51 protein-coding genes, 1 other RNA gene and 4 pseudogenes are annotated in these 57,671 nt (G+C 35.4%); 7 read left to right on the top strand and 49 right to left on the bottom strand.

Translation table 11 applies throughout. The annotated features are described in order from the left end of the window. Positions 1-165: 165 nt before the first annotated feature. The 10 genes and pseudogenes from LRP81_RS17470 to LRP81_RS17425 all read right to left on the bottom strand — a co-directional run bounded on the left by LRP81_RS17470 (position 166) and on the right by LRP81_RS17425 (position 16,282). On the bottom strand, positions 166-1,236 hold the full coding sequence (locus LRP81_RS17470; RefSeq protein WP_230503497.1) for a glycosyltransferase: 1,071 nt from the start codon (positions 1,234-1,236) through the stop codon (positions 166-168). A gap of 200 nt (positions 1,237-1,436) precedes the next feature. Next, entirely contained in the window at positions 1,437-2,870 is a 1,434-nt protein-coding gene (locus LRP81_RS17465) for a glycosyltransferase (protein WP_230503495.1), read from the bottom strand. Positions 2,871-3,405: 535 nt separating this feature from the next. After that, positions 3,406-3,639, bottom strand: a pseudogene (locus LRP81_RS17460) (DUF1259 domain-containing protein); the annotation flags it as partial. A gap of 431 nt (positions 3,640-4,070) precedes the next feature. Beyond that, a complete protein-coding gene (locus LRP81_RS17455; RefSeq protein WP_230503493.1) occupies positions 4,071-5,285 on the bottom strand; it encodes an MFS transporter in 1,215 nt (404 codons plus the stop codon). A gap of 160 nt (positions 5,286-5,445) precedes the next feature. Next, the gene (locus tag LRP81_RS17450; protein ID WP_399207988.1) at positions 5,446-6,483 is read right to left on the bottom strand and encodes an ROK family transcriptional regulator; all 1,038 of its coding nucleotides are present in this window, start codon (positions 6,481-6,483) and stop codon (positions 5,446-5,448) included. A gap of 458 nt (positions 6,484-6,941) precedes the next feature. Then, positions 6,942-11,297, bottom strand: coding sequence for a metallophosphoesterase (locus LRP81_RS17445; protein WP_230503491.1), 4,356 nt, complete (start codon positions 11,295-11,297; stop codon positions 6,942-6,944). 946 nt (positions 11,298-12,243) lie between these two features. Beyond that, entirely contained in the window at positions 12,244-12,924 is a 681-nt protein-coding gene (locus LRP81_RS17440; RefSeq protein ID WP_230503489.1) for a TIGR03943 family putative permease subunit, read from the bottom strand. A gap of 283 nt (positions 12,925-13,207) precedes the next feature. Continuing rightward, positions 13,208-13,765: a cysteine hydrolase family protein gene (locus LRP81_RS17435; RefSeq protein ID WP_230503487.1), complete on the bottom strand. Its 558-nt coding sequence runs from the start codon at positions 13,763-13,765 to the stop codon at positions 13,208-13,210. A gap of 535 nt (positions 13,766-14,300) precedes the next feature. Continuing rightward, entirely contained in the window at positions 14,301-15,005 is a 705-nt protein-coding gene (locus tag LRP81_RS17430; protein WP_230503485.1) for a metallophosphoesterase family protein, read from the bottom strand. A gap of 419 nt (positions 15,006-15,424) precedes the next feature. Next, positions 15,425-16,282 (bottom strand): annotated as a pseudogene (locus tag LRP81_RS17425) (helix-turn-helix transcriptional regulator). A gap of 124 nt (positions 16,283-16,406) precedes the next feature. Between LRP81_RS17425 and fabF the strand changes: the two are divergent. After that, positions 16,407-17,641 (top strand): annotated as a pseudogene (gene fabF / locus LRP81_RS17420) (beta-ketoacyl-ACP synthase II). 307 nt (positions 17,642-17,948) lie between these two features. Next, positions 17,949-18,365: an NAD(+)--rifampin ADP-ribosyltransferase gene (gene arr / locus LRP81_RS17415; RefSeq protein WP_230503483.1), complete on the top strand. Its 417-nt coding sequence runs from the start codon at positions 17,949-17,951 to the stop codon at positions 18,363-18,365. Positions 18,366-18,536: 171 nt separating this feature from the next. Here arr and LRP81_RS17410 read toward each other — a convergent pair whose 3' ends face one another. The 28 genes and pseudogenes from LRP81_RS17410 to LRP81_RS17280 form a co-directional block, all read right to left on the bottom strand. Beyond that, positions 18,537-18,986, bottom strand: coding sequence for a GNAT family N-acetyltransferase (locus LRP81_RS17410; RefSeq protein ID WP_230503482.1), 450 nt, complete (start codon positions 18,984-18,986; stop codon positions 18,537-18,539). A 307-nt stretch (positions 18,987-19,293) separates the two neighbouring features. Next, the gene (locus LRP81_RS17405) at positions 19,294-19,914 is read right to left on the bottom strand and encodes a nucleotidyltransferase domain-containing protein (protein WP_230503480.1); all 621 of its coding nucleotides are present in this window, start codon (positions 19,912-19,914) and stop codon (positions 19,294-19,296) included. A 91-nt stretch (positions 19,915-20,005) separates the two neighbouring features. Further along, the gene (locus LRP81_RS17400; protein ID WP_230503478.1) at positions 20,006-20,932 is read right to left on the bottom strand and encodes a serine hydrolase domain-containing protein; all 927 of its coding nucleotides are present in this window, start codon (positions 20,930-20,932) and stop codon (positions 20,006-20,008) included. Positions 20,933-21,253: 321 nt separating this feature from the next. Beyond that, complete coding sequence (locus LRP81_RS17395; protein ID WP_230503476.1) at positions 21,254-21,856, bottom strand: DJ-1/PfpI family protein; 603 nt, start codon at positions 21,854-21,856, stop codon at positions 21,254-21,256. Between the two features lie 218 nt (positions 21,857-22,074). Then, positions 22,075-22,434: a YciI family protein gene (locus tag LRP81_RS17390; RefSeq protein ID WP_230503474.1), complete on the bottom strand. Its 360-nt coding sequence runs from the start codon at positions 22,432-22,434 to the stop codon at positions 22,075-22,077. Positions 22,435-22,511: 77 nt separating this feature from the next. Next, positions 22,512-23,069, bottom strand: coding sequence for a GNAT family N-acetyltransferase (locus LRP81_RS17385; protein ID WP_230503472.1), 558 nt, complete (start codon positions 23,067-23,069; stop codon positions 22,512-22,514). Positions 23,070-23,288: 219 nt separating this feature from the next. Then, positions 23,289-23,798, bottom strand: coding sequence for a GNAT family N-acetyltransferase (locus LRP81_RS17380; RefSeq protein ID WP_230503470.1), 510 nt, complete (start codon positions 23,796-23,798; stop codon positions 23,289-23,291). A gap of 252 nt (positions 23,799-24,050) precedes the next feature. After that, positions 24,051-24,182 (bottom strand): hypothetical protein, encoded by a 132-nt coding sequence (locus tag LRP81_RS23250; RefSeq protein WP_263458263.1) that lies wholly within the window; start codon positions 24,180-24,182, stop codon positions 24,051-24,053. A 3-nt stretch (positions 24,183-24,185) separates the two neighbouring features. Then, complete coding sequence (locus LRP81_RS17375; protein WP_253073871.1) at positions 24,186-24,566, bottom strand: methyltransferase domain-containing protein; 381 nt, start codon at positions 24,564-24,566, stop codon at positions 24,186-24,188. A gap of 328 nt (positions 24,567-24,894) precedes the next feature. Continuing rightward, positions 24,895-25,437, bottom strand: coding sequence for an alpha/beta fold hydrolase (locus LRP81_RS17370; RefSeq protein WP_230503468.1), 543 nt, complete (start codon positions 25,435-25,437; stop codon positions 24,895-24,897). Positions 25,438-25,515: 78 nt separating this feature from the next. After that, positions 25,516-25,824: a DinB family protein gene (locus LRP81_RS17365; RefSeq protein ID WP_230503466.1), complete on the bottom strand. Its 309-nt coding sequence runs from the start codon at positions 25,822-25,824 to the stop codon at positions 25,516-25,518. Further along, complete coding sequence (locus tag LRP81_RS17360; RefSeq protein WP_230503505.1) at positions 25,733-25,978, bottom strand: hypothetical protein; 246 nt, start codon at positions 25,976-25,978, stop codon at positions 25,733-25,735. Before LRP81_RS17360 ends, LRP81_RS17365 begins: the two co-directional genes overlap by 92 nt. Positions 25,979-26,263: 285 nt before the next feature. Next, a complete protein-coding gene (locus LRP81_RS17355) occupies positions 26,264-28,276 on the bottom strand; it encodes a S9 family peptidase (RefSeq protein WP_399207993.1) in 2,013 nt (670 codons plus the stop codon). A 352-nt stretch (positions 28,277-28,628) separates the two neighbouring features. Continuing rightward, positions 28,629-29,525 (bottom strand): macrolide 2'-phosphotransferase, encoded by an 897-nt coding sequence (locus tag LRP81_RS17350; RefSeq protein WP_230503462.1) that lies wholly within the window; start codon positions 29,523-29,525, stop codon positions 28,629-28,631. 552 nt (positions 29,526-30,077) lie between these two features. Continuing rightward, positions 30,078-30,461, bottom strand: coding sequence for a VOC family protein (locus LRP81_RS17345; RefSeq protein WP_230503460.1), 384 nt, complete (start codon positions 30,459-30,461; stop codon positions 30,078-30,080). A 27-nt stretch (positions 30,462-30,488) separates the two neighbouring features. Further along, positions 30,489-30,806, bottom strand: coding sequence for a hypothetical protein (locus tag LRP81_RS17340; protein WP_230503457.1), 318 nt, complete (start codon positions 30,804-30,806; stop codon positions 30,489-30,491). Positions 30,807-31,036: 230 nt separating this feature from the next. Beyond that, positions 31,037-31,525 carry a small multi-drug export protein gene (locus LRP81_RS17335; RefSeq protein ID WP_230503455.1) on the bottom strand — a complete coding sequence of 163 codons (489 nt, stop codon included), beginning with the start codon at positions 31,523-31,525 and terminating at the stop codon, positions 31,037-31,039. A gap of 287 nt (positions 31,526-31,812) precedes the next feature. Continuing rightward, complete coding sequence (locus LRP81_RS17330; protein WP_230503453.1) at positions 31,813-33,840, bottom strand: prolyl oligopeptidase family serine peptidase; 2,028 nt, start codon at positions 33,838-33,840, stop codon at positions 31,813-31,815. 132 nt (positions 33,841-33,972) lie between these two features. Beyond that, the gene (locus tag LRP81_RS17325) at positions 33,973-35,097 is read right to left on the bottom strand and encodes a metallophosphoesterase (protein ID WP_230503503.1); all 1,125 of its coding nucleotides are present in this window, start codon (positions 35,095-35,097) and stop codon (positions 33,973-33,975) included. Positions 35,098-35,392: 295 nt separating this feature from the next. Continuing rightward, positions 35,393-35,836: a cell wall hydrolase gene (locus LRP81_RS17320; RefSeq protein WP_230503451.1), complete on the bottom strand. Its 444-nt coding sequence runs from the start codon at positions 35,834-35,836 to the stop codon at positions 35,393-35,395. A 109-nt stretch (positions 35,837-35,945) separates the two neighbouring features. Then, positions 35,946-37,310 (bottom strand): alanine/glycine:cation symporter family protein, encoded by a 1,365-nt coding sequence (locus LRP81_RS17315; protein WP_230503449.1) that lies wholly within the window; start codon positions 37,308-37,310, stop codon positions 35,946-35,948. A 346-nt stretch (positions 37,311-37,656) separates the two neighbouring features. Then, positions 37,657-38,400, bottom strand: a complete 744-nt coding sequence (gene fabG / locus LRP81_RS17310) for a 3-oxoacyl-ACP reductase FabG (RefSeq protein ID WP_230503446.1) — start codon at positions 38,398-38,400, stop codon at positions 37,657-37,659. Positions 38,401-38,560: 160 nt separating this feature from the next. Beyond that, complete coding sequence (locus LRP81_RS17305; RefSeq protein ID WP_230503444.1) at positions 38,561-39,118, bottom strand: Rossmann-fold NAD(P)-binding domain-containing protein; 558 nt, start codon at positions 39,116-39,118, stop codon at positions 38,561-38,563. A gap of 16 nt (positions 39,119-39,134) precedes the next feature. After that, positions 39,135-39,788, bottom strand: coding sequence for a VOC family protein (locus LRP81_RS17300; protein WP_230503442.1), 654 nt, complete (start codon positions 39,786-39,788; stop codon positions 39,135-39,137). Between the two features lie 201 nt (positions 39,789-39,989). Next, positions 39,990-40,591 (bottom strand): annotated as a pseudogene (locus LRP81_RS23490) (cupin domain-containing protein). 83 nt (positions 40,592-40,674) lie between these two features. Next, positions 40,675-41,136, bottom strand: a complete 462-nt coding sequence (locus LRP81_RS17290) for a DUF2512 family protein (protein WP_230503440.1) — start codon at positions 41,134-41,136, stop codon at positions 40,675-40,677. Between the two features lie 163 nt (positions 41,137-41,299). After that, positions 41,300-41,881, bottom strand: a complete 582-nt coding sequence (clpP, locus tag LRP81_RS17285) for an ATP-dependent Clp endopeptidase proteolytic subunit ClpP (RefSeq protein ID WP_230503438.1) — start codon at positions 41,879-41,881, stop codon at positions 41,300-41,302. Positions 41,882-41,898: 17 nt separating this feature from the next. After that, the gene (locus LRP81_RS17280; protein ID WP_230503436.1) at positions 41,899-42,582 is read right to left on the bottom strand and encodes a sigma-70 family RNA polymerase sigma factor; all 684 of its coding nucleotides are present in this window, start codon (positions 42,580-42,582) and stop codon (positions 41,899-41,901) included. A gap of 170 nt (positions 42,583-42,752) precedes the next feature. Here LRP81_RS17280 and LRP81_RS17275 point away from each other — a divergent pair, with 170 nt between their 5' ends. Continuing rightward, the gene (locus LRP81_RS17275) at positions 42,753-43,076 is read left to right on the top strand and encodes a hypothetical protein (RefSeq protein ID WP_230503434.1); all 324 of its coding nucleotides are present in this window, start codon (positions 42,753-42,755) and stop codon (positions 43,074-43,076) included. A 62-nt stretch (positions 43,077-43,138) separates the two neighbouring features. Here the strand turns inward: LRP81_RS17275 and fumC are convergent, their stop codons facing one another. The 3 genes from fumC to LRP81_RS17260 form a co-directional block, all read right to left on the bottom strand. Further along, positions 43,139-44,521 carry a class II fumarate hydratase gene (fumC, locus tag LRP81_RS17270; protein WP_230503432.1) on the bottom strand — a complete coding sequence of 461 codons (1,383 nt, stop codon included), beginning with the start codon at positions 44,519-44,521 and terminating at the stop codon, positions 43,139-43,141. Between the two features lie 142 nt (positions 44,522-44,663). Beyond that, complete coding sequence (gene trhO / locus LRP81_RS17265) at positions 44,664-45,632, bottom strand: oxygen-dependent tRNA uridine(34) hydroxylase TrhO (RefSeq protein WP_230503502.1); 969 nt, start codon at positions 45,630-45,632, stop codon at positions 44,664-44,666. 290 nt (positions 45,633-45,922) lie between these two features. Beyond that, on the bottom strand, positions 45,923-46,969 hold the full coding sequence (locus LRP81_RS17260; protein WP_230503430.1) for an ATP synthase beta subunit C-terminal domain-containing protein: 1,047 nt from the start codon (positions 46,967-46,969) through the stop codon (positions 45,923-45,925). 237 nt (positions 46,970-47,206) lie between these two features. Between LRP81_RS17260 and LRP81_RS17255 the strand changes: the two genes are divergently transcribed. Next, positions 47,207-47,557: a DUF2200 domain-containing protein gene (locus LRP81_RS17255; RefSeq protein WP_230503428.1), complete on the top strand. Its 351-nt coding sequence runs from the start codon at positions 47,207-47,209 to the stop codon at positions 47,555-47,557. A gap of 123 nt (positions 47,558-47,680) precedes the next feature. On the opposite strand, the gene LRP81_RS17250 is transcribed toward LRP81_RS17255, so the two are convergent. The 8 genes from LRP81_RS17250 to LRP81_RS17215 all read right to left on the bottom strand — a co-directional run bounded on the left by LRP81_RS17250 (position 47,681) and on the right by LRP81_RS17215 (position 54,739). Further along, positions 47,681-49,075, bottom strand: a complete 1,395-nt coding sequence (locus tag LRP81_RS17250) for an L-cystine transporter (RefSeq protein ID WP_230503426.1) — start codon at positions 49,073-49,075, stop codon at positions 47,681-47,683. Positions 49,076-49,202: 127 nt separating this feature from the next. Continuing rightward, on the bottom strand, positions 49,203-49,469 hold the full coding sequence (locus LRP81_RS17245) for a DUF1292 domain-containing protein (RefSeq protein ID WP_230503424.1): 267 nt from the start codon (positions 49,467-49,469) through the stop codon (positions 49,203-49,205). 167 nt (positions 49,470-49,636) lie between these two features. After that, positions 49,637-49,825: non-coding RNA, 6S RNA (ssrS, locus tag LRP81_RS17240), on the bottom strand. 53 nt (positions 49,826-49,878) lie between these two features. After that, positions 49,879-50,169 carry a DUF6509 family protein gene (locus LRP81_RS17235; RefSeq protein WP_230503422.1) on the bottom strand — a complete coding sequence of 97 codons (291 nt, stop codon included), beginning with the start codon at positions 50,167-50,169 and terminating at the stop codon, positions 49,879-49,881. A 5-nt stretch (positions 50,170-50,174) separates the two neighbouring features. Further along, complete coding sequence (locus LRP81_RS17230) at positions 50,175-51,416, bottom strand: DEAD/DEAH box helicase (RefSeq protein WP_230503420.1); 1,242 nt, start codon at positions 51,414-51,416, stop codon at positions 50,175-50,177. Between the two features lie 191 nt (positions 51,417-51,607). Then, the gene (locus LRP81_RS17225) at positions 51,608-52,207 is read right to left on the bottom strand and encodes a response regulator transcription factor (RefSeq protein WP_230503418.1); all 600 of its coding nucleotides are present in this window, start codon (positions 52,205-52,207) and stop codon (positions 51,608-51,610) included. Beyond that, complete coding sequence (locus LRP81_RS17220) at positions 52,204-53,340, bottom strand: sensor histidine kinase (protein ID WP_230503415.1); 1,137 nt, start codon at positions 53,338-53,340, stop codon at positions 52,204-52,206. The genes LRP81_RS17225 and LRP81_RS17220 overlap by 4 nt, the downstream gene beginning before the upstream one ends. Positions 53,341-53,518: 178 nt before the next feature. Continuing rightward, entirely contained in the window at positions 53,519-54,739 is a 1,221-nt protein-coding gene (locus LRP81_RS17215) for a tetratricopeptide repeat protein (protein WP_230503413.1), read from the bottom strand. 314 nt (positions 54,740-55,053) lie between these two features. On the opposite strand from LRP81_RS17215, the gene LRP81_RS17210 reads away from it, so the two are divergent. From LRP81_RS17210 to cydS, 3 genes are read left to right on the top strand one after another with little or no spacing between them, the layout of a single operon-like run. After that, positions 55,054-56,385 (top strand): cytochrome ubiquinol oxidase subunit I, encoded by a 1,332-nt coding sequence (locus LRP81_RS17210; protein WP_230503412.1) that lies wholly within the window; start codon positions 55,054-55,056, stop codon positions 56,383-56,385. A 12-nt stretch (positions 56,386-56,397) separates the two neighbouring features. Continuing rightward, the gene (locus LRP81_RS17205) at positions 56,398-57,411 is read left to right on the top strand and encodes a cytochrome d ubiquinol oxidase subunit II (protein ID WP_230503410.1); all 1,014 of its coding nucleotides are present in this window, start codon (positions 56,398-56,400) and stop codon (positions 57,409-57,411) included. Between the two features lie 15 nt (positions 57,412-57,426). Further along, on the top strand, positions 57,427-57,528 hold the full coding sequence (gene cydS / locus LRP81_RS23485; protein WP_399207972.1) for a cytochrome bd oxidase small subunit CydS: 102 nt from the start codon (positions 57,427-57,429) through the stop codon (positions 57,526-57,528). Positions 57,529-57,671: the final 143 nt, after the last annotated feature.

Below are 57,671 nucleotides of genomic sequence, written 5' to 3'. Positions count from 1 at the left end.
AGACTGCTAACATTGGCAGTCTTTTTAAGTATAAAATCGATTTTTCATTTTTCTTTTTGTTGCTATACATGCCTGCAAATTAGGTGATTTATCAAATATACTCACCTATTATTCATTTAATTTTTCAATGTATATACGAAGCTTATATTCTTTTTTGTAACCAAACTAAAGATTAATTATTTTTTCTAAAATTGTTTTATTGTGTAACATTCGAGGATCATTTGGCCGATATTCCAGGGCCATCTCGTTGTGGTTAAAAGCTAATTGATGCTGGCCTATCCTATCGTAACAAACAACTAATTGTAAATGGGGTAGCCATGTGGAACAAGAGTGGTTTTGAAAAGATAAGCTTTTTTTCTCTACGTTTTCCAATGCTTGTTTATACCAATATATTGCTTTTGAAATTTCATTTTTCTCTAAAAATAAAAATGCTAATCTGCAACAAGTTTCAGGCCTTGGCACATCATAAGTAAGAGCATTCAGTATCCAACTTGACTCTTGTTCTTTAAGTCCTAGTTGATTATAACAATCTGCTAACTTGTTGCAAGCACTTATGTTATCTTCAATCCATCCCTGATTTGTTTTCAAAAATTTAAGGTAATATTCAATAGCCTTTTCAATTTTTTGATGGTCCATTAGCTCATTTGCATAATAAAATAAATCTCTAGGTGAAAATTCTTTTCCGGATAAAACTAAAGTTTCATATATACGTAGGTTTCGTTGCGTGTCGTGGCTGAGTGGCATATGGGAAACTGCAATGTCACTATCATACAATTTACCATATACCTCCAAGTATTCGTGAACAGCACCTATCCATTTAAAACCCTTCTCCCTTTTCACTAAACGATACCTTCTTAAACTAGATGTAACATTATTATGTTCATCAAAAGAAAGATTGTAATGCATAGAAACAGCATCGACATCTAAATCAAGAGTGGTTTTCATTTTTGAAAAAAGTGATTGGTCTTCTTTTAAAAGCACATCATCCGCATCTAACCATAAAATATAATCAGCTGTAGCCTGCTGAAATGCAAAATTTCTTGCAGCCGAAAAATCCTCAACCCATGTGAAATCAAAAATCCGATCTGTATATGAGGCTACTATTTCATTTGTCCGATCAGTTGACCCAGTATCAATAATATTAATCTCATCAACTATTTCACTTACGGAATCCAAACACCTGCTAATGACAGCTTCCTCATTTTTTACAATCATACATAAACTGATTGTAATCACAATAGCACCTCCTTAAAGCTTCATTTATATGCGAAATTCTAATAACGATTTTCTATAAATAATATGAGACGGCTATTCTATATAGGAGTTAACCAGGTAAGGGAGTACTCTGCAGTAGGAATTTTTTTGAAGGTTATTTGTTATGTTATGCAATTTGCGGATTTAGGATAACGTCTGTACTTGCTTCTTTACAGGAGAGATTAGTGTTTTTTTGCATGGATAAGTATTTGATAAATCTGAGTGTATTCTGATAAATGATCTAAAGAAAAATCGAATTTTTTAGCAAGATAACTTACTTCGTTTAGAAAAAGTTTCACCTTAGAATCTACATCCACATAATTGTATGTTTGAGATTGAACTTCAAATAAATCTTGAGGAAATAAAGTCTGAACAGTTTTTGGAGTGAAAAATCGCAAGTGTGTTCGATCTAGAATCCCAGCATCTACATAGTTCCAATCACCTTGTATTAAAGGGAATAAAGCCTCTGCATGAGAAATATTGGGAATACTACATATTAGGGATCCAGAAGGTTTTAAATATACAGATAATTCCTCTATTATATTCCATGGATTTTTCAAATGTTCTAATACATCTGCTAATATAATAGTATCGAAAGAGTTTGGGGTATATGGGAGATCTAAGGTTTCTACATCTATTGTATCAACTCGTTCATAATGTTGATTTGCAATTGATCCTATAAATGAATTTAATTCTACTCCATATAACTTACACGACTGGCGGTTTAATAGCTCCATCCCCACTGCTCCTGCTCCACACCCAATATCCAATATCTTTTTAGCTCCTAGTGGGACTAGTTCAATAATTTCAGGGCGAGAATGAAAAAAATAGGTTAAATCAACTTTCCATTTATCAATAAACTTTTTCCGATTTATACTATATAAATGATGAATATCAATATCCTGGTTTCCGATAAAAGTGGCATGCCCATGATGATGAACGAAAGAATCTAGAGCAACTCTCAACTGATAACCAGAATTTAATGCACGAAGACACAAATCATCATCTTCAAAAGAGCCATACCCAAAACTCTCATCAAATTTACCTATCTTTTTCATTACCTCTTTTTTTACAAGTAAACAAAAACCCACTAACCTTAGTACTCGCCTCGATTTACCAGCGTTACTTTCGCAGTAACCAGAGGCAAAGTCCTGTACCTCATCAATATTTGTATAGTCTACATGGATCTGTTGTGACCCGCTTACATAATTACTAACTGGTCCCACCATTCCAATTTTTTCATCACTATAAAGTAATGATTTCATTGATTCCAGCCAGTTTTTTGTAACAATTGTATCATTATTTAAAAATAAAATCTGGTCCCCTGTGGCTATGTCAAGCCCTTGATTACATCCTTTAGCAAACCCTAAATTTTTTCCGTTTGAAATAATTTCCAAATGGGGAATACTTTTTAAATAATCAATTGTCCCATCAGAAGAGCCATTATCTATAACAATAATTTCTAAGTCTTTTTGTTGTGTATTCTTAATAATACTTTTTAGACACTGCTTTGTTAAATGTAATTGATTATATGTAAGAATAATAATGCTCGTTTTCAATATATCCCCCGCCCTTCTCAAATAAGATTGCGTTAAATATATGTGTATTATAATCATACTATTTTAATGTTATGAAATAAGGTTTTGAAGTATGAAGAGGCTTTAATTCATTCAAACATTGCATTTTAATTTTATTAACAAAAATGCTTTTTTACTAAAAACATTTCACTATGATAAGGAATTAGAATTTTGCCATGTTTGATGTATTATATTCAAATTTAACATTGTAGTAGTTTTTATATCTTGGAACCTATCGGTGTTGGTACATCTTATGTTTAATCAATAAGTGGTTATCTTTCTTGACTAGCAAGTCACCATTCAAAAAGTATAGGTGATTTTTCAGCAAAAAACTCGTACCTCTTCTTAATAAATATTATTTATCAAATCATGCGTATCTACTCATACCATTAGCTATGTTATCTATATAGGTAACTATATAATCTACAAACTCATTATTACCTCCCTAATCAGGTCCATAATATAAGATTAGAAGGGTAACCTCTTCTTTCAATCCACGTATCAACTTTGAGAACTCCAAGCTCTTTTTTATTCTCTCGATTCTATCTTATAGTACGCAACATTCAAGTAAGCGAAAACTAGGAATTTCTTCTTCTAAAATTGCAATTTCTGATAAACATAATGCATTTCCATGTTGGTCAAGTGATTCAAATAAGACTTCAACCTGAGAAACAGAAGCACTTAAACGACCTTGAACTAATACCTTAAAATTACGATGTAGTGATACGGAACAACTATTTTGTTCTATTTTGCCCTTTCCTTTGAGTATGATAGCAAATTGTTCACAAATGCTTTTAAAGTTGTTCATTGAAGAGTCCCCCATTTTATTAGAGAAATATCCATATATACTTATTATTAAAATGTTTCTAATATGTGGAATTAAACATTTAGGAGTATCCATTGCGGAAAGTACTTAAAAAAGTGATTGTTTCCGATATATATCAACAAGTTATTTGAACTAAATAGTATATGGTATAGTTGTTCTTAATGAAAATAGGAATCCGAAGGCCAAAAATTAAATATTTACTTTTAAAAATCTTCTATGGATTTTATTCCCCTTGCTACGAAATCAATCGATATTTACTGAGTAATTTCATAGAAAAATTATATTTCTTCGTCCAATACTTTCTCTTCATCTGTTTTCATTCTATAACCTTCTTTCTGTATAATTTTTCTATATAAAATTTCTTTTATTGTAATCTGCTCTTACATTTGCGTGTATAAGTAGTATCAATCTTTCTAATATTTATTAGGTACGAATGCTTTCTTTCTTAAAATATCATTTAGCTTTTCTGAGCTTAGTAGCATCATGACAATATAAAATACAATAAAAAATGGGAAAATTACTATTGATGTATTTGATGCAATGATACCAAGAATAAGTGGCAAAAAGGTGCTTCCTGTATAAGCGACAGCCATCTGATAGCCCATAATAGTCTGGGAGTGCTTTTTACCAAAACGAGATGGTGTTTCATGTAACATACATGGAAAGATCGGCGCTAATCCAAATCCTAACATTATAAAACCTGCAACAAAAACGTTGGATGGTAATGGCAATAACAGAAGTAGAGCGCCAACAAATGCTATTATTTGCCCGAATCGAATAAGCATACGGTTGGTCATTTTAAACGTAAGAAACCCAGTTAGAAATCTACCAATCGTTAGCCCTCCCCAGTAGAATGAAACCCATGTTGCAGCTTGTGCTGCTGGTAACTCTTTAACATTAACGAGATAGCTACTTCCCCAAAGTCCCACTGTTGCTTCTACACCACAATATAACAGAAAGGACAGCAGCGATAGCTTTACTCCTTTTATTTGCATAGGCTTTACCTGCTTTGTGTCTTCAGGAGAAATTTCTTCAAAGTGGTCCTCTGCATTTTTTTTTGCCTTGATCTTAGTGTTATTGGAGACTCTATTCCACAATGGTAACGAGAAAAGAAGGATTACAGCCAACGTAAACTGAATTACTGCGATGGTAAGATAACCATTTCTCCATGCATATTGTACTGAAATAGATTGGGCCATGATGATAGGACCCAAGGTAGCTCCAACACCCCAAAAACTATGTAACCAGCTCATGTGGTGTGCCTTATAATGATTAGCAACAAAATTGTTTAATGCTGCGTCGACAGCCCCTGCCCCTAATCCTAGAAGGATTGCCCAAACAACCAACCAAATGATTGATGGTGCAAAATAAAAGCCAAGTAAAGCACTGGCAGTCATAAAGCCACTAAAAAATGTGACCTTTCCAGTACCAAATTGTATTATTACTTTTCCACTAACCAAGCTTGAAACAATGGTGCCCCCTGCTGTTATCATAAAAAGTATACCAGCTGTCTCAAGCGGAACCCCGAAGTCTTGTTGCATCACAGGCCATGCAGCCCCCAATAATGAATCAGGTAATCCTAAGCTAATAAAAGCCAAATAAATAATTATCAAAAGTAATAGTATCATGTTTAACCGTTTCTCCTAACTGTATCATTTCTTTATTTTACAAAGAACTTATTACACAAAATTACAAAGTCGATGAAGGGGAAACTTATTAAATAGATTTAATAAGTTAATAAAAATTACAGCATTCATACTTTTTTTAAGATGAATGCCAACGGTTAGTTCATGTGTTATTACTTATCTCATCGATCATTACATCAAGACAAAGAGTTTTTAATCCAACTAAGTAGTCTTGTTCCCAATTACTAGCTTCAAATTCTGGAAGATGCTCTAAAGGGATATACTTTGAGCTCTTAGCCTTTATTGTCTCTAAGATTATTTCATCCACTTCATCCTCACAAAAAATGAAAACATGAGGATTAATAATAGCAACAATTGAGGCTACCAACCTACTTATGGCATCAATTTCATACTCCTCACTAATCATCTTTTTTGCCTTTCCAATTTCTCTTTTTAAAGCTTGTAGAAAATTTCGGTCATTATATTGAGGAATAAACTGAACCTCACCAGAGAAAAATGTACTTCCACGAACGATAATTCCGTTTAATATAATCCCTGCACCAGGGCCATTTTGTCCAGTATATAAATATACAAGGGATTGATCCTTACCGTTCCATTTTTTGTAGTAGCCCAGAATAGCAGCATTCATATCATTTTCCACCACGACAGGTAGAGAAAAATACTTCTCAAAATACCCTTGTAAATCTATATTTTGAAAATGCTCATATCCTGGGATATGAAAAACGCGACCATTGTCGACCGCACCTGGAACTCCAATCGCCATTGAACTAATTTTAGGATTTTCGTTAATAATTTTTTCGATATAGGTAGTTAATATATCTGAACCACCATCTATTAGTACACTTGAAAGTTTTCCTTGGTTTTTTATTTCTCCCAGACAATTAAAAATTATATAGTTTGTCTCTGATTTCTCTAAAAAAATGGCAAGACCTTGCATATACTCAGGGTTATACATATATCTCTTTGCTCTTCTGCCACCACTAGATTCATCAAGGCCAACAGAAATAACTTCTCCATCGTTCTCCATTTGTGCAATGATTTTGCTTATTGTTGGGAAACTAATTTTTAATTTTTTACTTAGATCTACTTTTGTTGTAGTTCCATATTCTAAAAGAGTTTTACGAATACCACGAAGGATCAACATTTTCATAGATTTTGGATTTGCCGTTTTTTCATCCACTAAAATCACCACCTCATGCACTTATTAAACTAAATTAATAAGTCATGAAGAAAACATACCATATTTTTCATGTTATAACAATGAAAGGTTGCTCTACTATTTCAAAGTTACCTTTTTTAACAGTCTAGTATAATGGTCACATAAGTATGTCTTTTTATTTGTTTTCTACTCCAGTTTCACCTTGTACTCCTGTGGTAGTGCCTTGACCGCATGTAGCCAAAACTAACATTAACGATAATAATTGATGGCCATATCTAACTGGATAGATAATTCCGCAACCATCTCTTATTCTTTAATCCGTATCGTCCCAACAGGTGGCCATTCCAATAATCAAAAAATCATAGCGCAAGAAAATAAAATAGGGGCTTATCGTCGTATAATAACGCAAAAAGAAGACAGTCCGGTATTAATTGACTGCCTTCATTTTTTTGTTTGCTGTGAAAAGAGGTTCCTAAAATCTACCTCGCTTTTTTACCTTTTGTTAGAACCTGTACATTTTCATCTCCACGAACTTCAACTTTACTTCCTTCAATAATGACTTCTTTTACTTGTGTCCCTTTAAAATCCACTACAACTGCATGGTCATTTTTCGGTTTAATGGTTACGGTTTGATTCGCAAAACCTTCACCATAAAATTCCGCATATGCCCCAGTGAACACAATGCCATTTTTAATGTCCGATGCTGCATCAATTGTAACCGACACACTTTGATCGTGAATCATTAGTTTCCCAGTTTTATAGTTTTTATAGTTATAAACCTTTTCTGGAATAATTGGTTCTACGTTATCTTCATCTTCGTCCACATTAAACACTTTATTAACAGGGACATTGTTAGTTTCATCCCAATCCCAAACGTTATTAAAGTCCCATCCTAATTTTTCGAATGTAGCTTTTTGTGCAAAATCAGTAGTAGTCACTCCAGTAAATGTAGTAGCAACTCCCGATGGTAAATCATCTGTGCTTAACTTGTCACTGTTATAGTAGTTGTTTTGATTTGCGTCAATAATTGGTCTGCTGCCTGACCAATAGCCTGCTATTTTACCAGATCCAGGTGCAGCTCCACTTACTTCATTGGTTACAGCATTGCCAGTAAAGTTTTGGAGAAGGCTACCAGAAGAACCGCCCATATCACCAACAACTGCACCAATATAATTACCGCCTGCTGGCCCTGAGACTGTAGCCATTATCAGGTTATTTTGAATTACATTTCCTGTTGTTGTATCTTTGGTGATAAGAGGTGAACCTGAACCATTCCAATTCGTCCCGCCTATTAATCCTCCAACAGGGTTCCCATATACCTCTGCGTTAACAGTAGAATTTTGTAGTGTACCTGCATGAAGCGTACCTACAATACCGCCTGTGTTGCTTCCACCTGTTATTTTTCCATTCACATACGTGTTTTCAATTGTACCTGTAGAAGTTCCAGCAATTGCACCTGTGCTACCTTGACCGACAATATCTGCATTTATCAGCTTAAGGTTTTCTATGATACCGTTAGTGCCTACATAAGAAAAGAAACCAGTGCTACCATTTGCACTCTCCATTTTCAAATTGCTAATTGTATACCCATTTCCATTGAATGTGCCTAAAAATGGAGTTGGCTTGGTACCGCCGCCAATTACTGAGAATGTCACATCTTGCATATCAATATTTGCTGATAGCTCATATTTGCCATCAATTGGATAGGCTGATGTGCCAAACCCTTCAGATAATGCAACCAATTCACTTGCTGTTCCAACTTTTATAGTCTGTGTATCGCCACCAATTGGTGTCACCTTATCTGTAGCTGCACTTGTTGCTCCACCGTTATAGAAACCATTTCCCGTTGCAACGCTGCGCAAATACAGACCAACATCTTCTTCTTTGATTGTATAGGAGGATTCTGTCTCCCCCTCAATCGTTGTCCATGTTGTACCGTCCGCTGAGCTCTCCCATCTGAAATCCGCGGTAGCGCCTGATGGAGTCACCGATGAATTCAATGTTTGACCCTCTTTAGCAATTCCACTAAGTTCAACTTTCGTTATCGTCAACTCATTAACTTCTTTTGGTACTGCAGGATAATTCCAATCTGCTAAATTAGGAGTACGTGGTGTGTTTGTAACAAGTACGTCTTTGTCACCATTGACCAGGTTTCCATCAGTATCTAAGCCTTTGCTAGTGATTCTGATTTCATCTGGTGAAATGGAAATATTGGAAAAACCTTCCCCGATTGGTCGTACATCTACATATGCCATTTTTGAGGCGTCCCTGTTATCACTTACGAATCTAGGTCCTCGTCTGTCCCTATTTCCAGAATAATTAGTGATATAAGTAGTTCCGTTACCATAAGTTTGCGGATCAATGTTTGCACCATTTGCATATAGCTTTGTGCGGACATAGATGTGATCATGTCCCATAAGCACCACATCGACTCCCGCTTCATCAAAAGCGGTTGTCCAAGATTCAACAGGATTTGCCATCCGATATCCGAAAAGTGACTTGTGTATAACTGCTACAGTCCATTTTGTTGGGTTTTGTTTAACAACAGATTTCATCCAGTCCTGTTGTGCTTTTCTTTGAGAAGAGCTGCTTTGATCCTGATAGTCCAACATCATGAAAAGTGTATCACCGTAGACAAAATAGTAGTTGCTTGACTCAAATTGCTTTATGTCCAATCCCGATACCATTCTTTCCGTACCATCGCCGCCACCGTAAAAGGATGCTCCGTTTTTAGGCGGGTTATAACGTCCCAAAAGGTTTTGCAAGGTTGGGTCTATCGAATCCCAGCTGTTATTCGGGGCCCATTTGTTACCTGCACCGTCGTACTCATGATTTCCGGTCCCTAGATACAGGGGCACACGGGCGAACTTATCAGCATTCCCTTCAAAAAAAGCATCCCATTGTACAGTATCAAATCCATAGGAAATCTGGTCGCCTGAGCTTAGGATGAAGGAAGCATCTGGGAAATCAGTAAATGCTTGTTCTAGTGCTTTCCCATTATGGTTCGAGCCGGGAGATGCATGTACATCAGTAACCCAGTTAAAGTTAAATGTATCAACATCGCTTTCAGGTGTTGTAAAGCTAGCCGGCGACTTAACGTCTGTAACATTCATTGCTCCATCACCAACGGAATAGACATACTCCGTATCAGGCTCAAGTACAGTTGTTTCCACTTTATGGCTTTGTACAGGCTCAACAGAGTAATCCGTTCCAGCACCAGTATAATTCGCATTTTCAAGGGCGCTAGAAAGATCTACTGTATTATTTGTTCCTACAACCATATTTGTAAACATGCCACCATTACTTTCAAAGTCTGTCTTTTTTGCATAATAGAGCTGTGTTGTTTTCGTTGTTGGTGGCGTTACCCAGTTAAAACGTGCAATATACTTTCCTTCCTCTTGATTAAATGAATCGTACAAGAAGGTTACAGAAGTAGGTTCTTTACCTCCACCTATCGGTTGACTTAATTCATCTCCAGATTTGGTAAAGGTAAATGTATCAATAACTTGGAAAGGCCCCTCAGCGCCTGTCGCTTTATAGTAAGCTGTATAAGTTATCGCGTTGCTTGTAACATTTACCTTACTATATACTCCCGGAGAATGGATAGACCCACCACCAGTACCCGTCTTGTTTTTGCGAAGGTCGTAATGGAAATCACTCCAGGAAGTGTCTTTTGTACCGTTTAAGCTGTACCCATAATTATAAACAGATCCTCCAATGACGTAGGTTGGCGCTTCCCCGAATGTTACATTCTCAAAGCTTCCTGTACCTGACGCTGTAGAAGTAGTTTTTAAAGTGTTTCTATGATATCCATGTTCATGACCATTTAAAACAAGATCGATACCGGCATCGGTAAGTTTTTTACCTGTCAAATTATCGATATTGTAATGACTATGTCCGGGGTTATAAGGTGGAACATGAAAATATGCAATTTTCCACACTTTAGAAGTATTTTTAACTTCCTTTTCTAAAAAGTCCCATTGGATGGTATCGTCTTCTTTAGAAGCATAAGAGTTAAGGGAAATAAACAGAGCATCTCCATATTCATAGGAATATACGGTTCCATCTGCCGCTGGAGTTAGCCCTTCTGGTTTATTTAAAGAAGTATGGTTTAATCTTGCTCGATACTGCACTAAATCTCTGTCATAAGATGCACCATCATGGTTCCCTGGGGTAACCATAAATGGCAGGGTATCTGAAAGATTTTGAGCTGCATCAAAAAACATCTGCCATTGATCTGAAAAATGTCCATCCTCAACAACATCACCCGTATGAAGAAGAAATGCTGTATCTGATTCATTCTCTTTTATATGGTCGTATAACTTTTTTGTGTTTTCAAACGAACTAACAGATGTTCCCTGTGTATCTGGCGAAATAACAAATGAAAATGGCTTGTTTGCATCAGGATCTGCAGGCGCTGTAAAACTAGCAATAGCACTATATCCATCTTCAACATTACCAACTTTATAATAATAGTTTGTTTCAGGGATAAGATCTTGAATCACTGCATTAAAAGAAGTAATCGGTGTAAATTGAACCGGCGTGCTTCTAGTCGAAACAATATCCTCTTCTTTTGGTATAGACTTTGTTGCAATTTTTGTCACACCATCGTCAAGGCTAGGTGATGTTCCATAAATAATTTCCGCAGAACCCACTTCAGGACCCATGAGCCAATTAAAACTCATCGCAGTTTTACCCTCTTCTGCTCCACCTCCAATACTCATTGAAATTTGCGACGGAGTTTTCGCAGGTGCTACTGCTAATGTTGTCATAGGCGTTACAAGTCCAGAAACAGCTATAAGCACTACTAAAAATACTGAGATTAATTTTGACAATGATTTCTTCCCTCTGCCCACTTTCAAATTCTCCTTCCTATTATCACAAATATTTTATAATGACCCCCCTATCATCCCTCTAGTTTGTAAACTCTGATATGTTTTAATATTAATATTCTATTAAGTATTTATTTTTAAGTTAAATCCTGGTTCCTTTTCTATTTCAGCTTAAAGCTCCCTAAAAGGTGATTCATGAATTCAAACAAATGAGTAGCCACTTCATTTCATTCATGTGGGCCTAATATGGCTTTCAGTTTTCACCACTTCGAGATCTTTAGTGAAATACTTAAAAGCTTCACTAAAAGGAAGATGCTTTACTTAAAATAAACATATTTAGTAAAAAAAAATAAGCCGCACTTCTCCTTTATCGGAAAAGTGCTGCTTAAGTTTCATACTTTAGCCCATTTACATGCAGTCCATTCACATTGCCCTAGGTAAATCAATTGATTTCTTTTTTGGGTAAACGGGTTTGATCTCCTTCTAAGGTTCGTGTAATTTATGCAACTTTTCCATCCCATACTCCCCCAATTCTTTACCTAAATAAGTGCTAATAACCAGTACTTTTCTATTTTTGAATTTATTTATATATTAATAATTATATATCGTTTTGCATTTTGGGGTATAACACGAACAATTAGAGAAAAAGGAATTTTTTCAAGTAATTGATTTTCTGTTTTCCAAAATACTTTTAACATAAAAGAATTACAGAAGTTCACTTATGTGCAAAGAACCGTCTTTGGGTTGAAGTAACAGATTATTTTTCTGTTTTTATAATCTAAAGGTTATTTTGTTTGCTATAAATAGTAAACAAAGTGCTATAGGAGAATATCCATTTTAAAAATTATCCTACTATATTGTATTCAACCGTCAACAATTGACACCCATCGTGGAAGACCATTTCTAAAAAGGCGCTTTACTTATAAAGTGTGCGCCTTCTTCTATAAAATCAATGGTCATGTTCCTCATCTTCCTCATACACATACGGATCTTCCGGAGGGTGGATCAGCTCCAATTCTTTTATTCGCAGGAATGGGATGCTATTACCACCATAATCCGTTGTTTCCAGCAATCCTTTCACTTTGACCCAGTCATTTTCCTCATATTCCGAGGCGTTTGAAGCAGTTGAAAGCAGTCCAATAATCTCTCTTTCCCCGTCTTTCTCTTTTTCGCAGCAGGTATATCTACCTATCACGACCTCGTCTTTATTAAATGAGGGCTCACGATAAATAAATCCTGTATATTCTATTTCCTTTCCCGAAAAGTCTTCTGGGAACAATCCAATTGTATCCAAGTAATGAATGTATTCTTTATCCGGGATAACGATCATGTTCTCCTTCAGCAATTCACTTTTGATATTTTCATAAAACTCTTCCGGTTTTTCAGGTCCATGTGAGTGGTCATGGTCATGAAGATCCCCTTCCTCATCATGGTCGTCCTCATGCTTTTCTTCCAGGCTCTCCATGTAGCCTTCCGGGTCTGCTAGATATTCCTCTGCCCTTTTCAAATCGGCGTTTTCTGTATCAGGTCTGCTTGTTACTTCTTCTTTATTTAAGAGATAAAAGACGAAGACACCGCTAATTGCTATTCCCAAAAGAACAGCAATAATTACTACAGCTTTTTTATTCATTTCAACATTCCTTTCAGCATCAACTGAGGACTGATTAAACTATCATCCATTATTTGAATTCCTTCCAATTCAGGCTGTTTTCTTCAAAAAGATCTGCAAATGATTTATTTTCTCTTCTTCAATCGTTTCTCTTTCTTGACTCTGGCAGTCGCCATCCTTTGATTCCTCAAGCTGGATTCTCATTAACTTCAGCTATTGAATACATCCTCCTGCATTTTTAACACCTATGTAAATATATCCAATATTAAAAGCGGCACATTGATGTACCGCTTTTAATATTCAATTACCTATATGAATTGTGAGTTGGACAAAACAAATCTTCCTCTGATTTTCTAACAATAGAAAAGTTATCAACATTATAATGACCGTGAAGTGTAGTGTTATGATGTAGTATGATTTGTTCTTTACTTAAAACATCATTGCCCAATGTTGAATGTCCATCACCAACTAATGTTGCATCAAATCCATTTATAGTTGCTGTTCTGACAGCACTATCTATACAGTGCTGTGTTTCACAGCCCATAATCACTATATGTTCAATATGTTTTGATTTTAAATATTCTAGAAGACCTGTCCCATAAAAAGAATTCGTTGCAGATTTATCGAAAACCTTTGCTTTAGTGGGTACATTGATTTCATTGTGAATATGAAATCCATTTCCGTTTCCTTCAGCAACATCCAGATCTCTTACAAACACAACTGGAACACCTGCTTCTTTTGCTTTTTCAATCACTTTATTGATATTCTTGATAAGTTGCACTTTATTGTAAATCGGACTTGCTCCTAGATTTCCTTCAATTAGTTCTTGTTGTGCATCAATGATTAATAATGTTTGATTCAAGTTTTTTCCCCTTTCAAGTGTGGGAAAACGCTATAAAAATAATTAGTTAGACGTTAACCCCTTATAATCTTTCATGGTAACATTTCTTCTGTTTATCATACTAATTACCCCCTAAACTTAAATTACCTATAAATCATTTTTAATAATTTTTCGGTAATCTAATTTTAACATAGTTACAAATTCCTTTTGTTAAGAATTTAAGTCATTTTATCATTTTTTCATGTTAGTAGGTGCTGTTACATCAATCATAAAATGCATAATCTTTTTTTGTTTTACTCTTAAAAAGAAAGCACTGATTATTTCAACCTTTTAAGAACTTTTGTATCACTCGTCACTAGATGATTGACGGTTGACAACAAAGTACCTACTTTTTTGACACAAAAGCTTACTACAAAAGAAGCTATTATAATGGCATTTTTAGAGTGAGTTTTGAGTAGCGCTTTTGTGTCATTATTTTATTAAATATAGAAGTGTGCCTTGTTTAAGAATCGCTCCGGATTGTTGAAAATTGTTTTCATGAAGTCAATTTAATTGATTAAGGCCCCTCATTAGGTGGATTTAGATAATGTTCAGCAAAATCCTCTTTATAAGGAGCATTAGACTTGAGAATTCTTTCAGTAGCCTCTTTGGTATCATAAGTAGTGACCTTTAATTCAACATCAGGACCTAATAAAACCCAACAAGCACCGTTGGCTCGGCTCTGTAATCCCACACTTCCTGCATTGATGAGACGTTTATCATCAACAATGCGATCAAATTGAATATGTGTATGACCGCAAATAATAATATCTTGAGTTACATTTTCAATCATTGGTCGAACTTCATTATCTGGAGTATTTATTCGAATTGCTTCTTCATCACTGCGTGGAGATCCGTGTACAAATAAGATTTCACCCAACCCATCAATATTCAAGGATGTTTCTTCAGGAAAACTCTTCAGAAATTTTATCTGTTCTTCTGTTAATTGATCCGCACACCAGTGGTTTAACTCTGCCGTTAGGTCATCCAATCCCTTTTCTTTTCCATAACGATAAGAAACTTCACGATCAGCGTTGCCTTTAATGAAAATATATTCATCTTTATAATCCATTAAAAGATCCATAACTTGTCGTGGTTCGGGTCCCCAAACTAAATCACCACCAACAATAACTCGCTCAACATTCGTTCTTTTAATTTCTTCTAAAACAGCCTTTAATGCTGAATAATTTCCATGAATATCATAAATAGCAGCTACACGCATTTGAACATTCCTCCCCCATAGTGAATGTATTACTTTTCACTAATATACAAATTTACTTTAAAAACGTTTCGTATATTCTTCCAATATCTGAACCCCTAATTAATAAATACTTATTACTTTTCCCCAACCCCTCTCTATTTCTTGATACCAATTTTTTCGGATCCATCTCCCCTGTTGCAAAGGGGAGCATGTGTGAAATTGCAATGGTTCTTAATGACTCAAAAAACACATTCTGGATTATATGGAAAAAAATAAGTTATTAATTAACGATTGGTTGTTCTATGTACTGTCCCATAATCATTCATCATTCCATCCTCCTTCTTTATATCTTTAAGACTTTCATTTATTAATCAACAGAAAAGTTATTTCTTTTTACATAAGGAAATAATCCTTCAGTAATCAGTATGATGTTGGGAAAGTTATTTATTATCTTCAGCGGATATCTTTTTCATTAATCGCTCTAATTTTTTTTCTGTATCTGTCTCCTCTACTGGTGTATAGATACTACACCGTAAATCCATATCACCTTGAACTTGAAGATAAGTCAAATTAAATAACATTTTGCCTGCTTTAGCATGTCTGAATTCAATTATCATTTCTGGAGCCTTACTTACATGACTTTCTTGCCACAATTCTTGGAATTCTGAGTATGAATGACTCATTTCATTAATAAATTGGTTGTACCATTCATCGCCTAAGTAGTGTCCATAATATGTACGGAAAATTGCAAGAAAACCTTTCGCAAAATGTTCCCAATTGACAGCTAAAGCTTTTAATTCTTTTCTAGTGAACACTAAACGAATCAAATTTCTTTAGTCATTCGGTATTTTTTCAAAATCTAAAAAAACATGAGCAGCTGCAGGATTCCATCCTACAATATGGCAATGTCGATCCGTAATGATAGTCGGGCAATAAGTTAATTCAGCAAGTATTCGCTTTAAGGAAGGATTTAGCTCTAATTGATCCTTCTTTTGATGTGGAATTTCTGATTTGGTCTCTAATGCTAGATTATATAAGTAGTCTCTTTCATCATTTTTTAATTGTAGTGCTACAGAAATACAATCAAGTACGATTGATGACACTTTTATATCTCTTCCTTGCTCTAGCCATGTATACCAAGTTGTACTTACACCTGCTAATTGTGCAACCTCTTCTCTTCGTAACCCAGGTGTCCTTCTACGAGATCCTGCTGCCAAACCAATAGATTCTGGCTTTATTTGAGCTCGCTTAGTTTTTAAGAATGTCGATAAAGCTTCAAGTCTAGTTTTTTCGTTCACTTTTTTTAAACTCCTCATTGTATGAATCTAATCTAGTAGTTTTTATACCAGGATAAACTATCCCTTGTAATAGGATAAAATGGGTGTAGAATACAAGTATATTATTGATTTGGAGGAATGAAAAGTGGAAAGAGTTGTGATTACTGGTATGGGGTTAGTGTCGCCATAGGAAACAACCTCCAATCATTTTGGAACAATCTGATTAACGGGAAATCAGGTATATCCACTATTGATACATTTGATGTTACTAATCATAAAACAAAAATTGCAGGTATAGTCAAAAATTTTGATGTAGAAGAAGTTTTAGGAAAGAATGAAGCTAGACGCCTAGATCGCTTTTCCCAATTTGCTTTGGCTGCAGCTGAACAAGCTTGGACAGATTCAGAGTTAGACCTCAATAGTATAGATGAAGAAAGATTTGGTGTATACGTAGGTTCAGGTATAGGTGGAATCGAAACCTTTATTGAGAATATTGATTTGCTTAGGCAGAAGGGTCCTAGAAGAGTCAGTCCTGCTCTAGTACCTGCTATGATTTCTAATGCTGCTACAGCACAAATTAGTATCAAGTGGAACGCGATGGGGCCTTCAATGTCTCCTGTTTCAGCTTGTGCTATTGGGAATACTGCTATTGGAGAAGCCTTTAAATTAATTCGTTATGGAGAAGCTGACGTAGTATTTGCCGGTGGGACAGAGGCTGCAATAACAGATCTATCAATCGCAAGCTTTGGTAATGCTACAGCTCTTTCAACAAGAAACGATGTACCTAATAAAGCTAGTCGTCCATTCGATGAAAATCGAGATGGATTTGTCATGTCAGAAGGAGCTGGAATATTAATCTTAGAATCTTTATCTCATGCTTTACGTAGAGACGCAAAAATTTATGCAGAAGTTATTGGATATGGTGCAAGTTCAGACGCACACCATATCGTTGCTACACATCCGGAAGGAACAGGTGCCTATTTAGCAATGAGATCAGCTTTAAAGAATGCTAATTTATCAACTGAAGAGATTGATGTTATAAGTGCCCATGCAACAAGTACAAAAGTGGGAGACATCTCTGAAACGATGGCTATTAAACAGTTGTTTGGAAAACAGGCGTATCAGATTCCAGTAACAGCTAATAAATCTATGTTTGGTCATATGTTAGGGGCAGCTGGTGGAGTTGAAGCAATTGCTCTAGCATTGAGTTTAAAGGAAGGAATAGTTCCTCCAACAATTAATTTAGAAAATCCTGATCCATTATGTGATTTAGATTACGTACCATCTGTTGCTAGACAAGTAAAAATAAGTACGGGTCTTTCTAACTCATTTGGTTTTGGAGGTCATAATGCAGCTATTGTTTTAAAGAAATACGAGTGAATAAACTTTTCTACCGTAAATCTAACTGCTTCTAGAGTAATCGGTTAGATTTTCAACTTAGTCAAAATAAAAACTGGGGCTGATTCATGTTTTAGAATCGCTCCAGAATAATTAATATCACCTTTTAAAACTAATGTCCGCCAATAATATCACAACAATCAGGTCCGTTGATTGCTGATTAAAACGAAATTATCTTTCTCTCTACTTACATTATACCGCTATTTAATACTTATTTATAGACTGTTCTTTTTATAATAAGGATACTATACTCTTATATGAAATATAAAAATAAAAGAGGTGTATTAGTATGAACAACAATAAAGTTGTCTTAGATAAAGGTCCTTTCTTTCATGGTACGAAAGCAGAATTAAAGATTGGTGATTTATTAAAGCCAAATTATTTATCAAACTACCAAGATAAAAAATCGAACTATATATATTTTACTGCAACTTTAGATGCTGCTAAATGGGGTGCTGAACTTGCAAGATCCGAATCAAAAGAAAGAATTTATATTGTAGAACCATTAGGTGATTTTGAAAATGATCCGAACTTAACGGACAAAAGATTTCCAGGAAACCCAACACGCTCTTATAGATCTGAAACTCCTTTGAAAATAATAGCCGAATTAAGTTCATGGGAAAGACATTCCGACGAAGAAATAAATCATATGCTAAAATCTTTACAAAAGTTAAGTGAACAAGGTAAGAATGTCATATACGATTAATCTTTAAAACCTTAAAAGGTATGAAACTCAAGACCAATTGCGTAGCGTATACAATTGGTCTTGGGTTTCAGCTATTGAAGTAAACCAATATGGTCAAAGTTCGTCAATACCTTGTTAGTCCTAGCTTGAACCCATAACTAAATAGGATTTTTATGAAAAAGATATCTTTTCTTAGATTTCTTTTGTCATTTTAACAATTTCCTGCTGATAACCCAGTGTTTCATAAAAACCTACAGCTCTTTGATTATTCTTAAAAACTTCTAACACTAATACATTTAACCCTTGTTCCGATGTCCACTCTTCTGCCTTTTTCATTAATTCCTTTCCAATACCTTTTCCTTCACCTTTCGGCATAACTGCTATAGAAGAAATGTAGCCCTGCTTTTCCCCTGTGAAATAATCTTCCTGTAATGCAAGCTCTATATAACCTAGAAAATCCCCATTTTCCTCGGCCACAAAAATATTTGACCTGTTTTTTTCAATAGCCGCTTCTGCTAACTCAACTTGCTTTTTTTCCATCGAGTTTTTATCCCTATAATTCATAAAGTTAATGTCACTGAACCTTTTTGAAAGTTCAATAATATGTAAGTTATCTTCCTCTTTAAATTCTCTAATTAACATTTTTCTACCCCTTTTATTGTTAGGTCACTTCTAAATTGAAATTATGTATAATAATTAAGCTTTACCTGTTTTTATTTCGGAACGCACCCAGTTAGTGTGAATTTATCGTTCAAGTTGCTTTTGTTTTCTTATCCCCAATAAAGTTCCAGGTCCACAATACTATCCAAAAAATAAGTGGGATAATTAATGAAAATCCTTTATTAGGATTTGGTAGGTAATAAAAAGATAATAACATTGCTAGAAAGAAAGGTGGCATTAACATTCAGTAACGTGTCTTTATTGTCAAATTATCACTTCCTAAAACTATTTAAAAATATGAATCTATCATTTCTATCCATTTATGTCCATTTGGGTTTTGTATATTTAATGACTCTTTTAACCAAAGGCGTTTATTAGCATTCAAATTAGGTAATATATTTTTCAAATCATAAACATCTTTCTCTCGGATAACTGAACTTCCACCTTTATAAAGTAGTTGTATTTCAGGCTTTAAAAATGGAATGCCAGATAAAGATTTCAATCCAATATCTTTTATGGATTTCCTTATTGTGTTCTTTCTTTTGTAAATCCAATCCATTCCCTCTGTATCCAATAACATTACTTGGAAAGCCCATGTTGATTCTCCCTTTTTCTTTACCCATATATCATCGAAATGAGGGTTTAGCTGTTCGTTTTTGTTCCAAGGTACTAATTGACCTTTATAGGCTATAAACAGTTCCCATTCACTATTCAGATATTGGTGAAGAATTAAATGATCAGTTCTTAAAATAACTGAGTCTATATCATCGTGAGCTCTTGTGATTTTCTGTAAATATATATCTATAGCCCATCCACCAGCAATCCACCATTGTATAGGAATGGCGCTAAAAACATTTTTAATTTCAGTAATAGAAAGTGGTTTCCACAACATCTCTTCATTATCAGACAATATTTCACCACATTATTTCAACTACACCTTACTTCTTTTCTCTTATTATCAATTATTTCATAATCACACCATACGTACAATATGAAAGGTATTAAATGTTTACTAGGGACTCTTCTTTTAAACAATTTAATAATGTGCTGTTAAAAGCAATTTGATCTTCTTTATAATTTTTTGTATATCTGTTAAACATTCTGACTCCCACTGCATTAAATTCCGGAAAAACCACACAGTGACATCCAGCTGCACCTGTTGCATAATACCAATCTTTTTTGTGATACCAACCTAGTATTCGTTTTTCAGTATTTTCCTTTCTCAACGTTTCAGTCAAATCAAAAATCTCTCTAGGCAATATTTGTACCTCATTGATGTACCCTTTATTTAGATGTAGATATCCCCAATAAGCAAGATCTCTCGTATTAGTATATAAGTTGCGTTCGTGACCTTCATTTGACTCTATCCTTACTGAAGCATAACCGTTAGAAGATGTATAGTCACATACCAAGTTTTCTTTAGGCGAAGTTATCCATTCTGTTTGAGTAAATTTTAGAGGTTTTAAAACCTTTTCAGTTAGGAGTTGTGCAATGTTATTACCTGTAATTGCCTCAATTACTTTTCCTTGTAATCCTTCCCTTTCGACTTTTTCAGAACCAAAATATTTTGGTCCTGTTGCTGTTAATAGATCTTGAATAGTAGTTTCTCCTAACATGTCTCTTGGTATATCATCTACTATTTTATGAATAGGAGTGTCTATGGAAATTCCACCATCAATAATAGCAGTTGCCAATGCAAGACAAACGTAGGTTTTTCTTGTGGAATATATATTAAATAATGAATCTTGTGTTACCTGTAAAGCACCACTTTTGAAATGGTGGGATCCATCATACCATTCGGCAATGATTTTATTGTCTTGAATAACTATAATAGAAGCAGCTGATGAACCGAATCTATCTTTTGCGTTCTGTACATAAGTAAATAACGTTGCAAACTCCTCATTACAATTTTTGAAAGTCAATTCCATAATATGTTCCCTCCAAAGAGTCTTTCAAAATTCCGCACAGAACATATATTCGCTAATCGATTTAATAATCCTTCTTATATATAGAATTAAGGATAGTTCCGCAAATCATATTGTTAATTAACATGGGTAGCAGTATCATTTGGTAAATAACAAGCCAGTTTTGATTTTCCCATTCCAAATATCTGGCCCTAAAATAAAAAAATGGGTGCTGATCCTTGTTCAAGAATCGCGCCAGTATGTAGAAGAACGATTAAATAAATTTTATTTAATGCAATCGCAAAAGCACCCATTCAATTTCCATTATTGTGCAAATTCAATAGTTTAGGCTGTTCTTTCAGCAGTAGATTTTCCCATAATTTGCTCAACAAGATATAATGCCATATTGATTCCTGAAGAAACTCCACCAGAAGAAATGAAGTTACTATTATGTACAACCTTGTTGTCTGATACTACTCTTATATCAGGGTATTTTTCTTGTAACATTTTTAAAGCCAAATGGTGCGTGGTTGTCTTCTTCCCATCTAACAATCCAGTTTCAGCTAAAATAATAGCTCCAATACAAACTGAACATATATATTCAATATTTTTATGTTTAATAATCCATTCCTGGATTTTTTTGTTTTTAACCATAGTTTGTACTGCCCTTAAAGGGCCACCCGGAATTATTAGAATATCTAATTCAGGACTATTCTCAATACTAAAATCAGGTACTACTTTTATCCTGGAATGTGTTATTATTTGCTTTCCTGTTTCTGAGATTGTAAATATCTTAAAAGGCCTAGTAGGTAACAAATGCTTTTTGTAAAGAGTAATGGCTTGCTCTGCTTTATTATTGGCAGTAAGTGATAACACTTCGGCTGGACCGGTAAAATCTAAAATATCTACATAATCATATAGTAAAAAACCTACTTTCCTCCCTTTCACTCCAATATCACCTCCACAAGGATAATATCTTTTATTATCATAGAATATGACACTTCACTACCATTACATTATGCTATTTGTTCTCCATTTGCACGATTCTAACTCCTATGGTCATAAGATGGTGTCATTTCTATGAAGATAAGTTCCTCGGAATCACCATCTAATTTGGCAGCTATTCTATAAATGCTAGCACCTGTTTATTTTGTCTAGGAACAATCCTAAATAATCCCTAATTCTTTTTGAACCTTATGTTTGTAATCAATATATTCCTGATCAAAATCTGGACTTTCATTTTCAAACTTGCTCATTTTATAATCCCATTGTTTTATTTCATAACGGAAGATTCCATTTTTTACAGTAGGGTCATTTTCAGCAAAATTTATTACATCGTTTTCGTTTGCAGAATCAATAATTATTGCTCCTCCAGTCGAACCTGCAAATGGTCCCGCTAAAACTATATTTCCTTTATTAAATCCGGTTTGAACATACACAGCATGTTCTGGCATAAACGGCTGATTATGTAAGACTACACCATCTCTCCAATTTATTGATGGAGTTAACAATATTAAGTACCTCATAGACTGTTCTCCTCTAAATTATAGTAGGTTAGTAAAAATGCACATTATTGCAGCTACCGCTCCATATGATTGGAGAACTATTGCTTGGTCCAATCTCTCTTTAGAAGTGAATACGAAATGTGATCATAGTATTTGCCTTTAAACAAATGTTTGTCTCGATATATCCCTTTATTTACGAAACCTAAACTTTCTAATGTATTTGACGACTTTTTATTCTCTAAAGCTACATATGTATTTATCCTATTTAGTTTCATATTTCTAAAGCCACTATCTATAGCTGCACTCAATGCCTCTTTCATATAACCGCATCCCCAAAATTCATACCACAAATCATAACCTATTTCTGCTATATCATTGGTTCTGTCCCATAAATGAAAACCACATGTACCCATTTTTTCTTTGCGCTCTTTTCCCTCTATAACCCATCTATTATATCCTTTTTCTTCTGGATCTCTATTCCACGCAATAAATTCGATTGCATCCTCTTTTTTCGTAAATATCTCATCATCATAAAGATATTCACATATCTTTTCATTACTGAAAAGTTTAAAGATAAAATCAGAATCGGTATCGTTTACATTTCTTAAATTTAATCTGTTAGTCTCTATTTCAGGGAAAAACAGTTGCTTGCTCATACTAAACACCCTTTTCATTGATTTACCGTCTTATTTCGTTGTACTACTTGATTGCTTAATACCAATTATTTCAAAAAATGACTAATTACTCAATGGATTTTCACAAAAAAAGCTTACCCTTTAACAGATAAGCGCCTTTTAATAGAATAACTAATTTATTGCTAATCTTAAAATTACTTAACACTACTTGGACTAACGCATTGGTTAGTCCAAGTAGTGTTAAACAATATAAGTTGAATATATTTGTACTTTCTGACCTCTTAATTCAATTTCTTTTTCTAAACTCATTCCTAATTTACCCGCAACTTTTATTGAAGCCATATTTTCTGGCTGAATTAGGGAAATATATCTTTCTTTACCTAGATTTTTACATCCATAATCTCTTAGTGCTGTTGCTGCCTCTGTCGCATAGCCCTTACCCCAATGTTCGCGAGAAATCCAATACCCAATTTCAATTTCATCAACTCCATTAATTGTCTGTGGGACTAAACCAGCATGTCCTATTGGCTGATTATTATCTTTATCTTGTAAAACCATTAACCCCATATCTTTACCTACGTTATATGTATGATAAATCCTTTCAAGAAATTGTTGCGTTCCCACTCTGTCTCTTGTCTGTCCTTCACCAATATATCTAACGGTTTCTGGATCAGATAATAAAGAAAAAAGATAATCAAAATCACCATCATTATATTTACGAAAATTTAGTCTTTGTGATTTAATTTGCATTTTAACCTCCTATTAATATGAGTTAATTTAAGTTCTTTATGATTATTTTTCATTTTTATAAAAGTTAGTAGGGACTTTTATTTCAATCGTCACTTTCCTACTTTTTCAATTGTTTTCCTCTCAAGAAGAAAGTACTTAAGATTATTTCAATCCTTTAAGTATATTTGAAAATAGCACAAAGATACTGAAACTTATATTTTTTCCAGTATCTTTATTCAATCGTTCGTAATAGAATCACAAAAGCTTTATAAATTAGACTGGAGAGTAGCTTGCAATAAAAACGTATTCTCGTCCTGGACGGTCAGGGGCTTCTCTTACTTCCTCCACAGATAGTCCAACATCTTTAAGAGACTTGTTAATTTCCTTTAGACTGCTAAACCTCAACGTTTAGTCTGATGTAATTACAGCTCCATCGCTTTCGAAAATATAAGTCCATCTAAAAGACACCAATGAGCCTTGGACGTCAGTAACATCAACCCAACCTTTGACAATACCAGTGTTAGGTACATTAATCTGTTTATACGTATTCTCCTTATTCCACTTCAGCCACGCTCGTGCCTCAGGTATCCGTGTTTCAAACACCAACCGTCCACCTGGATGTAATACACTTCTAATTGCAAGTAGTGTTTCTTCCCACTCCTCTTCAGTTAAAAATACTTGAGCAACGTTGGCTGTCATTGTCACTAAATCAACCTTCAATGGTGGAAGGTCCAATGCAGTACCATGGATCCATCTGACACGATCAGAACCATGTTTCGTTTTAGCCACAGAGCCGGGTCAAGCCCAATAACCTCGATGCCCTTATCTGCTAGTCGGCACGCGAGAGTGCCTGTTCCACATCCAATATCAAGTACGGAACATGCCCTAAATTCATTCACCATCCACTCGTAAGCCTCTAAATCGGAACGGTCAGGGTCAAATAGGTCATATATTTCTGCCAGTCTGGTATTCTCAAAAATTTCATCAGCCATAATAAACGTCCCTCACCGATCATGTATGTCTATTCGCATACAAAATACAAGGCACTTATTCTATCCTGTTTTTTATCATTTCTTCATCACTCTTTGATAAGCGTTCAACCTAACAAAACAATGATTTATAGTTCTTTAATATCTGCGACTAGTTTAGGCAATCCATTATTGAAATAATGTCCATCGTCATCGAGTATATGAGTTTTTGCCATTGGAAGCGTTTGTTTGTAGTGTCCAAGGTGTGCAAATGGTACTACTTTATCGTTACGACTGTGATAAAGAAATACCTGCGATATATGGGGAAGTGTTGTAGGAAAATTTTCTCGTAGAATGTACTCATTAACTTGCCAATCGTCGTCTTTTCCCCAAAATGGTGCTGCAATCAAAAATAATCCGGAAATGGAACAATTGATCGTTTTCTCGGAAAGATATTTTACCAAAACTGAGCCTCCCAAAGAATGACTAATTAGAAGTACCTCACCGTCTAACGCAGCAAATTCTCTTACAAGTAGATCTTCCCAGAGCATAAAATCAAGATTAGGCATTTTGGGACATATAAAGCTGTATTCATCACCGAGTGATTCTTTTAAATATGTTATCAGATCGCTACTTCCTTGGTGTAGACCCTGGACTCCCGCACTATGAATAAATAACACATTCTTCTTCATTTTGTTCGCGCCTTTCTACATGCTATGATTTATTGAAATTAGGAACAACAATTGATGGTATTAAATCCTTAGGGATAATTATTTTATAGTTCGTTTCATACCATTGATGACACCTTGATGCAACCCTTCATGCCAGATGGTGAATATGAATAGATCTCCTATCATCTTCAACTTTTTATCCCTAAACTCAAAAACATTGGCAGCCGGCTCTCCTAATATTCCAGAAAATGTCTTTCTGATTCGTCCCTTTTGTTCTATTAGTAATTCACGTATTTCTTTCAAAGTAAGCGGTGTGCTAGACCATTCCTTTGGACTTGTTCCAGATTCGAAAGCTTTCTGTATTCTTGTAGAAATTTCTCCGAGTAGATTCATCCCAAAGTAATGCAATACTCCCTCCTGTGCTACAAGGATATGTCCTAAGTTCCAACGCAGAGAATTGCGGAATCACATCAGCTTGCTCTTCCGAGACAACAGAATCAAGTAGTTCGATGGTTGTTTCCCTATAAAAATCATACTGTTCAAAAATACCTTCTTCTTTCATTACTTTCCCACACCCTCTTTAAGATTCTATTATTGATTATTGCATATGGTTGAAAAGAGTATAATTTCTTCTGTTATTTAGCCTTTGCTTAACTTTAGCAATTATCTCCCTTTAATATAAAACATCTGTACGCTAGCAAATGGGTATAATTGTTCAAATACTTTAGAAATGAAAAAGTTCCATAATTCTATAGTTTTTTCCTTTTATGTCAATTCGCATAAAAGTAAGTACTATTATGTCAATAAAAATGACACAAAAGTACCTACATTTTTATTAGAACTAATATTAGTAGCTACGGCTTTCGTCTGCAGGTTCCCCTAAAATGTAATGTGAAAACCAGTCCAGGTTTTGTTTGAGAATGACCCTATGGATTCCAGGTTTATCAGAACCATGCTCCATTCCCTTGAAAATCACTAATTTCGTTTCTACACCTACATCTTTTAATCCGCGATAAAGCTCATATGCATTCGGAACGGGAACGCGGGAATCTTTTTCACCGTGTTGAATCAGGGTTGGTGTTGAGGCATTATTGATGTACGTCATAGGAGATGTCTTTCGATATATTTCCTCGTCTTCCCAAGGGGTTTTTCCTAAATAAAACCGTGTGAAGTGGGTGATATCTGTATTGACATAATAAGTCATCCAGTTCGAGATACCTGCTCCAACAGATATGGCCTTAAAGCGGTTGCTATAAGTGGCACAAAAAGCTGAAATATATCCTCCTTGACTCCAACCCACAATCCCTACATTTTCTGAACTTACCATCCCTTTTTCAATAAGGACATCCATCCCTGAAACTATGTCTTCATAGTCACCTAATCCTAATTGGCGGTAATTAGCTTTACGAAATGCTTCACCATACCCAGCGCTTCCCCTGTAGTTAGGTTCCAGAACTATAAATCCTTTTTCCACAAATTGTTCGATTGGCTGATATTTGTTCATGGTCGGAATGGCAAGAGATGTACCAATTGGACCGCCATGAACAACAACAATCAGCGGATAGGTTCTGGACGAATCATAATCAATTGGCTTTGACAATATCCCCTCAATTTTCAAACCATCTTTCGTTGTCCAATGGATGATTTCCTTTTGGCTCTTTACTTTTCCTTCGTAATACTTGTACAGCTCCGTCACACACCTGTCGTTAAGATAAATCTCCGGTGCTTCTTGTGATGTGGCTTTGATATAAGCAACGTTTTTTCCGTCAGACGTAATTGATGGATGTATGGCTACTGTATCGTTCGAACCAACAAGTGGTGTCATTTTTCCATCCTCAGAAAGAATTCCCATTCTGTAATTCGTTTTCTCTTGCCAAATGACCAAAATGCCTTCCTCTATCCAACGAACAGGAATGACATTCTCATCTATATCCAAAATTGGTTGAGTAACCCTTTTGCTTTTTAGATCATAGATCTCCAATTCGATGTTGTTAAAAAACATCTTTTCCTTTACATATCGACCATAGCATATCTTTGAACCATCGTGAGAAAACATAACGTTCTGTGCATGATGGGAAGTGGTTTCCAACTTCTCGATTTCCTTTGAATTCAGGTCTAAAATGTAGATTTCTTTTTTAAGCAGATCAATCATTCTAGGTGTTGGAGTGGTAATAAAAACGACTGTTTTACCATTCGGTGAAACGTCATAGTTTTGAATTTGGAGGTCCATCGAATCTATTATGGGAATGCTTATCTCATTATGTTTTTGGTCTTTTTGGTTATCTTGAGTTGCGTTCTTTTCATATAAATCCTTAGGGAGATTGTACAGTGTGTTTGTTTTTTGTTTCCCTTTTTCAATATCCAGATAATATAAGGTGTTAAAATGAAAATCCTGATCGATATTGGTGAATTCACCATACAATTTTTTGCGTAGTTTCATTTTTTCAGTTTCCGGCCGGTTGGCAGTGAAAAAGATACCTTTTCCATCTGGAGCCCATTTAAAGTTCTCAACACTTTGCTCCTCGTGGGAAATTTGGATGGCTCCCATGTCCTGGCTCGTTTGAATGAATATTTGTTTTTTCCTCTCATTACCTTCTCCGACCGGGCTCAAATATGCGAGATTTTGAGAGTCTGGAGACCAACGCGGGTGGAGGCTTTCATTTTTTCCAATGGTTAAGGGATAACTTTTGTCAATGTTTCCATCATAAACCCAAACGTGTTGACGATATGTATTGTTGTCCCAATCCGGTGTTTTTCTTACATACGCGACTCGCTGTCCATCTTCACTGATAGACGTATCCTGAAATTCTGGTATGGATATCACTTCTTCGATGGTTAAATAATTTGAATTCTTTTTAATCACGTTATCCTCCTTGTAAGCTGTAATAACTCCTTGCAAAGTACTGAAAATCACTCTTTTACATATTTCTATAAACTAAAAGCAATTCCTTCTACCATTCATGTTTTATATAACTCTACAGCCACAAATCCTTGATTTGGTGCCTTCAAAGAATGAAGCAGGTTGTTTAGTAAGCAAATCTCCACGCCTCCAAGTAATTTCCAATAAAGTTGTTTCCAATCATTACTAACTTTGTTGAAGTGAGGTTTTTTTATACCACGCTTGAAGCTCTTTAGAACCCCGGCATAGCCAGGGGTTTTCAAAACCACAATCAGGTTAGTCGTTAAGCTATCTTAACGACCAACTTCTTTCATTACATTTCACTTGAAAGCATATGTGAAGCAGTATAGTGCATTTCTTTTAATCCTGAGATCTCAGCGTATTCAGCTACTGTGATAGCACTTGTGGTTAAAAGCTCAACGATATGCTCATCCATTCTTGACCAAGTCTTTCCACCAGCGTTGTCATATGCGTCGATTAACTTTGATAGTCCTTCTTTTCCAAAGAGAAGCTGATGGGACAAGAAATCGACAGATATATCACCTATCCCTATTTCTGTCCAATCAATGATTCCGGTAACATGACTCCTCTTATCAATAAGGATGTGACCAGGATGTAAGTCACCATGTTTTACCCCTACATAGGATGGCCAAAGTGCTTCGTCAGATAGCCATGTTTGCCAGCGCTCCCATAGGTTGTGATTCACATCATATCGTTCTTTCACACGCTCCATTCGTTGGTTTAAAGAAGCTCTTAATTCATTTGCACGAAGAATTTCCACACCGATATTGGAAAATGCTTGTTGAGGAAATGAATGTAAATTTGCTAGAGCTTTTCCTAGTGAGTAATAATATTCAGCTGGTACATTGGTTTCTTCAAAACTCCAGACATACCCTTGTTGCTCAACATCAATGGTAGCAGCAGGAACTCCACTTAATTGCTTATAAGCAATTAAGTCTTCCGAAAAGATTGACCAATCGGGCACTTCAAAACGTGCATGATGTTTCATAATATCTAACGCTTTTTTCTCTTGCAGGGCATGTCTCATAGATTCTGGTCTACGTGGAACTCTCAGTATCCATTTATCGTCGTTATAATCTTTTGCATATGCCACTTTAAAGTCAACACCAGACTCATTAATTTTTATTGTGTGTTCGATAATATCCAAACCTTTACTATTTGCTAATTGTTTAAGAATAAGTGTATTCATTATTATTTCCTCCAATTCTCTCCCTTTATTGTAACAATTGGAATGTAATCATAAAAAAACCCAGACAGGGCTGCTGTTTGGGGTTAAGAGTAAAGGAAGCTATAAAATGTCCATTGTATGAGAAAAAAATGATGTACGCAAAAAAGACAATGGTAAATCTGCCTTTTTTCAAATAAAAAAACGAATACTTTCCCGATTGAGAATTATTAAAAATGTGCAGACTACTCCCGTTTACTCTGTTTTATGAAAACAGAGCCTTTGAACTTATTAAGTTATCCATTGTTCAAAGATTGCTGGCGTAGTCTTCCTGATGGCATCATTTTTTAATAACCCTCCTTCCAATAATGTAAGCATACTATATTTCACTTTTATGTTAATGTCAATGATAAAACTTAAGGTATAGTTCTAGAATCATTTTGAAATTCAAAGACATTATCAACGGACACTTTATCACCAAGTAATATAATATATTTAATAAATAGAAAAAAGCATCTCCTGCAGAAATGCTTCGTTCGTGTATTGAGAATACCAATGATTAAGTACCCAAGTATCCTATTTTTCAATTAATTGAATAAGATTTCCACAAGTATCGTCCAATACAGCTATTGTGAATGCACCCATCTGTGTCGGTTCCATAGTGAATTTTACTCCTTTTTCAATGAGCTGCTGATAGTGTTTATGTAAGTCTATTACTCCAAACATTGTTGCCGGTATCCCCTCCGAAAAAATCTTCCGTTGATATTCCATTGCTGCTGGATGGGCATTTGGTTCTAGTAAAAGCTCTGTTCCATTTTGGTTATCAGGAGAAACGAGTGTTATCCATCTATATTCCCCTGTGGGAACATCCTCTTTTTTTATAAACCCAAGCTTTTCTGAATAAAAATTTAGCGCCTTCTCTTGATCATCTACAAAGATGCTAGTAACAATTATTTTCATAAAATGTTTTCCTCCTAAATTGAAATATTAATCCCATGGGGAACTAATTAGATTCATTTTTATTAGTGCTTTTACAATAATTGGTTTCTGAAGAGGTTTAAACGCCTCTTTTGTACACATAGACTCTTCATTATAACCTAGCTCAGTTGCTTTTCCTAAAGTAGCTTCTTCAAGAAAGTTTGTCACATCTGCTTGTTCAAAGCATTGTGGAGCTATAAAAGTATTGTAATTATGCTCTAAAATAACTCGAGTGTCATTAGAGGGTGAAATGGTGACAGGAACAATAGATACAATGACTGAGATTACAAGTAAAATTCCAAATAAATAGATGAATAATTTTCGCAAATTCATTCTCCTCTTTTTACTTTATTATCTACCATGGTGTAAAACTTACAATAATTATAGCTGAAAAATAGTTTATTATTGTGATCATTTCTTGAACAGAATGATTAGTCTATTCTTGTTTTCATGCTCTGCTTCAATTTATAGAATAGAAAAAGGAGCTTTCCTTATCGGATAAGCTCCTTTTAATCGGTTGGTTATTATTAACAAGTTAAGAAACAAATTTTGAGAAATTAACCAATAGTATAATCCAATCCAATATAATGGCCAAAAGCTGCACCAAGCACTCCCCAAATAATAATGCTCACGGTATGCCAAAAAATAACTTTCTTTTTATTCGCACCAGCGGCAATGGAAGTAAAGGCTGCAATGTGTCCTGAAGCAACCAATGGTGTAAGGATCGCTAGACCGGGTACGCCGTATTTATTATACATTTCTTTTGCTTTATTTGCTCGATTTTGAATAAATCCACCTTCTTTGTTAGCTTTTCTCTCTCGAACTTTGCTGAGAATAGCATCGAAGGGAAGAATAATTAGCATTATGGAGATCCAATTTCCTATCATACTACTGATTGCAGCCGTTATAAGTGGGATGCCTAGAAATGCTCCAAGAGCTGCTCCCACAAAAGCTTCCAGAAATGGAACAGCTCCAATTAATAATATTCCTAGGTGTTTGATAATCGTATTTACTTCAGTTAAGTATAAAATAAAGTCTTGCAACATGATGAATAGCCCCCTATTATGATTGTTTTTAAAGATGTTTGTTATGCTCATATCATATAATTAAAAAGATGATGAATCTGTAGTTATGTCGTGAACAATCCGTTTGATGTCGCGAAATGTCATAATCATAGTTTATATCGGTTATGATAATAATTTTTTATATGTAGTCTCCCTTTATAGATTTAGGGATAAAAGTAATGTGTATTCTTATTTATTAGTAAATACAAACAAAAAAGGACACTATTCTTTTTTGTAGAATAGCATCCGTTTGTTGAACCACACTCCTTTTACTTACTATTCATTTCCTTATCAAGAAATGAGTAAAAGTCTACCCATTCGTCAATTAGTTTTGATGTCGGTTTTCCAAGGCCGTGACCCGCTTTCTTTTCAAGACGTAGAATGACAGTTGTGGCTGGGTCAGCTTTTTCTTTTAATGTGGCAGTAAACTTTTTGGCGTGTGCTGGCACTACTCTATTATCACTATCTGCAGTCGCTATTAATATTGGTGGATACTTTATCCCCTGTTGAATATTGTGCAGAGGGGAATACGCATAAAGGAAAGGGAATTGTTCTGGATTCTCAGCATTTCCGTATTCCGGTATCCAGTACTTTCCGATTGTAAATTTATGATAGCGTAGCATATCGATTACTGGGACTCTGCAAATAACTGCCCCAAATAAATCTGGCCGTTGGACCATACAAGCGGCTACAAGTAATCCGCCATTTGACCCACCCATTATTGCTAATCTCTCTGTAGAGGTGTATTTATTTTCAATTAACCATTCTCCTGCCGCAATAAAATCATCAAAAACATTCTGTTTGTTTTCAAGCATACCAGCTTTATGCCACTTCTCTCCATATTCCATACCCCCGCGAAGATTTGCTACCGCATACACTCCCCCTTTTTCTAACCAAGCAAGGACTGCTGGGTTGAAGGTTGGTGTAATACTCACATTAAACCCTCCATATCCGTACAGAATAACAGGATTCAGACCATTTAAATCCAAACCTTTCTTATGGGTTAGAAACATGGGGATATTGGTACCATCTTTTGAAGGGTAGAACACTTGAGTTGTTTCATAGTGTTCTTGTTCAAAAGGAAGAGTAGATTCAGCAACTAAGGATAACTCCATCTTTTCTAAATTAAAATGGAAAACAGCAGTAGGATTTATGAATGAAGTAAGTCCAAAATAGATCGCAGCTTGCTCGCTATTCACGGTCAATTCTGTTAGTGAGCCAATAAAAGGTAGTTCAATTTCCTGATTATAAATGCCGTTCTCATCATATAGCTGAATGGCATGATGTGCATCTTGCGAAAAGACAATGACAAAATTTCCTTTTACATATTTAATGTCCTCCATAACTGCGTCTTGTTCTGGAATAATTTCCTTCCAGTTTACTTTGTCAGGTGAATTAACATCAATAGCAATCACACGTCCTTTTGGAGCATCGAGGTCTGTTTTAAAATAAAAAAAGCTACCTTTATTAGTGATGTATGTATATTCTGCATCCTGTTGATCCAAAAGTTTAGTAAAGCTCTCATTTTTATCAATCGGCTTATAATAAAAACGATTCTCTGATGCAGTCCCGTAAAATACATGTAACCCAATGTATTGGTGATCTTCTGATAGGACTGGGGAAAACATCAATTCTTTTTCATCCGGTTGTTCATGTACTAGAATGTCATCTTTTTGGCTAGTGCTAAGCTGGTGGAAATACACTTTATTATGCGTACCTTCTTCTTCATGACCATTTGCGCCAGGCTGAGGGAATCTGCTGTAGTAAAAGCCTTTGCCATCAGGAGACCAGACAACCGACGTGAATTTAACCCATTTTATTACATCTATCAACTCTTTACCTGATTCTACATCTCGGACTCTTATTTCTTGCCAATCGCTTCCGTTTTCTGCTGTTGAATAGGCGACATACTTTCCTTTGCTACACACAGAAAAATTAGTCATCGCTATCGTCCCGTCATCTGACAGGTGATTGGGATCAAGGATAACTTTTTCGATTCCATTACATTTCATATAAAGGACTGCTTGATTTTGCAGACCATCATTTCTTTGAAAAAATAACTTTTCCTCTACCTGTTTCGGTACATAATGTTTCGGGAAATTCCAAAGTTCTGTTAAACGTTCCTGATCTTTAGACTGCACTTCCACATCAGTAAAATAATCTTTACATTCCTTTGCCCTGTCTGCTACCCACCCTAATGTATCATCCGAATTTGTATCTTCTAACCAACGATATGGGTCTTTTACCTTTGTACCGTGAAAATCCTCGATAATTTCACTTTTTTTACTAATTAACATCCTTTAACCCCCTTGCTTATTCCATACATTACTTCGATAAACGAAATAAGAAACCCTGCAATTATTTTTAATTTCATAATAAAAAGCCATCTTTTCGAGAGATGACTTTTTAATTTATGAATTTTCTATGTTTTAATCGTTCTCCTCTTTATTGAAAAAAACGTTTATTTGTACAATTTCAGAACGTGTACCAATACGTATCGGTGGACCCCAAAAACCATATCCAGAAGACACAATAGAATGCATTTGTTCTTTCTGGAGGTGTCCCCAATCATTTTCATAAAGTCTTTTCGTGATTAAATTTCCAGGAAAAACTTGTCCACGATGCGTATGTCCAGAGAGAATTAAATCAATTCCATTTTCTTGAGCAATGTCTAAATCATACGGCTGATGCTCAAGCATAATGGTAATTTGATCTGAATTGACCTCTTCCATTAAACTAGAAATTTCTTCGCGCTCGCGATCTGTCCGGTCTTTTCTGCCAATAAGAGTGATGTGTTCATCGATTGATACAATATCATCATACAGAACACTTAGGTTGCCTTGTTCTAGCTCGTCGATTAATTCTTTCATCGGTCCGTTATGTCTATCATGGTTGCCAAGAGAAAGGTAAACACCATATGGTGCATTTATTTCAGACAGTATTTGACCTATATCTTGTTGTATGAATTGGTTGACATCGTCATCGATAATGTCTCCTGGTAAAAGAACGATATCTGGATTAAGTCCATTTATTTCTTTCACCATTCGATTTGCATGACCTTTACCAGAAAGGATCCCAAAGTGTGTGTCCGATGCCATGACAATATTCATATTATCTATCGAGTCATGTTCTTTATTTATTTGGATATTATACGTTTGCACGACTGGAATATAAGCATTAAACAGCCCATAAGCAATAAATGAGAATAATAATCCCATTGTGATTACGCCTGACCATTTAGTAACATGTGGTCTCGGTAATCTAGTGAAACGCAAAATCAAAACAGTAATATGTACGAGTGGTATCAGAATAAGCAATATGTAGAAAATAGCCATCCAGAATGAACCGAGGATATGAAAAATAACATTATCAAAAAATCTTCCAACGATAAATGATGTAGAAACAATGCTAAACGTTAAGATATAGAGGACTTTAAATTTCCACGAAATTTCTTTTTTAACCCAGGGTTTTAGCCACCCCCAACCGCTCCAGCCGATATAAACAACAAGAGCAGCATATAACAAAAGAAAAACCAATCCAAAAAAAATCATTATTTTCTCCATTCTTTTTCGTAGTATCATGGTAGAGCTAATATGAAATAGTATACTAAAAAAGGAGAAATCTTGCTTATTTCAAGCTCAAAAGGTTAAAAACGTACTAAAGTTATGATTAATGATCTTTCAGAGAGCTGCGAATATCAAAATTATCATTCTCTTATTTTGAACATTTATTAACGAACCGAATAGCATACCAATCAAATTCTCAATCTAATAATATATAACCAAAAAGAATATATACTTTCCCTCCAGGATTCAAAAAGAAAACCCAGGGTATAGTCTCTGGATTTTCTTAGCTACCTATATACACACTATCACATGTGTTCGCGATGGGTTCGTAATAACAATGGTTCTTAAATTGCCCAGAGAAAGGCTGATCATACCATGTTGGAGGACATGGAGCATATGGATTAAAGTACCAAAGTGCAAATTTAGCAGGATGCTCTCTCCAATGATCGAGATTTTTCTTTGCTAATCTTCTTTCAACAGACCTTGCCCGATTATAAAATACATTTCCTTTTTGAACTGCTTCAAAAGAATAATTTCCACCTTGTACTTGATAGATAACTTGAGGGACGGTCCGAACAGCTTTGAAGTCCAAACAATCTGCTTTTACCCTATTCACAATTACATTTCCGACATACAACATCCCTTGTTTACCTTCACCTTCTGCTTCAGCTCTCATCATCCTTGCCATTAAGTCAATATCTGAATTATTATATTTTATTCTCGCCATTTTTTTCACCCCATCATATTGTATGGAGAATGCCTAATTTGTTGACATAGATGTAGAAGGAAAAAAATAAAACCCCCTTGATTCAAAGGGAGTTTTACTTTACAAATTATTAACTGGCTCTTTGCCGTTGCTTTTCTTCTACTTCTTTTTTTCTTACTTCTCTAAACTTCTTCGTTTCTGAAACAATTACACCTGATAAGAAAATAAGGGCAATTAAGTTTGGCAGGGCCATCAGCGCATTAAAAATATCTGCGATTCCCCATACTAGTTCTAATTCAAGTCCAGCTCCAACCATCACTATAAAAACAAAGACAATTTTATATATATAGGTTCTATTATCTCCAAATATATATCCAAAGCATTTTTCTCCATAATAGGACCAACCAATAATGGTAGAATAGGCAAAGAATATTATTCCAAATACGACAATCATATTCCCGACACCTGGTAAGAAGGAGTCAAATGCAAGCCCTGTTAGATTTGATGCATCACTGTGCCCAACGTATAATCCACTCATTACGATTGCTAATCCAGTAACCGTACAAACAATGATGGTATCAAGAAATGTCCCAGTCATGGACACGAGTGCTTGTCTTCCTGGATAATCTGTTTTTGCTGCAGCTGCAGCAATTGGTGCTGATCCAAGTCCGGCTTCATTTGAGAAAACTCCTCGTGCTACCCCATATCGAATAGCCATTCCGATTGCTCCTCCAGCTGCTGCTGATGGATTGAATGCTTCTGACACAATTAAAGCAAAGGCAGCCGGTACTTCCGTTATATTTAAAATAATAATAAGAAATCCGCCTGCTAAATAGAATAAAGCCATAAATGGTACAAAAATAGCGGAAACTCTCCCAATTCCTTTTATACCACCGAGTAAAACAATACCTGTTAGCACCATTAATACAAATCCTGTTATCCAAGGGTTGATACCAAAATTTGCATTAAGTGCGCCCGCCACTGTATTTGCTTGTGTCATATTCCCGATTCCAAATGAAGCCAAAAATCCGAAAAGGGCGAACAAAACAGCGAGCCATTTCCAACCAAGACCTTTTTCAATATAATACATCGGACCACCAGATATTTCCCCTTTATGGTTTGTCACTCTGTACTTTACTGCTAAAATTGCTTCTCCATATTTAGTTGCCATCCCGAATATTGCTGCAACCCACATCCAGAATATTGCTCCTACTCCACCTAAAAGAATAGCGGATGCAACCCCAGTCATATTTCCGATTCCGAGTGTCGCAGCCATCGCTGTCATTAAGGATTGAAAGTGAGAAATATCCCCCTTTTCCTTACTTTCCTTATCACTTTTGCTAAATGTTAACTTGAGCGCATAAGGCAAATCTCGAAATTGGAGGAATCCTAGTCTAAGAGTTAAAAGAACACCGGTCCCTACAATTAATATTAATGTAAAGGGCCCCCAAACTATGTCTCCTATAGCACCTACTAATTCTTCAAACTTCTCCATTGTTTGGCTTCCCCCTTTTAACGCAATTTTTTGTTTTGATCTTTCGAGTTGTTCCCCTTGTACCGTCTTACTTTACACATTTCGAGTAATAATAGAAATTTAAGTCCGGAATGGCATTATCAAGCCTCCCTCTTAAATAATTATTAAGGTTTCCATAACCTAGTTGAGTTATATTCGACAAAACCATATATATATCCTTCTTTTTTCTTTCTTTTCGACAAGTCACCTCTTTAAATTCTTAGACTCTATTTTCACGAACGATATATACTTTCTACCAAGTATTATCTACTAAAAAACACACTCTCGGAAGAATGTGTTTTTTCTTATTATCAAAATTTTTACCCTTTTATGGCATTAGGTATCCTCCACTTACACAAATGCATTCACCATTAACATAACTAGAATCATCTGATGATAAGAAGGATACGACTGAAGCTACTTCTGAAGGTTTCCCCATTCTTCCTGCTGGAGTTAATAATTGTGCCATCATTTTAATATTTTCAGGTAGGTCTTTCGTCATTTCAGTATCAATTTGACCAGGAGCAATAGCATTCACTGTTATATTTTTTATTCCATTTTCTTTGGCCAATGTTCTTGTTAATCCAATCACTCCAGCCTTTGATGCACTATAGTTTGCCTGTCCCATATTGCCCCAACTTGATGTGGAAGAGATGTTGACAATCTTTCCGTATTCTTGTGCACGCATTGCTGGAATGACCGCTTGGCATGTAAAGAAGATGCTGTTCAAATTTACATCAAGGACAGTACTCCATTGTTCATGGGTCATCTTATGGAAAAAAGCATCTCGAGTAATTCCCGCATTATTTATTAATATGTCGACTCTCCCTAATCTGTCATAGACCGTTTCAAAAACATCATTTACTTCGGCTTGATCTATGACATTACATTTCATAAAAAAAACTTTTTCACCTGATTTGTCCAAGTTACTAATGGTTTCCTCCAGTTTCTCAAAGTTAATATCCAAGGCAACTACTTTGGCACCATCTTCTAACAATCTTTCTACTATTTTTGCACCAATGCCTTGAGCAGCCCCTGTAACGACAGCTATCTTATTCATTAATTTAGTCAAAGTAATTCCCCCCATTAAAAATCTAGTAATAATTGTATTTTAAAGCGTTTTCAATAAAAATAAAAATATTATTTTCTAGCAAAAAAACAGAAGAGAAAACTGACTGTACTTTCTAAAGAAATCAATAATTTTTTTGATAAAATGTGGTAAACGAGGTTTTCTATGGTCTCTTTTCCCAAGGTGTAAGTGTGCCTATTAATGTTTGTTTATTTTTGCTTACGATTCCTTTTATTACACCATTAGATATTTCCTCATGTGTTAACCAACGCGAACTTGTACCGTCGTAAATAAAACCTAGCTGAATTTCTTTTATCTCAAAAGATGTTGGAAAATCCGACTTTATTAGTTTGCTGTTGCTTCCTTTTATGATGATGAAAGTCCACTTCTCACCTTGAAGTTTTGTTATCTCTTTCTCTAAAGTGGAAAGTGCATCAGGTGCAGTACTGTGTATCCAAGCTATAACTGTTCTAACAGGACCGTTTTCTTCAATGGCAAGTTGGATTTCTTTTCTTAGATTTTGTGTTTCTTGATAATTTAATTTTCTAGTTTGTATTCCAATTTCACTATATTGTTCTTCTAGCTTTTTTAATTTGATTTCGTTTCTCCCATATACTGTAGTTTTGTTTGCGTGTTTTGCTATCCATACAGTTGCTTTTGTTAACATTCCGGTACCACCAAATATTAATGCATGGCCAAATTCTACTTTTGATTTTTCCATTATGTAACATTCACTCCTAAGAAAAATTCTTTATGATTCCTCGATCTGTCTCTATAATTACAGGGCAATGTTTTCCGACCTTTTCTGAAAATATCCACTTTCTTCCCAAAGGACCAATAATAATAAATGCACCGTCGCTATATTCACCGAAGAAATTAAGGTAGTTCTCATAGTATATTTTCTCATTATGTCTTAGGGGAATTTTCATGGATAATAGCATATTTTCATATTGTTTAATATTGTCAGTAGAAATTCCAATTTCACTGATTTCTAATATGTGTTTAGGTTCGAAATACTCATCTGATGATGACTCTGTTGTTTCGTTTCTTGTAATGAATTCCACGATATTGCCAGCAGGGTCTTCCACATAAAATGCTTTTGCTTTTGAATGAGAAAAGTCAATTTCATCTGCAAGGTCTTCTTTTAGTAGTGAGGTCCTTTGTTTCATCCAATTCTTCGCTCTTCTAAAAAGATTAGGTGGAATATTAAAGGCAAAATGATAATAGTTATGATTTTTCTCCTCCCGAACAAACGTAAGAATGCTGTTTCCAACCTGGAATGAAACCTTCTCTTCCGTTTCACTTAAAATACTTAAGCCAAGTGTTTTTCTATAGAAGTTAATCGTTTTATTGAATTCTGAAACATAGATTTCCAACCTCAATATTTGCATAAAGTCACCTTCTTAAAAATATTTGATAACTAAATCATATTAATATCTCAAGGAAATGCATACGTAGGAAGGAATGAATGTTTCTCAGACTTTTGGTGTAGTTGGTTAAAGAATCCAGCAAAAAAAGGAATGCCATCTTAATAGCATTCCTCCCGATCCGATATGATTGTTGTGAATAATAAGAAGAAGTTTTCCATAGTTTTATGATGAAGGTAATGATTCATAGGCAAATTTCCGAATTATCTCTTCATGCTGTGGATATAAATCCATGAGTTCTTTTTGAGTAAACAATTCAAAATCCTTATATTCGAACCCAGGTGAAACCATACACCCTACGAGTGCGTAACCACCCGGGGTATCAACAGATGATCCAAAAAATGGTGTTTTTAGTAACTAATGCTTGTGGTTGTTCACCTTTATCTATATTTAATCCTAATTTATGCTTAACATATTCCCCTTCCTCATTAATTACATGAACGGTTAATGAGTCTCCAGCGTGAAAATACCAAAGCTCATCGTTAACCGATGAAAATGAGAAATATTTTTATCCGTGAATCAATTTCATAATTCAGTTCACTTGCCGAAAAAACGAAAACTTGTTAACTTTCGCTTTTATACCTATAGTTGTCCTTTATGAAATTGATTCCTGTTAATAGAAAATATATACTCGTATATAGTTTTTTAGCTTTTCCACTCACATCAACATCAGTATCTGAGATATATGTTTGCCGATTGTATCCACCTTCAGGGTGTGGCACCAATCCAAGCTTTTCCACCCATTCATTAATCTTTTTGACCGTCATAAAGATCCCCGCTTTCTTCTATCTCACAAAAAAATACCATAGACATGTCAAAATAGATTATTTAGTCTTTTACGTTTGAAATACTATTTGTTTTCTTCGTCAGTTTGTTCCCTTGAAGGAAGGTCAAGTTCTTCGGAAAACTCGGTTTGTAAGTCTTTTGACAGTAGTCTTTCAGGATTATCAGATTTTATATGCTTTTCAGGAAATACACTTCTAATGAGATAAAAGTGAAAAATAACCTCGAATATGGTGATCGTACCAGCAGCAAGTATTGAGGTCATCAAGTAACCAGTTCTTAAATTCGTTAGGATGTATATCATCGATGCAATGGCACCAAATGATAATACAAGGTCAAAAACCGCTGCAGTTGTGTAGTTAGTTCTAGGAAGAATAGTAGTATCTCCGATGAGATAAGAAAATAAAACAAGAACGGACGCCGTAAGGATAATATCCCAAAATGAAATCTCTGCAAATTGGTTTAAGAAAGTTGCCAATACTAAAAAGCTTGCAATGAACTTTATGACAACCGGTAAAAAGTGTTTCATCTTGACATCACTCCTTTTTCTCGTAGCTTTTGTTAAAAGTGAGTTTTTATTCAAAGCTAAAATGTATTCATTCCCTAAATGGTAGGTATGCTTCCGTATAAAAAATATATTGTCAGCTGCAACGAAAAAAACAGGTCCACCAATCGATGGTGGCCTGTTTTTCTTATCTACGTACAATTACATCATCAATGATTCCGTAATTTTTTGCTTCTTCAGCTGTCATAAAATTGTCACGGTCTGTATCGCGTTCTATTTTTTCAATTGACTGACCTGTGTAGTTTGCAATCATTTTATGCAGGTCTTCCTTAAGCTTTAGGATTCTGCGTGCAGAGATTTCAATTTCAGTTGCTTGCCCCCTTGCCCCACCAAGCGGCTGATGAATCATTATCTCGCTATTAGGTAACGCAAGCCTCTTTCCTTTTGTCCCTGCCATTAATAGCATTGCGCCAAATGATGCAGCCATACCGATACATATAGTCCTTACATCTGGTTTAATGTAATTCATCGTGTCGAGTATCGCAAATCCAGCTGTGGTGGACCCTCCAGGAGAGTTAATATAGATGGATATCTCTTTATCTGGGTCATCTGCTGCTAGAAACAGAAGTTGGGCTACGACAGTATTGGCAAGGTCGTCATTAATTTCCGAACCGATCATGATTATTCTGTCCTTTAACAGTCTCGAATAAATATCATACGACCTTTCTCCTCGACTCGATTGTTCGATAACATATGGGATGGTATTCATCCGTTAAGCCTCCTTAACTATGCTACACATGCATAGATATTTGTTGGAGTGTGAGAAGGAGTGGACGGATTGGAAATGGTTTGTGCAAAGATTTTTGGCACTGCTGCTACTAATACATCCGGGTCTTCCTCATGGAGACTTACTTGGAACAATGTAGGTAAGAGTTCACGCTCTTCTTTGCTCCAGAAAGATTCAATAAATTCGTTTTCTTCTGGGTCCCCTTTTTCAAGCCGCTTTTTTGTGCGGTGCAGGGTGGACTTCACCGCGCCTTCAGTTGTGTTTAAAATGTTGGCAATTTCAGTAACTTGAAAATTAAAAGCCTCCCTTAAGAAAAAGATAACCGCTTGCTTTGGTGTCAAATTATTTAAAAGGTAATCCGTAGCAATAATGGAATTTTCCACAGTATCACGATAATTTCCCTTTTCACAAATACTTTCCTGCAGGATTTCTCTTTGCCTTTTACGTACAGTATCAATCCATTTGTTATAAGCCACTTTGTACAGTAATGTTTGACTAAGTACGGAAGAACAGTGGTAATGTTGTATGACTTTTGTGATGGTTTCTTGAGCAAGATCATTCCCGTCCCATTCATTTTTAGTCAGAAAATTACAGTAGGAAAGTAGTTTTTGATATTTACTTTTTAAATCAACATCTTTGCATAACCAGTTTTCATACTGTTCTTCCTTGTCAAGGAAATGCATTTACTTTTCACTCCTTTACTCCACTCTAGTTTATAAACGAATAAGTGGCCCTTAAAGATACGGGTTAAAAAAATTAATGTAAGAAAAATACCCCCAAAAAATTATGTGTATCACTTAAATATATAAACATAATACATAACAGGTATAAGTATGTGATTAGGAGGAATAGTGTGCAGACATATGTAAAGGATTCTTTGTTGGAATGGAAAGATGAAATGTTAAATCATAAAAAAGAGATCGATGAAGAATACGATAGAGTCAAAAATGACTTGAAGCTTTATTCCATAAAATTTAGTATAACAAAACAAGTGATGCAATCTACAATAAATGATGAAATAATTAACACAATCAAATCGTCCTATCATCGTCCTTACGAAGAAAAGTTTCAGGAACTTAAACAATATATGAAGGAATTGGATGAAAAACGTAAAGTATTCCAAATGTTTATTGAAAAAATCGAAAAGGCGAGTGAAACGGAAATAGAATCAAAATAAACATTATGTTATTCCCTTCTCTCTCGGCTTTTCTTTAAAGGTAAATCCTGACATTGGATCCACTACGGGTTTATCATTTTGTGAGGATCCACCCAGTTATCGAATTCTTTGGCAGTCAAAAGATTAAGTTTTAATGCCGCTTTCTTAAGTGTAGTCCCTTCTTTGTAGGCAAGTTTTGCAATCTTTGCTGCATTCTCATAGCCGATGTGTGGATTTAACGCAGTTACAAGCATGAGAGAATTCTCTAGGTTTTGTGTTATTTTTTCACGAACAGGTTTTATGCCAACTACACATTTGTCATGAAAGCTGTTCATTGCATCAGATAGTAAACGTACGGATTGCAAGAGATTATAGATAATAACGGGTTTAAACACATTTAATTCAAAATTCCCTTGGCTAGCTGCAACACCTATTGTAACGTCATTGCCCATCACTTGCGTTGAGACCATCGTCAATGCCTCACTCTGTGTTGGGTTTACTTTCCCTGGCATAATGGAACTGCCAGGCTCGTTTTCAGGGATAGTTATCTCCCCTATACCACTCCTTGGACCACTAGAAAGCCATCTCACATCATTGGCTATTTTCATTAAATCTGCTGCCAACGCTTTTAATACCCCATGAACTACCACAACTTGATCATGACTTGTTAAACCGTGAAACTTATTCGAAGCAGAGCTAAACTTTTTACCAGTTAAGTTACTAATTTCAGCTGCTACCATTTCACCAAATTTATGGTGGGCGTTAATACCAGTTCCAACAGCTGTTCCCCCAATGGCTAATTCTTTCATGTGTAGTAGAGCTTCATTTAACATCTTTTCGCATTTCTCCATCATATGATGCCAACCGCTTATTTCTTGACCTAATGTTATGGGAGTTGCGTCTTGAAGATGAGTTCTTCCGATTTTGACAACATCTTGAAATTCTTTTGATTGATGAAAAAAAGTTTGTTTTAGTTTACTAAGAGCTGGAAGTAAGTCCATTTCGATTACAAATACCCCAGCCATATGTAAAGCGGTTGGAAAGGTATCATTTGAGCTTTGGGACATGTTGACATCGTCGTTTGGGTGGATGTAATTGTCTTCTCCTAACTCTTTTAATAGCTCATTTCCTCTGTTGGCAATCACTTCATTCACATTCATATTTGACTGTGTCCCACTTCCAGTCTGCCAAACGGACAATGGAAAGTGTTCATTCCATTTGCCACGTGCTATTTCATCAGCAGCCTGCGCAATCGCAAGTGCCTTTGTTTTTGGCAGTTTTCCTAATGATTCGTTTACATTAGCAGCCGCTTTTTTCAAAATCGCAAAGGCATGAATAATTGCAATTGGCATTTTTTCTTCTCCAATCGCAAAGTTCTCTAGACTTCTTTGAGTTTGCGCTCCCCATTTTTTGTCCTTTGGTACCTTTATTTCACCAATTGTATCCCTTTCTATTCGATAGTCCATCACTGCCACTCCTTTCTTATTTTATCTTAATATCCATTAGCCACCTTCATGAGTAAATAAACATGTCTACTTATAAGTATTTCATTAATCTCATTAAAAAAACCCGAATCCATCTAGGACACGGGTTTTTGTTGTATCAAATTCACTTTGCTGTTACTTCAGCTTGGATAACATCCATTCTTCTGTTGACTTCTTCTTCTGTAAGATCATGTTCCACAATATAGCGGTTACGAGGGTGTACCCGGCATACATGCGTGCAGCTGCGTAAATATTTATGCTCGTTTTCTTCTGATGTTAATATCTTTTTATTACATTCAGGGTTTGCACAGTTTACATAACGCTCACATGGTTCACCTGAAAAATAATCTTTTCCTACAACTACAGTTTCTTTTTGATTGATTGGAACACTGATTCGCTCATCAAATACGTAGCATTGTCCATCCCAAAGCTCACCCTGTACTTCAGGGTCTTTTCCGTAGGTAACGATTCCGCCATCAAGTTGAGAAACATCTTCAAATCCTTCTTCCAACAACCAGCCGGAGAATTTTTCACAACGTACTCCGCCAGTGCAATAGGTTAAGATTTTTTTTCCTTCAAATTGATCTTTATTATTTCTAATCCAATCTGGCAGCTCTTTAAATGTATTAATATCAGGTCTTACAGAACCTCGGAAATGCCCTAGGTCAAATTCGTAATCGTTTCTAGCATCAATAATTACTGTGTCTTCTTGCTGCATCGCTTCTAGCCATTCTTTAGGTGTTAAATGTTTACCTGTTTTTACTCTTGGATCAATATCATCTTCTAAACGTAGAGTCACTAATTCTGGACGATATCGTACTCTCATTCTTGGAAATACATGTTCAGAAGCTTCATCTATTTTGTAAATCATATTTGAAAATAAAGGGTGTGTTTCCATATAAGCCATATATGCATCCGTCTGTTCAACAGTACCGGAAACCGTTCCGTTTATTCCTTCATTTGCAATTAAGATACGACCTTTTAATCCTAGGTCTTTACAGAAATTTAAATGTTCCTGAGTTACTTCTTCAGGATTTTCTATATCAACATACTTATAATATAATAACACTTTATATTCTTGACTCAATTTCATCACCATTACCTTTATCATATTATCTACTTGCATTGTAGACGATTTTAGTTGAACCTATTGCCCGTTTCTTTTACATTTTTGTCTTTATACAGACTCAAAAATCAAACGAAAAAAACTAAATAATAAGTTACAACATATTACTAAATCAAAAAAATATGTCTACTGACAACAGTTTGTTTAGTAAGTATTTGTATTAAAATTAGTAGGGGTATTGTTAGTGAAGGGATTTAGTGGAGATATATGAAAGACCTCAACTCCTTCAGTAAAAGTCGAGGTCTAATGAGGGAAATTTACTTTACTGCCCCAATATAGTTGAATTTGTCAACTTCAACAGAGTCATAAACACCATCTAGAATTTTTCGTACGTCTTCTAGAGTTGTTTGCAATTGAACATCTACACCAGTTATCCCTGAAAATGTCTCAGCCACGTAAAAAGGTTGAGTCAAATATGCTTCCAGCCGTTCTCCTCTGTTAAATGTAGTATGCTCACTTTCCGGAAGCTTTTCCGAACCTCTCACTTGAACGAGTGACCGAAGTTCTCTGTATCTCCGAAGTAGTTTCTGTGCTTTTTGTTGAATGGTCAGATGTTGTTGATCAAGGTGAGCCCCTTCCAAAACAGAAGATGTGGAATAGATTGGATTTACTGCTGGGAATTTATGTCGTGCAGCTAGGTCTGCATCAAACTCCCAAACTGTTTCTAATGGGCCATAGGGTAAATTTTCATCAACGACTTCCCCGCTTAAATCCAAAAGGAAAGTTGTAACAGCACTTACTCCAACACTTTCTAATTTCTCTTGTAACTCTTGGATATTCCCATTTGCAACATGGCCCCGATCTGAAGCAAATGCAATTTCTTTGTTTGAACCTATTTCCATTACTTTATCATAAACCTCTGCTGTGGTATTAACAACATAATCCATGTTGTTCAAAATATCTTCTACTTCAGGATGATTTCCTTCAGGAGTTAGGAGAATGGTGACCATTCCTTCACGTTTTAAGCGATAAAATAGCTCAGCAAGAAGAACCAATTGACCCATACCTGGCCTCGCTATCAAACCATTCACTCCTCCTTTTGTTAACGGTGCGAATAAGTCGATTGCCTTAATTTTCGTTTCAATCATCTCAACCTTCTCCCCTCTTAATATGAGCTCATCTAAACTACACTCTGCTAACTCAGCTAATGCGATGATCGTTTTCACTTCTGCCCTTCCTACAGGAATCTTTCCCGTGCATAAATTCGAAACAGTTGCCGGTCTTAACCCTACTAACTTAGCAGCACTTGTCAGATTTGGTACCTTTCTTCTTAAAAGTGCTACATTCAATCGAACGTTTTCCATTATTATCACCTCCTCTTACTTTTAAGAGTAATTCATTTTATTCTAAAAAGCAACTATTTGTTACTCTTTGAAGTAAAATAAATTACGATTCATTTATTTTAGACAAGGATTATATTTTTTGTGAAGTTTTTATCTGGATGAATAAAACCTATGTTTCCCCTATACAAACGGATCCTTCAATTGGGTCACCCTTTTTCATGATATAATAAACAAAAATCATATAAGCGAGGACATATCATGGCAAAACATCGAATTTATACGACTAGTGTCGCTAGTGTCTATCCACATTATGTTACAAAAGCAGAGAAAAAAGGACGCACGAAATCGGAGGTTGATGAAATTATCCGCTGGCTGACAGGGTATAACCAGGAAAATTTGGAAGAGGTTCTGGATAAAAAGACAGACTTCGAGACCTTCTTCGCTGATGCTCCGCAACTTAATTCTTCCCGTGCTTTAATTAAGGGTGTAATTTGCGGTGTTCGTTTGGAAGAAATTGAAGAACCAACAATGCGGGAAATTCGTTATTTGGATAAACTCATCGATGAGTTAGCAAAGGGAAAAGCGATGGAAAAGATTTTACGAAAATAATAGAAAAAATGAAAAAGTACTGATTCTATTAAAGAATCGGTGTTTTTTTGAAAGACATTGCTACGAGGACATACAAATGCCCCTAAAGCGACATTCACTTTAGAGGCAAGAAATTTCTATTTTTTACACATCCATCTCCATCTCAGTTGAGTCTGTTCCATTATATACAGCAGTATCCAAGGAATTTGTCACTTTACTTGTCAGCACTCCTGCTGTCATGCTGCCACTGACGTTAACAGCAGTACGTCCCATATCAATTAATGGTTCTACAGAGATTAATAATCCTGCAAGTGCAATCGGGAGATCCATGGCCGAGAGTACCAAAATTGCTGCAAATGTTGCACCTCCTCCTACTCCTGCAACACCAAATGAACTAATGGCGACAATTACAATTAACATGAACAAGAAAGAAGGATCCAGCGGGTTTATTCCAACTGTAGGTGCAATAATTACCGCCAGCATAGCTGGATAAACACCAGCACATCCATTTTGACCAATAGATAATCCAAAAGACCCTGAGAAATTTGCAATCCCTTCGGATACTCCTAGCCTTTTTGTTTGAGTTTTGATATTAAGTGGTAATGCACCAGCACTTGTTCTGGATGTGAATGCAAAGGTTAGCACAGGTATTGCTTTCTTTACATATGTCAATGGATTTAAGCCTGCCAGTGCCAGTAATCCAAGGTGGATGACAAAAACGATTGCCAGTGCAACGTAGGATGCAGCCACAAACTCCCCTAGCTTTGCGATGGCGTTATAATCACTTGTTGCAGTTACTCTAGTCATTAATGCTAATACACCATATGGAGTTAGTCTAAGAATTAACGTTACGACTCGCATAATAATGGAGTAGAAGGTATCCACTAATTTTGCAAATGAATCCGCATGATTTGGGGTTTTACGACGAACACCGAGATAGGCAAATCCGATGAATGCCGAGAAAATGACTATTGCGATGATCGATGTAGATCTAGCTCCAGTAAAATCAAGAAATACATTAGACGGGATAAAATCTAGCATTTGTTGTGGAAAGGTTTTGGAGGCAATTTCTGCTGCACGCTGTTCCATTTGCTCCCCTCTGGCAGTCTCTGCCTCTCCTTGTTCTATTTGAATTGCTTCTAAATCAAAAACAAGTGTTGTCGTAATACCAACTGTAGCTGCAATTACTGTCGTACCTACTAATATTCCAATTATGAGAGCACTAATTTTACCGATATTATTTTTAATAGTAAGTCGTGTGAATGCAGCAATAATACTAATAAAGACAAGTGGGACTACTATCATTTGTAAAAATCTAACATAACCATTACCGATGATGTTAAACCAATCAATTGATCCTGTTAAAACCTCAGAGCCTGAACCGTAGGCAAATTGAAGACCGAGTCCAAAAACAACTCCAATTCCAAGCGATGAGAATACTCGTTTGGAAAATGAAACTCCTTTCTTTTTCATCTTGTGAAGACCAAAACAAATAAGTAATAATAAAACGATATTAAGGACAATAAGCATAGTATCCAACCTTCTCTCCCCTTTCCCTCATTAGAAGTAAACAGCCTTCCTTAAATCATATGGGCTTAACCAACTTACATGCTTGGAAATAAAAAAAGAGCTTGTCCTTCTTTTTAGGACAAACTCTTAGGTCAATTTATTTCTCTTCTTCTGCTCCTTCAAAGGCAGCAGATACTTTTTCGAATTCTTCATCTGATTCTATCTCAGAAAGCTCTCCATCTTCTTCGACTTTAAGAAAGAAAATGTCAACATCTCCAGTAGTTTCTTTTTCAATTTCTTCAACAAAACCGACCGCTACATATGTAGAACTTTCTACTTCCATTGTACCTAAAACTTCTAGTTCTTGTTCTTGATCATTTTCATCTGTCACAATAAAAATATCGCCTACTTCTACTTTATCCATCTTTACTTCTACCTCCTATTTCTTTGTTCAATTAATTCTTTCCTTCTATACTGTAACCTAAACATTTTTGAAATGTAAGAATGAATTCAAGTCTCTGTTTTGCATTGGACATAAAAAAGGAGCCCGTTCTAAATGAAGAGCTCATTTTTCGTGTGTGTTTTTAATTCAAGCAAGCCACAATTGCCGTAACTAATTATAAGAAAGTTTTAAACCACCACTCCTGAAAGTGGGTGTTCGCAAAAACATTCCTATCGTCCTCTATCTATGGAGGCATGATATTCCTGTTCTTATATAAAACTCCCTGTTTAAGTATAAAGGTTAAAACTTTGTTATGGTTACGTACATTGCAGCCTGTTAAAACATACTACATGAGAATGAAAAAAATTGCAAGTGTCTAGCACGTATGTTGTTACATAACATTCATGTAATGCTGTTCGCAATATGTCTTAACTAGTAGTTCTTCTTCCTCTTCTAATTCAAAATCAAGTAACTTATTCGTAGTATCCTCAAAAAATTGATAATTAGCAATTCGAGTTTCGGTACCATTAACGGAAAAAATTACTTTTAAGTATACTCCATTTTCTGAAAAGAGCTCGTCGTCTTCCGGGATATCTATTTCTAAGAAAAACTCATATCTGTCGCCTTCAAGGATGCCTGTAGGATCTTTTAGTTTTTCTGCTTCGTATTCTTTAATTATCATTAAACTCATCCTTTTCTGTTTCTTTTATTAAACGATGAATAGTTAGTAGTTTCCTTTTTTCTTCTATCGTTCCTAGCTTTAAGAATGTTTCTATTTCGTTCTTCTTCATAGTCCTCTCTGTCAGGAATACTGATGCCTTTAAAACTCATTTTTTCCATCGTTTGTTTCATGTCATTTTCAATCACTTTTAAATAATCAATATCTCCAGGGGTATAAAGAGTATATGCCTCTCCTGTTCCACCAGCTCTGCCCGTACGTCCTGTTCGATGGATAAATGTTTCTAAGTCTTGGGGGATATCATAATTAAAAATATGGGTAACCCCTTCCACATCTAATCCTCTTGCAGCAACATCCGTTGCTATTAAGTATTGAATTTTTGCTTCTCTAAACCATTTCATAGCCCTATTTCTTTTACTCTGAGGAATGTCACCATGTATGGCTTCACAGTTGACTCCATTTTCCTTAAGGACAGATGTCAACTTTTGTACACGGGCTTTTGTACGGCAGAAAACGATAGCCAAAAAGGGATTATATATTTGTGTTAAATGCACCATCGTTCGTTCCTTTCGCCGGTCTGTTGTTTCGACAGCGAAATATTCAATTGTTGCTTTTTCAGCTTTTTCTTCTTCATCATTTAAATGTACAGGAGAATTCATATACTTTTTTGCAAGTGCATGTAATTCATCTGGAATAGTCGCAGAAATTGCAATTGTTTGACGGGATGCAAACATGTCTTTTGTAACACTGTCTATCTCAGGTAAAAAGCCCATCAATAGCATCTGATCTGCTTCATCCATGACAAATATGGAAACGGTCGAAAGGTCAACTGTTCCTCTTCTTACATGATCTAGTAGTCTGCCAGGTGTTGCGACGATGATATGTTGTGCTCCTTGGAGCTTTTTCATCTGGGATTGGACATCTTGTCCTCCAAAAATAGCGAGAACATTCACTCCCTCGATATTTTCCTTTAGTTTTTTCAACTCTTTTGTAATTTGTAGAGCTAATTCACGTGTTGGAGTCAGTATTAATGCTTGGGTTTCAGATTCACGTACATTTATCTTCTCTAGAATTGGTAGAATGAATGCGTACGTTTTTCCAGTACCTGTCTTTGATTGAGCTATTATATCTTGTCCTTTTAGTACAGCAGGGATAGCAAGCTTCTGGATATCAGTTGGAGCAGTAACGCCAAGCGATTTTAAGGTATGATTAACCTTTTTACTTATCCCTAATGATAAAAAATCTGTCACAATGTATCACATCTCTCATTTGTTAGTAAGCTTCAATTACTATATCATAATTCCCTTGTTACAAACATAAAAACCGAACCTCGTAAAAGAATCGGTTTTTGTTTTTCCATTTTTTAAGTGTCAAATGAGAGCATAACTCCTACAGTTGCTCCTGGAAGCTTGAAATAACTATCTATTGTGAAATGATAAAATTATTTGAACCAACCTTTTTCCTTGGATTGAGTAATCGCTTCGATGCGATTTTTCACTTCCAATTTATCAAGGATTGCGGATATGTAGTTTCTTACAGTGCCGGACTTTAACTGTAGTTCATCGGCTATTTCCTTTGTGTTTTTCCCATCTGCAACAAGTTCCAATACTGCTCTTTCACGTTCGGTTAACGGATTTTCTTCCCCGTAAAAGTCATCAATTAGTTCCGGAGCATATACTCTTCTTCCTGACATTATGTTACGAATTGAATTTGCGAGTTCTTCACTTGGACTGTCTTTTAGTAAATATCCACTTACCCCTGCTTTTAAGGCACGTTGAAAATATCCACTCCGGGCAAAAGTGGTTAATATGATAATTTTACAACCAAGGCCTTTCATTTCTTCAGCAGCCTCCAAACCGGTCTTCTCAGGCATTTCGATATCCATAATGCAAACGTCTGGTGTGTGTTGATGAAACAGTTCGATGGCTTCCACTCCATTCCCTGCCATTCCCACTACTTCCATATCTTCTTCTAAATCCAGTAATGAACCTAAGGCACCTAACATCATTCTTTGGTCTTCTGCGATAACAATACGAATCATACTTGCTCCTCCTTATTCCTTTGATTGACCATATTTGGTACCTTTATTAAAAGTTTCGTTCCTTTTTCTTGATTGAATTCAAGTGTTCCATTAACGAATTCAAGTCTTTCTTTCATCCCAAGAAGGCCACTGCCCTTCATTATGTCATTTTCTGCTTTCATTCCAATGCCGTTATCTTGTATCGTTAAATGTATTTCATTTTCTGTCTGTTTAAGGACTATGGAACAAATGGTAGCTTTACTATGTTTTACAACGTTGGTCACTGCCTCTTTCATGCACATACTCAATATATTTTCAAGGAATAAAGAGCTATTTTTAAATGGAAGGTCATGCTCAATTTGCATTTCAATCTCAGCAGCATCAAGTATTTGCCTGACCCTGACAATCTCTTCCTTTAAACGGATCCCACGCATTTGTGATACCATTTGCCTTACTTCGTTTAACGCTGTTCTTGCGGTTTGTTGTATGTCTTTTAGTTCTAGTTTTGCATGTTCTGGATTTTTATAAATTACTTTTCTTGCCAAATCACTTTTTAACCCAATTAAAGATAATTTTTGCCCAAGTGTATCATGGAGATCTCTTGCAATTCGTTGTCGTTCTTCCTGGATGACTAATTCAGATATTCTTTTATTTGCTACATCTAACTGTGCTTCCAATTGATCTTGTTTCCTCTTATTGTACAAATTAAATGGCAGTAAAATAACAGCAATCCAAATAATCACAACAAATGGAATCTGTTTTAAAAATAGTTCATCTCGCATGACAACATTAATGTTAATAGCAACAGTAGTAGCAATCAAATGAATAATGTAAATAATAATGAATGCAATTTTATTGCGTATTTTTCCGTTGTAGTAGGCGATATAAAAGGCAAAATAGATAAAGTGAAACAGGATGGTCATCGTTATAGAGATGGCAATCAGTAAGCAAGTCCATAAATAAACTGGCCATTTATTGGATATGAAAGCAAATCGGTATGCGACGAAAAAGAAAATGGTTAATATAAACCCAACAATAATTTCAGGTGTAGAAGAAGATTGAAAAATAAAGTAAAACGGCAGGATGCTGAATACACTCCATATGTAAGGAGAGATTCCCGAACCCTTCTGAAAGATAAAATACCTTTTTTTCATAATAAATCCTCATTTATCTCGGTGAATTTTCCCTAATCATAACATAAATAATGTTTTTTTTTGCAATCCATGTAGTTTACAGAGACGAGTATCACCTGGTAAATTTGTTTTCATACCTTGTCATATTTTATATAATTTAAAAAAGCCCAGTCCTTCTGAGAAACGGGGGACATTATATTCAATGGAATTTCATTTTCATGTTCCGGAGAATTTCTTGATAGTATTCACTTGCGAGTTTATATTCAAGGTTATCATAATAATATTCCGCAAGCATTTCGGTATACTTTAATGTAAATCTCTCATTTCCTGCTTTAATAAAATATGGTAGTACCTGTTCCTTCAAATAGGTTTCTATTTTCGAGTTTTTCTCCAACAAATACATGTGGGTTGTAAAATGAAAGATGTATTCTTTATTATTATATCGTTGAGCTAAGCGTAAACCCTGTTCAGCCCACTCTTTAGAGAATTCAAATTGTTTTAAGTAATAATATTCCTCAACTAAGCCACTGATAGAATAGACACTGCGCTCTTCATAGTTTTTCAACTTTAATGACTCTAAAAAATTTAGAATTGCTTCTTCTGATTGATTAAGGCGTGATTTAATCTTTCCTAAATTATTTAATGCCATTGATTCTAAGTATTTATCATTTAGGGATTCACCAATTTTTTTTGCAGAAATATAGTGCATTTCCGCCATTTCAAATCGCTTTGAATAATTGTTATTTATACCCAAAATAATATGACATTCAGCCGCGCGTATTTGATTCATTTGACTTTTATATATGACCAGAGCTTTTTCTGCAAAGTAAATGGATTCAAAAATATCATTCGTTTGGATTTTTGTTAATGCTATTTGATAGTACAACTCAGCTATATCCTCGTCTGAAATTAGAGAGAGTGTATTTACAATTGAGTGGGCATTGTTGAGTGATAGTGAAGACTGTAAATAATTATCAGTTCTATAATAAAAGATACCTAATGTTTTTTGCTTTATATAATTATTCATCGAATTCAAACTAGTAGGTAATAGCATAATTTGTTTGTAAGTAGGCTCGTAAAGTTTTTTATCATTTATTAAAAGATAGTATTTAAGTTTTACTACTTGATAGAGATGAAAAGTATCAGGTTCCATCTTTTCTTGACATAGCTCATTATTCTCTTGTAAATAGTTAAACTTTTCTCTAGCCGACGTTCTGTCTTGTCGGATCGAAAAATCATATATTTTATAAAGTAATTCTTCTAAAGGTGTTTGGATATTTCTATCAGTTTGAATATTTTCAGGGTCATCAGGATCCGATGGTTTAGAAGTTTCGGTGGAAAAGATTAACCCATCATCTTGGTTAATGTCAAACGGTGACACTTTATCTGAAAGGAGCAAATAATTATTTTTATTTCTCATCGCAAACACCCTTTATTTGAATTGTATGAATATTTTACCATTTACAGGCATGAAATTATACATTTTTAGATAAATTTTTATGTTATTTTCCATTTCATACAAAATATATGTAAATACCCTTTTATATATTTCATTTCGTAGTGGCTGTCACAATTTAGCCTTACCTTTGCCATAAAGATGTCAAAAAACCCAGTTTTGCTTTTGCTATCTAGGGAATATACTAGAAAGAGAGTTACATTGGAATTTATATTGTGAAATATTGAGCAAAGTGTTGTAAAATGAAAATGTATTGGTTTAATGAAGGAGTGAAAAAGATGTTTGAATATGATCCGGTCTTATATAGTCGAATTCTTACCGGAATTACGCTGGCGGTTCACGTCATATTTGCCACAGTTGGTGTTGGTATTCCATTAATGATTGCCCTTGCAGAATGGATGGGAATTAAAAGAAATGATGAACATTACCGTCTTCTTGCTAGACGTTGGGCAAGAGGCTTTGTCATCACTGTAGCTATTGGGGTAGTAACAGGAACCGCAATTGGTCTTCAGTTAAGTCTCCTTTGGCCAAATTTCATGCAGTTGGCTGGTCATGTTATCAGTTTACCTTTATTCATGGAAACTTTTGCTTTTTTCTTTGAAGCTATCTTTCTTGGTATCTACCTTTATACATGGGATCGTTTCAAAAAGAAAATCTATCATTTCCTTTTACTTATTCCTGTTGCAATTGGAGCTACAGCTTCAGGGTTCTTTATATCAACGGTAAATAGTTTTATGAATGCTCCTAGAGGCTTTGATATCGAAAACGGTGTGCTTACTAACATCCGTCCATTGGAAGCGATGTTCAATCCTGCAACACCTACAAAAGTAGCTCATGTACTATCATCGGCATACTTAACTTCTGCTTTCGTATTAGCCGCAATCGCAGCGTTTGCTATATTAAGAGGAAAAGATCATGTCTACCATAAAAAGGCCCTTCATCTAACTATGACTGCAGCAGCAGTTTTTGCAATTACCACAGCGGTGATTGGAGATTTCTCTGGAAAATATTTAGCAGAATATCAACCAGAAAAACTGGCAGCAGCGGAATGGCATTTTGAGACATCAACTGAGGCACCCCTTATTTTAGGTGGTATTCTGAAAGATGATAATGAAATAAAATATGCACTAGAAATTCCATATGCGCTTAGCATTCTTGCACACGGGGATCCTAGCGCAGAAGTGATCGGACTGGAGGAATTCCCAGAAGATGAGCTCCCCCCATTAATCGTTCATTATTTCTTTGATTTAATGGTTGGGATTGGAATGTTTTTAGCACTTGTAGCCATTCTTTACGTATTATTAGCGAAGATTAGAAAATGGAATCAGTTGAACAAGCCTATATTATGGGCAATTATTGCTGGTGGTCCCCTTTCTCTCCTCGCTATAGAAATGGGCTGGTTTTTTGCAGAACTCGGAAGACAGCCATGGTTATTGGTTGGATATATGACAGTTGATCAAGGTGCAACCACTTCTCAACATGTTGATTTAATGATTGTTCTGTTTGTTCTTCTATATATCGTTCTATGTACAACCTGCGCTACTGTATTACGGAAGATGTTTATAAATAACCCAGTGGAGAAAGAACTCCGCGACAGAGGCATGGAGTGAGGAGGATGACATATGAGCTATGAAGTAATTGGGATTACCGTACTTTGGACATTTTTATATGGGTATTTGATTGTCGCTTCCATTGACTTTGGGGCAGGATTCTTTAGTTTTTATTCAAGACTAACAAAAAAAGACCATCTCATTGACAAAATCATTGTCCGTTACCTCTCTCCAGTTTGGGAAGTAACAAATGTATTTCTCGTATTCTTCTTTATTGGTATCGTTGGCTTCTTCCCATCTACTGCTTATTATTATGGGACAACGTTACTTGTACCAGGAAGTATTGCCATTGTATTACTTGCCATTCGTGGTTCCTACTATGCTTTTCACCATTACGGTCAAAAAGGTAATATCTTTTACCAGGCATTATACGGTGCAACAGGTCTTCTGATACCTGCATCTTTATCAGTAGTATTGACCATTTCTGAAGGCGGATATATCTACAAGTACAATGACTCTGTCTGGCTGGATTATACAGCATTGTTCACCAGCTTTTACTCATGGGCAGTAGTTATTTTAGCGATTGTAAGTGTCCTATATATTTCATCCTTCTTTCTTGCTTTTTATGCAAAAACAGCTAGAGACGAAAAAGCATTTGATGTATTAAGGAAATACGCTCTTAACTGGAGTTTACCTACTATAATGGCTAGCATTTTAGTATTCTTTGCAGTTAGTGATCATAACCCTACTCACTTTGATAAAATGCTAGGGCATTCTTGGATGTTCAGTCTCTCTTTCCTCTTCTTCCTTGGTGCGGTTTATCTAATGTGGAAAAAGAAAAGGCTTGGGGTTGCATTCATTTTAGTAATGCTTCAATTCGCAACTGCTTTCTTCGGCTATGGAGCATCTCATATGCCATATTTGTTGTACCCTTACTTGACTATATATGATGGATTCACTAATGAATCCATGGCCATTGCATTGATTACTGCATTCATTGCAGGACTTTGCCTATTGATTCCTTCGTTATATCTTTTAATGCGCCTGTTCTTATTTGATAATAAATATGTTCAAGGTAAAAAATAAGGAGGTCTAAAGAGTATGGAACATTTTCTAATAATGTACGCGTCCCCCCTTATTATTGTAGTGAGCGTATTCTTTTTGTTCCTATGGGGAGCTAAAGGGAAAGAGAAATATAAGTAACAAAAACTGCCCCAACAATTCTGAGGGCACTGAAAAACTCCAATATTTATTAAAGGCAGTTGAAAGTTAAATGAACTTTCAGCTGCCTTTTTATTTTATAATATTGTTATCAAATGTATGTAGGTGGTATCCAAGTGATTTCA

Origin of the sequence: Sutcliffiella rhizosphaerae, assembly GCF_917563925.1 — a bacterium.
GTDB lineage: Bacteria > Bacillota > Bacilli > Bacillales > Bacillaceae_I > Sutcliffiella_A > Sutcliffiella_A rhizosphaerae.
The sequence above is the reverse complement of the archived record's forward strand: the minus strand, read 5'-3'. Positions and strand labels throughout refer to the sequence as shown.

Bases quoted from the DNA above. Each gene is read 5' to 3' on its own strand.
- LRP81_RS17465 (WP_230503495.1), bottom strand. From the start codon at position 2,870: ATGATTATAATACACATATATTTAACGCAATCTTATTTGAGAAGGGCG.
- LRP81_RS17455 (WP_230503493.1), bottom strand. From the start codon at position 5,285: ATGATACTATTACTTTTGATAATTATTTATTTGGCTTTTATTAGCTTA.
- LRP81_RS17440 (WP_230503489.1), bottom strand. From the start codon at position 12,924: ATGAATAAAAAAGCTGTAGTAATTATTGCTGTTCTTTTGGGAATAGCA.
- LRP81_RS17430 (WP_230503485.1), bottom strand. From the start codon at position 15,005: ATGCGTGTAGCTGCTATTTATGATATTCATGGAAATTATTCAGCATTA.
- arr (WP_230503483.1), top strand. From the start codon at position 17,949: ATGAACAACAATAAAGTTGTCTTAGATAAAGGTCCTTTCTTTCATGGT.
- LRP81_RS17410 (WP_230503482.1), bottom strand. From the start codon at position 18,986: ATGTTAATTAGAGAATTTAAAGAGGAAGATAACTTACATATTATTGAA.
- LRP81_RS17400 (WP_230503478.1), bottom strand. From the start codon at position 20,932: ATGGAATTGACTTTCAAAAATTGTAATGAGGAGTTTGCAACGTTATTT.
- LRP81_RS17390 (WP_230503474.1), bottom strand. From the start codon at position 22,434: ATGAGGTACTTAATATTGTTAACTCCATCAATAAATTGGAGAGATGGT.
- LRP81_RS17385 (WP_230503472.1), bottom strand. From the start codon at position 23,069: ATGAGCAAGCAACTGTTTTTCCCTGAAATAGAGACTAACAGATTAAAT.
- LRP81_RS17380 (WP_230503470.1), bottom strand. From the start codon at position 23,798: ATGCAAATTAAATCACAAAGACTAAATTTTCGTAAATATAATGATGGT.
- LRP81_RS17370 (WP_230503468.1), bottom strand. From the start codon at position 25,437: ATGAAGAAGAATGTGTTATTTATTCATAGTGCGGGAGTCCAGGGTCTA.
- LRP81_RS17360 (WP_230503505.1), bottom strand. From the start codon at position 25,978: ATGAAAGAAGAAGGTATTTTTGAACAGTATGATTTTTATAGGGAAACA.
- LRP81_RS17350 (WP_230503462.1), bottom strand. From the start codon at position 29,525: ATGAATACACTTATTCTTAAACAATTAGCAAATAGTAAAGGTTTGGAT.
- LRP81_RS17345 (WP_230503460.1), bottom strand. From the start codon at position 30,461: ATGAAAATAATTGTTACTAGCATCTTTGTAGATGATCAAGAGAAGGCG.
- LRP81_RS17335 (WP_230503455.1), bottom strand. From the start codon at position 31,525: ATGTTGCAAGACTTTATTTTATACTTAACTGAAGTAAATACGATTATC.
- LRP81_RS17330 (WP_230503453.1), bottom strand. From the start codon at position 33,840: ATGTTAATTAGTAAAAAAAGTGAAATTATCGAGGATTTTCACGGTACA.
- LRP81_RS17320 (WP_230503451.1), bottom strand. From the start codon at position 35,836: ATGGCGAGAATAAAATATAATAATTCAGATATTGACTTAATGGCAAGG.
- LRP81_RS17315 (WP_230503449.1), bottom strand. From the start codon at position 37,310: ATGGAGAAGTTTGAAGAATTAGTAGGTGCTATAGGAGACATAGTTTGG.
- LRP81_RS17305 (WP_230503444.1), bottom strand. From the start codon at position 39,118: ATGGAAAAATCAAAAGTAGAATTTGGCCATGCATTAATATTTGGTGGT.
- LRP81_RS17300 (WP_230503442.1), bottom strand. From the start codon at position 39,788: ATGCAAATATTGAGGTTGGAAATCTATGTTTCAGAATTCAATAAAACG.
- LRP81_RS17290 (WP_230503440.1), bottom strand. From the start codon at position 41,136: ATGAAACACTTTTTACCGGTTGTCATAAAGTTCATTGCAAGCTTTTTA.
- clpP (WP_230503438.1), bottom strand. From the start codon at position 41,881: ATGAATACCATCCCATATGTTATCGAACAATCGAGTCGAGGAGAAAGG.
- LRP81_RS17280 (WP_230503436.1), bottom strand. From the start codon at position 42,582: ATGCATTTCCTTGACAAGGAAGAACAGTATGAAAACTGGTTATGCAAA.
- fumC (WP_230503432.1), bottom strand. From the start codon at position 44,521: ATGGACTATCGAATAGAAAGGGATACAATTGGTGAAATAAAGGTACCA.
- trhO (WP_230503502.1), bottom strand. From the start codon at position 45,632: ATGAAATTGAGTCAAGAATATAAAGTGTTATTATATTATAAGTATGTT.
- LRP81_RS17260 (WP_230503430.1), bottom strand. From the start codon at position 46,969: ATGGAAAACGTTCGATTGAATGTAGCACTTTTAAGAAGAAAGGTACCA.
- LRP81_RS17255 (WP_230503428.1), top strand. From the start codon at position 47,207: ATGGCAAAACATCGAATTTATACGACTAGTGTCGCTAGTGTCTATCCA.
- LRP81_RS17245 (WP_230503424.1), bottom strand. From the start codon at position 49,469: ATGGATAAAGTAGAAGTAGGCGATATTTTTATTGTGACAGATGAAAAT.
- LRP81_RS17235 (WP_230503422.1), bottom strand. From the start codon at position 50,169: ATGATAATTAAAGAATACGAAGCAGAAAAACTAAAAGATCCTACAGGC.
- LRP81_RS17225 (WP_230503418.1), bottom strand. From the start codon at position 52,207: ATGATTCGTATTGTTATCGCAGAAGACCAAAGAATGATGTTAGGTGCC.
- LRP81_RS17220 (WP_230503415.1), bottom strand. From the start codon at position 53,340: ATGAAAAAAAGGTATTTTATCTTTCAGAAGGGTTCGGGAATCTCTCCT.
- LRP81_RS17215 (WP_230503413.1), bottom strand. From the start codon at position 54,739: ATGAGAAATAAAAATAATTATTTGCTCCTTTCAGATAAAGTGTCACCG.
- LRP81_RS17210 (WP_230503412.1), top strand. From the start codon at position 55,054: ATGTTTGAATATGATCCGGTCTTATATAGTCGAATTCTTACCGGAATT.
- LRP81_RS17205 (WP_230503410.1), top strand. From the start codon at position 56,398: ATGAGCTATGAAGTAATTGGGATTACCGTACTTTGGACATTTTTATAT.
- cydS (WP_399207972.1), top strand. From the start codon at position 57,427: ATGGAACATTTTCTAATAATGTACGCGTCCCCCCTTATTATTGTAGTG.